Origin of the sequence: Salinisphaera sp. RV14 (assembly GCF_052044135.1) — a bacterium.
Classification (GTDB): domain Bacteria; phylum Pseudomonadota; class Gammaproteobacteria; order Nevskiales; family Salinisphaeraceae; genus Salinisphaera.
Genome location: NZ_JBQDYF010000011.1, coordinates 57,041 through 114,711, shown reverse-complemented (window position 1 = coordinate 114,711; position 57,671 = coordinate 57,041). Strand labels below are relative to the sequence as shown.

At 64.4% G+C, this 57,671-nt stretch carries 50 protein-coding genes and 1 tRNA gene (2 of these 51 running past the window's edge); 26 read left to right on the top strand and 25 right to left on the bottom strand.

What is annotated here, in order from left to right; all coding sequences use genetic code 11:
- The 4 genes from ACS8Y6_RS12375 to ACS8Y6_RS12360 form a co-directional block, all read right to left on the bottom strand.
- Positions 1–785, bottom strand: the 5' portion of a protein-coding gene (locus ACS8Y6_RS12375) for a carbon-nitrogen hydrolase family protein (protein ID WP_440848482.1). It extends 166 nt beyond the left edge of the window; only the first 785 of its 951 coding nucleotides appear in the window; its start codon is at positions 783–785; its stop codon lies beyond the left edge, outside the window.
- A 253-nt stretch (positions 786–1,038) separates the two neighbouring features.
- Complete coding sequence (locus ACS8Y6_RS12370) at positions 1,039–3,822, bottom strand: aminotransferase class I/II-fold pyridoxal phosphate-dependent enzyme (protein WP_440848483.1); 2,784 nt, start codon at positions 3,820–3,822, stop codon at positions 1,039–1,041.
- A gap of 192 nt (positions 3,823–4,014) precedes the next feature.
- A complete protein-coding gene (gene putA, locus ACS8Y6_RS12365) occupies positions 4,015–7,644 on the bottom strand; it encodes a bifunctional proline dehydrogenase/L-glutamate gamma-semialdehyde dehydrogenase PutA (RefSeq protein ID WP_440855680.1) in 3,630 nt (1,209 codons plus the stop codon).
- 987 nt (positions 7,645–8,631) lie between these two features.
- Entirely contained in the window at positions 8,632–9,465 is an 834-nt protein-coding gene (locus tag ACS8Y6_RS12360; protein WP_440848485.1) for an oxidoreductase, read from the bottom strand.
- A 180-nt stretch (positions 9,466–9,645) separates the two neighbouring features.
- Between ACS8Y6_RS12360 and ACS8Y6_RS12355 the strand changes: the two genes are divergently transcribed.
- Complete coding sequence (locus tag ACS8Y6_RS12355; protein ID WP_440855679.1) at positions 9,646–10,593, top strand: AraC family transcriptional regulator; 948 nt, start codon at positions 9,646–9,648, stop codon at positions 10,591–10,593.
- A gap of 176 nt (positions 10,594–10,769) precedes the next feature.
- On the opposite strand, the gene ACS8Y6_RS12350 is transcribed toward ACS8Y6_RS12355, so the two are convergent.
- The 3 genes from ACS8Y6_RS12350 to ACS8Y6_RS12340 form a co-directional block, all read right to left on the bottom strand.
- On the bottom strand, positions 10,770–11,660 hold the full coding sequence (locus ACS8Y6_RS12350) for a cation diffusion facilitator family transporter (RefSeq protein ID WP_440848487.1): 891 nt from the start codon (positions 11,658–11,660) through the stop codon (positions 10,770–10,772).
- 184 nt (positions 11,661–11,844) lie between these two features.
- Positions 11,845–12,201, bottom strand: coding sequence for a hypothetical protein (locus tag ACS8Y6_RS12345; RefSeq protein WP_440855678.1), 357 nt, complete (start codon positions 12,199–12,201; stop codon positions 11,845–11,847).
- Between the two features lie 47 nt (positions 12,202–12,248).
- Complete coding sequence (locus ACS8Y6_RS12340; protein WP_440848489.1) at positions 12,249–13,490, bottom strand: NAD(P)/FAD-dependent oxidoreductase; 1,242 nt, start codon at positions 13,488–13,490, stop codon at positions 12,249–12,251.
- A gap of 269 nt (positions 13,491–13,759) precedes the next feature.
- Between ACS8Y6_RS12340 and pnuC the strand changes: the two genes are divergently transcribed.
- The 5 genes from pnuC to ACS8Y6_RS12315 all read left to right on the top strand — a co-directional run bounded on the left by pnuC (position 13,760) and on the right by ACS8Y6_RS12315 (position 17,879).
- On the top strand, positions 13,760–14,368 hold the full coding sequence (gene pnuC, locus ACS8Y6_RS12335; RefSeq protein ID WP_440848490.1) for a nicotinamide riboside transporter PnuC: 609 nt from the start codon (positions 13,760–13,762) through the stop codon (positions 14,366–14,368).
- Positions 14,365–14,913: an AAA family ATPase gene (locus tag ACS8Y6_RS12330; RefSeq protein ID WP_440848491.1), complete on the top strand. Its 549-nt coding sequence runs from the start codon at positions 14,365–14,367 to the stop codon at positions 14,911–14,913. The genes pnuC and ACS8Y6_RS12330 overlap by 4 nt, the downstream gene beginning before the upstream one ends.
- A gap of 114 nt (positions 14,914–15,027) precedes the next feature.
- Positions 15,028–15,411, top strand: coding sequence for a DUF4168 domain-containing protein (locus tag ACS8Y6_RS12325; protein ID WP_440855677.1), 384 nt, complete (start codon positions 15,028–15,030; stop codon positions 15,409–15,411).
- A 208-nt stretch (positions 15,412–15,619) separates the two neighbouring features.
- A complete protein-coding gene (locus ACS8Y6_RS12320; RefSeq protein WP_440855676.1) occupies positions 15,620–16,915 on the top strand; it encodes a sugar-transfer associated ATP-grasp domain-containing protein in 1,296 nt (431 codons plus the stop codon).
- Between the two features lie 52 nt (positions 16,916–16,967).
- On the top strand, positions 16,968–17,879 hold the full coding sequence (locus ACS8Y6_RS12315; protein ID WP_440848494.1) for a Kdo hydroxylase family protein: 912 nt from the start codon (positions 16,968–16,970) through the stop codon (positions 17,877–17,879).
- A 15-nt stretch (positions 17,880–17,894) separates the two neighbouring features.
- On the opposite strand, the gene ACS8Y6_RS12310 is transcribed toward ACS8Y6_RS12315, so the two are convergent.
- Positions 17,895–18,758 (bottom strand): ThuA domain-containing protein, encoded by an 864-nt coding sequence (locus ACS8Y6_RS12310; protein ID WP_440855675.1) that lies wholly within the window; start codon positions 18,756–18,758, stop codon positions 17,895–17,897.
- Between the two features lie 124 nt (positions 18,759–18,882).
- On the opposite strand from ACS8Y6_RS12310, the gene ACS8Y6_RS12305 reads away from it, so the two are divergent.
- Positions 18,883–19,920: a glycosyltransferase family 2 protein gene (locus tag ACS8Y6_RS12305; RefSeq protein WP_440848496.1), complete on the top strand. Its 1,038-nt coding sequence runs from the start codon at positions 18,883–18,885 to the stop codon at positions 19,918–19,920.
- A 185-nt stretch (positions 19,921–20,105) separates the two neighbouring features.
- Here the strand turns inward: ACS8Y6_RS12305 and ACS8Y6_RS12300 are convergent, their stop codons facing one another.
- Entirely contained in the window at positions 20,106–21,290 is a 1,185-nt protein-coding gene (locus tag ACS8Y6_RS12300) for an iron-containing alcohol dehydrogenase (protein WP_440855674.1), read from the bottom strand.
- 148 nt (positions 21,291–21,438) lie between these two features.
- On the opposite strand from ACS8Y6_RS12300, the gene ACS8Y6_RS12295 reads away from it, so the two are divergent.
- A complete protein-coding gene (locus ACS8Y6_RS12295) occupies positions 21,439–21,741 on the top strand; it encodes a putative quinol monooxygenase (RefSeq protein ID WP_440848498.1) in 303 nt (100 codons plus the stop codon).
- 894 nt (positions 21,742–22,635) lie between these two features.
- Positions 22,636–23,220 (top strand): acetate uptake transporter, encoded by a 585-nt coding sequence (locus tag ACS8Y6_RS12290; protein WP_440848499.1) that lies wholly within the window; start codon positions 22,636–22,638, stop codon positions 23,218–23,220.
- A gap of 84 nt (positions 23,221–23,304) precedes the next feature.
- Here the strand turns inward: ACS8Y6_RS12290 and ACS8Y6_RS12285 are convergent, their stop codons facing one another.
- A complete protein-coding gene (locus tag ACS8Y6_RS12285; RefSeq protein WP_440855673.1) occupies positions 23,305–24,675 on the bottom strand; it encodes a multicopper oxidase family protein in 1,371 nt (456 codons plus the stop codon).
- Positions 24,676–25,042: 367 nt separating this feature from the next.
- On the bottom strand, positions 25,043–26,746 hold the full coding sequence (locus tag ACS8Y6_RS12280; RefSeq protein ID WP_440855672.1) for a phospholipase C: 1,704 nt from the start codon (positions 26,744–26,746) through the stop codon (positions 25,043–25,045).
- A gap of 150 nt (positions 26,747–26,896) precedes the next feature.
- On the opposite strand from ACS8Y6_RS12280, the gene ACS8Y6_RS12275 reads away from it, so the two are divergent.
- From ACS8Y6_RS12275 to ACS8Y6_RS12265, 3 genes are read left to right on the top strand one after another with little or no spacing between them, the layout of a single operon-like run.
- Positions 26,897–27,511 carry a carbonic anhydrase gene (locus tag ACS8Y6_RS12275; RefSeq protein ID WP_440855671.1) on the top strand — a complete coding sequence of 205 codons (615 nt, stop codon included), beginning with the start codon at positions 26,897–26,899 and terminating at the stop codon, positions 27,509–27,511.
- 29 nt (positions 27,512–27,540) lie between these two features.
- Positions 27,541–28,059 carry an N-acetyltransferase family protein gene (locus tag ACS8Y6_RS12270; RefSeq protein ID WP_440848503.1) on the top strand — a complete coding sequence of 173 codons (519 nt, stop codon included), beginning with the start codon at positions 27,541–27,543 and terminating at the stop codon, positions 28,057–28,059.
- On the top strand, positions 28,056–28,640 hold the full coding sequence (locus tag ACS8Y6_RS12265; protein WP_440848504.1) for an ACP phosphodiesterase: 585 nt from the start codon (positions 28,056–28,058) through the stop codon (positions 28,638–28,640). Before ACS8Y6_RS12270 ends, ACS8Y6_RS12265 begins: the two co-directional genes overlap by 4 nt.
- Positions 28,641–28,706: 66 nt before the next feature.
- On the opposite strand, the gene ACS8Y6_RS12260 is transcribed toward ACS8Y6_RS12265, so the two are convergent.
- Positions 28,707–29,246, bottom strand: a complete 540-nt coding sequence (locus ACS8Y6_RS12260) for an invasion associated locus B family protein (RefSeq protein WP_440848505.1) — start codon at positions 29,244–29,246, stop codon at positions 28,707–28,709.
- A 501-nt stretch (positions 29,247–29,747) separates the two neighbouring features.
- Entirely contained in the window at positions 29,748–33,701 is a 3,954-nt protein-coding gene (gene hrpA / locus ACS8Y6_RS12255; RefSeq protein WP_440855670.1) for an ATP-dependent RNA helicase HrpA, read from the bottom strand.
- A gap of 98 nt (positions 33,702–33,799) precedes the next feature.
- On the opposite strand from hrpA, the gene ACS8Y6_RS12250 reads away from it, so the two are divergent.
- Positions 33,800–34,201, top strand: coding sequence for an acyl-CoA thioesterase (locus ACS8Y6_RS12250; protein WP_440848507.1), 402 nt, complete (start codon positions 33,800–33,802; stop codon positions 34,199–34,201).
- Positions 34,202–34,206: 5 nt separating this feature from the next.
- Entirely contained in the window at positions 34,207–35,064 is an 858-nt protein-coding gene (locus ACS8Y6_RS12245) for an N-acetylmuramoyl-L-alanine amidase (protein ID WP_440855669.1), read from the top strand.
- 54 nt (positions 35,065–35,118) lie between these two features.
- Here the strand turns inward: ACS8Y6_RS12245 and ACS8Y6_RS12240 are convergent, their stop codons facing one another.
- From ACS8Y6_RS12240 to ACS8Y6_RS12210, 7 genes are all read right to left on the bottom strand, one after another.
- Positions 35,119–35,898 (bottom strand): metal ABC transporter permease, encoded by a 780-nt coding sequence (locus ACS8Y6_RS12240; protein ID WP_440855668.1) that lies wholly within the window; start codon positions 35,896–35,898, stop codon positions 35,119–35,121.
- Positions 35,899–35,967: 69 nt separating this feature from the next.
- Complete coding sequence (locus ACS8Y6_RS12235) at positions 35,968–37,062, bottom strand: FUSC family protein (protein ID WP_440848510.1); 1,095 nt, start codon at positions 37,060–37,062, stop codon at positions 35,968–35,970.
- 28 nt (positions 37,063–37,090) lie between these two features.
- On the bottom strand, positions 37,091–38,254 hold the full coding sequence (locus ACS8Y6_RS12230; protein ID WP_440848511.1) for a 5-(carboxyamino)imidazole ribonucleotide synthase: 1,164 nt from the start codon (positions 38,252–38,254) through the stop codon (positions 37,091–37,093).
- Positions 38,251–38,742 (bottom strand): 5-(carboxyamino)imidazole ribonucleotide mutase, encoded by a 492-nt coding sequence (purE, locus tag ACS8Y6_RS12225; RefSeq protein ID WP_440848512.1) that lies wholly within the window; start codon positions 38,740–38,742, stop codon positions 38,251–38,253. The genes ACS8Y6_RS12230 and purE overlap by 4 nt, the downstream gene beginning before the upstream one ends.
- A 95-nt stretch (positions 38,743–38,837) precedes the next feature.
- Positions 38,838–39,455, bottom strand: coding sequence for a TPM domain-containing protein (locus tag ACS8Y6_RS12220; RefSeq protein ID WP_440848513.1), 618 nt, complete (start codon positions 39,453–39,455; stop codon positions 38,838–38,840).
- A 3-nt stretch (positions 39,456–39,458) separates the two neighbouring features.
- A complete protein-coding gene (locus ACS8Y6_RS12215) occupies positions 39,459–40,265 on the bottom strand; it encodes a TPM domain-containing protein (protein ID WP_440855667.1) in 807 nt (268 codons plus the stop codon).
- Positions 40,265–40,888, bottom strand: coding sequence for a LemA family protein (locus ACS8Y6_RS12210; protein WP_440855666.1), 624 nt, complete (start codon positions 40,886–40,888; stop codon positions 40,265–40,267). The genes ACS8Y6_RS12215 and ACS8Y6_RS12210 overlap by 1 nt, the downstream gene beginning before the upstream one ends.
- A 115-nt stretch (positions 40,889–41,003) precedes the next feature.
- Here ACS8Y6_RS12210 and ACS8Y6_RS12205 point away from each other — a divergent pair, with 115 nt between their 5' ends.
- Positions 41,004–41,594, top strand: a complete 591-nt coding sequence (locus tag ACS8Y6_RS12205; RefSeq protein ID WP_440855665.1) for an SRPBCC family protein — start codon at positions 41,004–41,006, stop codon at positions 41,592–41,594.
- Between the two features lie 81 nt (positions 41,595–41,675).
- Here ACS8Y6_RS12205 and ACS8Y6_RS12200 read toward each other — a convergent pair whose 3' ends face one another.
- Positions 41,676–43,091, bottom strand: coding sequence for an MATE family efflux transporter (locus ACS8Y6_RS12200; RefSeq protein WP_440848517.1), 1,416 nt, complete (start codon positions 43,089–43,091; stop codon positions 41,676–41,678).
- 95 nt (positions 43,092–43,186) lie between these two features.
- On the opposite strand from ACS8Y6_RS12200, the gene ACS8Y6_RS12195 reads away from it, so the two are divergent.
- The 6 genes from ACS8Y6_RS12195 to ACS8Y6_RS12170 all read left to right on the top strand — a co-directional run bounded on the left by ACS8Y6_RS12195 (position 43,187) and on the right by ACS8Y6_RS12170 (position 47,575).
- Entirely contained in the window at positions 43,187–43,840 is a 654-nt protein-coding gene (locus ACS8Y6_RS12195) for an HAD-IA family hydrolase (protein ID WP_440848518.1), read from the top strand.
- Between the two features lie 248 nt (positions 43,841–44,088).
- Entirely contained in the window at positions 44,089–44,757 is a 669-nt protein-coding gene (locus ACS8Y6_RS12190; RefSeq protein WP_158590770.1) for a response regulator transcription factor, read from the top strand.
- A 146-nt stretch (positions 44,758–44,903) separates the two neighbouring features.
- Positions 44,904–44,990: transfer RNA gene (locus ACS8Y6_RS12185), tRNA-Leu, on the top strand.
- Positions 44,991–45,209: 219 nt separating this feature from the next.
- Positions 45,210–45,722 carry a lactoylglutathione lyase gene (gloA, locus tag ACS8Y6_RS12180; protein ID WP_440848519.1) on the top strand — a complete coding sequence of 171 codons (513 nt, stop codon included), beginning with the start codon at positions 45,210–45,212 and terminating at the stop codon, positions 45,720–45,722.
- 162 nt (positions 45,723–45,884) lie between these two features.
- Entirely contained in the window at positions 45,885–46,631 is a 747-nt protein-coding gene (locus ACS8Y6_RS12175) for an electron transfer flavoprotein subunit beta/FixA family protein (protein ID WP_440848520.1), read from the top strand.
- Positions 46,628–47,575 (top strand): electron transfer flavoprotein subunit alpha/FixB family protein, encoded by a 948-nt coding sequence (locus ACS8Y6_RS12170; protein ID WP_440855664.1) that lies wholly within the window; start codon positions 46,628–46,630, stop codon positions 47,573–47,575. Before ACS8Y6_RS12175 ends, ACS8Y6_RS12170 begins: the two co-directional genes overlap by 4 nt.
- Positions 47,576–47,587: 12 nt before the next feature.
- Here the strand turns inward: ACS8Y6_RS12170 and ACS8Y6_RS12165 are convergent, their stop codons facing one another.
- From ACS8Y6_RS12165 to ACS8Y6_RS12150, 4 genes are all read right to left on the bottom strand, one after another.
- Positions 47,588–47,689: a DUF2845 domain-containing protein gene (locus tag ACS8Y6_RS12165; RefSeq protein WP_440848565.1), complete on the bottom strand. Its 102-nt coding sequence runs from the start codon at positions 47,687–47,689 to the stop codon at positions 47,588–47,590.
- Positions 47,690–47,701: 12 nt separating this feature from the next.
- Positions 47,702–48,229 (bottom strand): DUF2845 domain-containing protein, encoded by a 528-nt coding sequence (locus tag ACS8Y6_RS12160; protein WP_440855663.1) that lies wholly within the window; start codon positions 48,227–48,229, stop codon positions 47,702–47,704.
- Between the two features lie 256 nt (positions 48,230–48,485).
- Positions 48,486–49,271 (bottom strand): general secretion pathway protein GspB, encoded by a 786-nt coding sequence (locus ACS8Y6_RS12155; protein WP_440848523.1) that lies wholly within the window; start codon positions 49,269–49,271, stop codon positions 48,486–48,488.
- Entirely contained in the window at positions 49,272–51,140 is a 1,869-nt protein-coding gene (locus tag ACS8Y6_RS12150; RefSeq protein WP_440848524.1) for an AAA family ATPase, read from the bottom strand.
- Between the two features lie 399 nt (positions 51,141–51,539).
- Between ACS8Y6_RS12150 and gspC the strand changes: the two genes are divergently transcribed.
- From gspC to gspG, 5 genes are all read left to right on the top strand, one after another.
- Positions 51,540–52,493 (top strand): type II secretion system protein GspC, encoded by a 954-nt coding sequence (gspC, locus tag ACS8Y6_RS12145; protein ID WP_440855662.1) that lies wholly within the window; start codon positions 51,540–51,542, stop codon positions 52,491–52,493.
- Positions 52,490–54,643: a type II secretion system secretin GspD gene (gspD, locus tag ACS8Y6_RS12140; protein WP_440855661.1), complete on the top strand. Its 2,154-nt coding sequence runs from the start codon at positions 52,490–52,492 to the stop codon at positions 54,641–54,643. The genes gspC and gspD overlap by 4 nt, the downstream gene beginning before the upstream one ends.
- A gap of 147 nt (positions 54,644–54,790) precedes the next feature.
- Positions 54,791–56,350, top strand: coding sequence for a type II secretion system ATPase GspE (gene gspE, locus ACS8Y6_RS12135; protein ID WP_440855660.1), 1,560 nt, complete (start codon positions 54,791–54,793; stop codon positions 56,348–56,350).
- Positions 56,351–56,364: 14 nt separating this feature from the next.
- Positions 56,365–57,585 (top strand): type II secretion system inner membrane protein GspF, encoded by a 1,221-nt coding sequence (gene gspF / locus ACS8Y6_RS12130; RefSeq protein WP_440848528.1) that lies wholly within the window; start codon positions 56,365–56,367, stop codon positions 57,583–57,585.
- A 38-nt stretch (positions 57,586–57,623) separates the two neighbouring features.
- On the top strand, positions 57,624–57,671 hold the beginning of the coding sequence (gene gspG / locus ACS8Y6_RS12125; RefSeq protein ID WP_440848529.1) for a type II secretion system major pseudopilin GspG. 417 nt of this gene lie beyond the right edge of the window; the window shows 48 of its 465 coding nt (coding positions 1–48); it begins with the start codon at positions 57,624–57,626; its stop codon lies off the right edge, out of view.

The window sequence follows — 57,671 nt, the reverse complement described above, 5'->3', positions numbered from 1 at the left end:
ATCGCGAATTCGACCGGTTTGTCCCGAAAACTCTTCAAGGGTTGCCCAAGACTCAGCAAACCTCGTTCGCGCGATCGGCGTACGGTATCGAAGTCGATTTCCAGCGGGATGAATTCCTCACTGCTGCCGGCCTGATGAAGCACCTGGCCGTGCGGGCTGCATACGATGGAGCGGCCGTAGCCACCGGCGCCGAGACCGTTGATATCGAACAGGTAACACTGATTGACCGCGGCGTTGGCACGCGTGATCGAAAGTTCCACATCGCGGTCGATGGATGAGGTCAACGTCGGACGCAGAATCACCTCGGCCCCCATGCTGACCAGTGTCCGGGTGACTTCCGGAAACCAGGTGTCGTAGCAGATCGTCATGCCGAAGCGGCCCACCTCGGGCACGTCGAATACGAAGAACTCGTTGCCCGGCGTGATGCCCTGTTCGTAGGGCTCGAACACGAACATCTTTCGGTAGCGACCGACGACATGGCCGGTCGGGTCGATGACTGACGCCGTGTTGTAGATGAGGCCGTCGTCGGCCCGTTCGAACATCGAGCCGGTCACCAGCCAGATCTGGTGCTTGGCGGCGGCTTCGGCCAGCGCGGTTTCCGCCGAGCCGGGCAGGGCCTGCGCTTTCGACGGCAGCGGGCCGCAGGCGGCAAGCTCGCTGAACGTCACCATCTGCACCCACGGATAAACCGCCATGAGCGCGTCGATGCGATTTTTCATGCCCTCGACGTTGCTCTGCGTTGCCGAGACGTACATCTGAATGCCTGCAATGGCGAATGGCGTCATATGCCTCTTCTTTTAAAAAGTTCGGTTGATAATCTGAAGGGTAAACCAAGAGTGTGGGTCACGTCCCGGATCGGCGCCGCGATCACGCGACCGACGCGTGTGCCGAGGGCCCGAAGTACTGCAAACATCGCCCGACACGGCACTCCCGGGCCGGCGAAAATAGTTTCGCCGGGCCAGCACGCCGAGCGTCGCGCGCCTGTCGCAGCGCAGACCGATGCCGGTGCGCCTCGAAACCGGATCGTCTGTGGTCTTCTCATGCCGGATGCTCCGCGGCGCGCGCGAGCGCCTGCTCGTTGAAGATCAGCAGGCCCAGTTCGGGCCGGTAGCCGTGCACTTCCTTGACATCCAGCGCGGTGAGGAAATCGATGATTTCCTGGCTGATCACCTGGCCTGGCACGAGTACCGGAAAACCCGGCGGATAGGGGATGACGAAACTGGCCGAAACGACTTCGCGGCCGTCCTGCAACTCGCGCTGCAGGGCACCGTTGTCGAAGCGCAGATAATCGGTATTGTTGTCGTCGTAGCTCAGGAAATACGCACGCCGGATATCCCCCTCGGGCGTCGTGCTGTCGGGCCAGGGCCGGAACGCGTCGTGAAAACGACTGAAATCGGGCAAAGGCGGCAGTTCGCGGGTCAATGAGTGGATCCGGTGCTCGATCACCTTGCGTTCGCTGCGGCCACTGTCTTCCCAGCGGCGCTCGAAATCCTTGGCCAGCCGGATGAGGACATCGATCAGGTAGGCGATCGAGCTGCGCGAAGTCCCGATGTTGGTCATGAACAGCACGGTATTGCGCGAGGTCTTGTTGATCTGGATGCCGAACTGGTTCATCAGGTAGTCGGTCCGGAACTGGTCGCCGTCGACCCCGGTATTGCCGATCGCGATGGTCACCCGGGTCGGGTCGACCACGAACTCGTCCTGTGCCCAGGCCTCCTCCATCTGATGCCAGCCCCGATGGCGGTCGTAGAAGGTGTGCACGCCCGACTGGCGATATTCGGGCGGGATCATGTCGCCGTTCTTGAGGACCTCGAAATACTTCTTGAGCAGGGGATGGCTGTACAGTTGCTCGCGTAGCGACAGTGCCGTTTCGATCTGCGAATTGACCAGTTCGAAGCCTTCCATCTCGGCCTGCATGCGTCCCACGTCAAGCGACGCCAGAATCTGGTAGTTCGGCGAGGTCGACGTATGCGTCATGTAGGCTTCGTGGAAGGTGGACTCCACCTTCTGGCGAAAGTCCTGATCGTAGATATGGATCATCGAACCCTGACGCAGTGAGGTCAGCGTCTTGTGGGTGGAGTGGGTTGCATAGACCCGAATGCGCACCTGATCCGGATCCGGTCGCAGACGCTGCTCGAGCCAGGTTGCGTCATCGTCCGGGTCGAGCGCGTCGAAGCGTGCTTTCCAGGCGGCATATTCCCGGCGATAGGCGGTGCTGCGATAACGATCGCGCAGGGTGCCGGCGGCGTTCATCGCCGTGCGGGGGCGATAGGTCGGGTTGAATGTGGCAAAGGCAAACCACGCTTCGTCCCAGAGGAACATGAGGTCGGGCTTGATAGCCAGACACTCTTCCATCACCCGCCGCGTGTCGTAAACGATGCCATCGAAGGTGCAGTTGGTCAGCAACAGCATCTTGACCTGGTCGAGCCGGCCCGCGCGCTTGTATTCCAGCAGCGTCTTCTTGATCGTCTTCAGCGGGACGGCACCGTACATCGAGTAATCGTCGAGCGGATAGGAATCCAGATAGCTCGCGTAGGCGCCGGTCAGTACCAGGCCATAGTGATGCGACTTGTGGCAGTCGCGGTCCACCAGTACGACATCGCCGGGCTTGACCAGCGCCTGCACCACGATCTTGTTTGCCGTGGAGGTGCCGTTGGTGACGAAGAAGCTCTCGCGCGAGCCGAACGCGCGGGCGGCGTATTCCTGCGCGCGCTTGATCGGCCCGTAGGGTTGCAGCAGTGAGTCGAGCCCGCCCGAGGTCGCCGATGTTTCCGCCAGAAAGATGTTGATGCCGTAGAAGTCGATCATCTGGCCGGCCCAGTGGGACCGGGTGATCGACTTGCCCCGCGAGATGGGCATGGCATGAAAAACGCCGGTGGGCTTGCGGCTGTATTCCCGCAGGGCGTCGAAGAATGGCGTGCGATAGCGGTTGTCGATTGCCCGCAGGATGGTGTGGTGCTGCTCGATGTAGTCGGTTTCGCGATAGAAGATACGGGTGAAGTAATCGATATCGCGGCTGGCGGTGGACTCCACTTCGCCATTGGTCACCAGGAACTGATCGATTTCCGGACGCAGCTGGTGGATCATGGCGCCCAGCTGGATGCTCCGCTCGGAAGCCGGCTGGTTTTCCAGATCCATTTCCGACAGGCCTTCCAGCGTCCGCCGAATGGCGCTGAGGTTGTATTTCGACTTGTAGGGAAACTCGTAGCGGATCAGGCACGCTTGGATATTGGGGTTGATCAATACGGCGATCAGCGCATCCTCGAAGCTGCGTACCGTGACCACGTCATAGACAAACCGATCTTCTTCACGGCGCATGCGGTAGAAGGCGTCGCGCACCACCTCGTCCTCATCGGCCGACAGATTGTCGACAAGCAGCACTTCGAAGTAGGGCTGGGCCGAGGAGTTGAACCCGGGGTGGCCGCGCCGGAAGCGGGCCAGGGCGTCGTGGTTCTCGATATCCTCGGCGTCGGTATCGCTCAGGTCGATCGGCCGGCGCCGATACGACTCGCTGACCAGTGCGCGCACAAGACGGTTGACCACCTTGTCGAGCTGGGCGTATTGCCGCTGGTTGAACAGCGACCACAGATGGCGAAAGTCTTCGCTGGAAGGAAAGGCGTGATAATCCTCGATAATCTCGAGCCGCGTCAGCTTGATGCCGATCGCCTTGACCAGCCTGCGGGTCTGACGCGGCTTGTCCGAGCGCAAGACATCGGCCAGATCATGTGTCAACGCGTTCCAGGTATCGGAACGCAGATGCGAAATCTTGTGATAGAAGCCCAGCGCGGTGTGCGGCGCTTCGGTTCGAGTCGTTGTTGTCATGACGCTACCGTATTTGATTCGCAGTGGTTCCGGCAGACCGGACGGGCGCGCACCCTTGAGTTCCGGGAATTGACCCGGGCGACGGCAACCAGCCGAACGCCCACGGCAGACGTGAAAACCGGGCGATCGATCCCGAACCGCGCGCGCCGGACGGCGTGGCCGGTATCCGTCTCGGCTGACACCCCCCGATCCTTATTCGGACGCGGCAATCAGGCTGGCATTACCGCCGGCGGCCGTCGTGTCCACACATAAATGACGCTCGATGACGAACCGCTGGTCCAGGGTATGTTCCGTGATCAACGGCAGCAATGCACCATCGCGCCTGGCGAGCGCAACGCGGTATTCGCGCAGCACCGGGCTCTGGGCGCAGCTCACGACCGCCTGAAAACCGCGCGCATCGACCAGCGCCTCGGGCGCCAGCTGTCCGGCCATGCCGACGATCGGCAGACCGGCTTTCGCCGCCCTGGCAACCTGTTCGTCCAAGCCCGGAGCGATCACGGCTACCTTGTTGCCCTGTGACAATGCCGTGGCCGCCTGTTCGAGTGCGGTGTCCCGATCCGGACCGAGACACAACACAACGCCGCGGGCGTGATGCGACAGACGATTGAGTTCACCGGTCGGACCGGGCATCTGTTCATCCTGGGCATCCAGCGGCGCCGGCACATCGCCAAAGATCGGCGTCAATGCCTCGATACGCGCCTCCGGCTTTGGCGCCGTAAGCGAATCGAGCTTGTCGATCAGGCCTTGCAGTTCCTTCGCCTCGATCTTTTTACCGCCGGCATCGGCCGCCACCTCGGTCGTCTCGCCCTGCATGAAGCGGCGGACGTATTGTGGCCCACCCGCTTTCGGCCCGGTGCCCGACAGGCCTTCGCCGCCGAACGGCTGGGAGCCGACGATCGCCCCGATCTGATTGCGGTTGACGTAGACGTTGCCGACCTTGATGCGGCTTGAAATACGCTCGACACGGCGGTCCACGCGCGTATGGATGCCGAACGTCAGGCCATAGCCCTTCGCATTGACCGCATCCACGACCTTATCGATATCCTTGGCGGCAAACGTGGCCACATGCAGTACCGGCCCGAACACTTCCTCTTCGAGTTCCTCGATGCCGCTGACCTTGATTACGGCCGGCGACACAAACGTCCCGTTTCCGGGGGCCGGTACTTTCTTGAGCAACTTGCCCTTGGCCTCGAAGTTGGCGCAGTGATCGGCGATTTTCTTGCGCGCAGCATCGTCGATCACCGGGCCGACATCGGTCGACAACAGCCAGGGATCGCCGATACCCAGCTCATCCATCGCGCCGTAGAGCATTTCCAGCAGGTTATCCGCAATGTCTTTCTGCACATACAGCATACGAAGCGCGGAACAACGCTGCCCCGCGCTCTGGAAGGAGGAGGCCAGCACATCGCGGACGACCTGTTCGGGGAGGGCGGTCGAATCGACAATCATGGCGTTCAGCCCGCCGGTTTCCGCCACCAGCGGGGCGTCCGGCGCCAGGTTTTCGGCCATCACCTTGTTGATTCGCTGCGCCGTTGCCGTGGACCCCGTAAAGCAGACCCCGGAGACGCGGGCGTCGGATGTCAGCGCCCCGCCCACGGTGGCACCGCTGCCCGGCAACAGTTGAATCACGTCTTCGGGAATGCCGGCCTCGTGCATCAACGCCACCGCGCGCGCGGCCAGTAGCGAGGTCTGTTCGGCCGGCTTGGCCAGAACCGCATTACCGGCCACCAGATTGGCCATGATCTGGCCGGTGAAGATGGCCAGCGGGAAATTCCATGGGGAAATACACACCATGACGCCGCGCGCGTGACCGCTGTCCTGGTAGCGCACACCTTCATTGGCATAGTACAGGGCGAAATCCACGGCCTCGCGGATCTCGGCAATGCCGTCCAGCAGGGATTTGCCGGCCTCCCGGGTCGCCAGCGCGAAAAGCTCGTGGGCGTTGGCCTCGTACAGGTCCGCGACTTTGCGCAGGCACTGCGCCCGCTCCTCGGCGGGGCGTGCAGACCAGGCTTTGAAACCTTTCTGGGCCGCGGCAATCGCGGTATTTACGTCGGCCTCGGAGGCCTGCGTGACATGGCCCACCGTGTCCTCCGGATTCGCCGGGTTGCGCACGGTCTCGACCTCGGTTCCCGATACCTCACCCGCAATGATCGGGCCGCCGCGCCAGCGGTGGTCGCGATAGGCATCGCGCCCGGCATCGATCTCTTTAACCGTGACCGGGTCGGTGATATCCCAACCCCTGGAATTGCGGCGCTGGGCCCCGAACAGCTTGAACGGGTGAACAATCGCCTTGCTGGAAATGTTGTTTCCCATCGCCTTGACGGCATCGACCGGATCCTTGGCGATCTCTTCCGGCGTAATACTTTTATCGACAATCTGGTTGACGAATGAGCTGTTGGCCCCGTTTTCCAGCAGGCGACGCACCAGGTATGCCAGCAAGTGCTTGTGCGGGCCGACCGGCGCATAAATCCGACACGGTACGCCACTGATTTTCAGCACCTCGTCGTGCAGGGATTCGCCCATGCCGTGCAGGCGCTGGAACTCGTAGTTATCCACACCCTTGCGCTTGGCCAACTCGAGAATCGACGACACCGAATGGGCATTGTGGGTGGCGAACTGGGGGTAGATGCGGTCGGTCATGTTCAGCAGCTTGGTCGCGCACGACAGGAACGACACATCACTGCAGGCCTTGCGCGTGAATACCGGAAAACCGTTCAGCCCCATGATCTGAGCGCGCTTGATTTCCGCATCCCAGTAGGCCCCCTTGACCAGGCGCACCATGAAGCGCCGATCGTTTTTTTGCGCCAGGGCATAAAGCCAGTCGAGGACGAAGGCGGAGCGCTTGCCGTAGGCCTGAACCACGACGCCGAAACCGTCCCAACCGTCGAGTTCGGGATCCGACACGATGGCTTCGATCACATCGAGAGACAGGTCGAGCCGGTCTTGTTCCTCGGCGTCGATGTTGAATCCCATATTGACCGCCGCCGCTTTTTTCACCAGCTCGCGGGCGCGGGGCAGAAGCTCGTTCATCACCCGTTGTTTGTTACCGTATTCGTAGCGGGCGAGCAGGGCGGACAGCTTGACCGAAATGCCCGGATTCTTGCGCACATCGCCTTTACAGGCTTTGGCAATGCTGTCGATCGCGTTGGAATAGGACTCGAAATAGTGTTTGGCGTCGTCGTCGGTGCGCGCCGCTTCGCCCAGCATGTCGTAGGAGTAGGTATAGCCCCTGGCCATGTACTCCTTCGCTTCGCGCTGTGCCTCATGGATGTCCCGGCCCAGGACGAACTGGCGCCCCATCTCTTTCATCGCCTGGCCTGCGACGGTGCGGATCACCGGCTCGCCGAAGCGCTTGACCAGCCTGCGAAGCGTATCGCCTACGCTGTTGTGTTCGGCGTCCTTGAGCAGGTTGCTGGTCATCAGCAACGCAACGGTCGCGGTATTGATCAGCGAAGACGACGCCTTGCCACGGTGCGTGCTCCAGGCGCCGGAGCTGATCTTGTCCTCGATCAGATCATTGATTGTGGTGCTGTCCGGCACCCGCAACAGCGCCTCGGCGAGACACATCAAAGCAACGCCTTCCTTGGTGGTCAGGCCATACTCCGCCAGGAACTTCTCCATGATGGTGGGCTGCGCATTCTTGCGCACACCGCGCACCAGATCCGCCGCACGGGCCGAAATGGCCTCACGCTCGGCCGGCGTCAACTGAGCCGCCGCAATCATTTCGTGAATCACCGTGTGTTCGTCCGCGAGGTAATAGTCGCGTATCGCCTGCCGGCTATCGACGAGCTCGGGTGTCTCTGACTGTTGCGCTCTCATGGTTTTACCCTCGTGGTTAGGCGTCGCGCCAGCGTACCGGCGGGATCGACAAAGGCTATTACCCGTGACGAACCCGGCAAGCGTGCCTTTTTATCTTTAGCACGACCCAAGCATTCATGAATACGCCAATAGCCTCATGAGGCCACGAGGGGCCATCGACGAATCGGATCGCAGCAAGCTTATTTTACGCTCAGGGATAACATCGCGTACCGCCACCGTGGTGGTTAGCGGTAACGCCTGAGCTTGGCAGCCTCGCTCGGGTTCGACACGAAGTTCCATCGGCAATGGTTAAAGCAAGGCCCGTGCCGCGTATCGACGGCTGACGGTAACAGAGCGCCACGTGGGTTATTCGTAATACCTGCGAATACGCACGGGCAAAACAGGAAGGGGCGGGGGTTGGGTCGCACACTCGCGCCAGGTCCCGAATCTCCTGGCGACGCCGCCACCGAGCCGAATGCGCATGCGACGGGCGCCGTTGCCGCGCCGATTATCGCGTAAGTCTTCAGTCGGCAAGCGATGTCGCCGGCTCGGTCGCCCGCGGCGAGCGGCCAATCGGCGGCGCAGGCGTGGGCAGAACTCATTTAACGCCGCTGCGATCGCGCGATCGATCCGAACAGGGGGCCGATGCGCCGAGCGTAACCGGCGCGTCAACCCGGGGATCAGGGCCTCACGTCATGCCCAGAGCCGGTGCGCCTCTGACCGATGACCGGCCATATCGCGTCGATGATGCATCACGGAGCAAGGTCTTGTTCCGCCTATCAGCGCGGTAGTCCCGCGCGGCGCTGACGAAGCCAAGCGACCGTCGGGCATAAAGCGGCAGCGCGTTGGCGCGAACGCATCGAGTCGTGCGATGACAGAATTCGATCGGCGCAACCATTGTGGTCGCGCCTTGGGCTGCCGCGTTTGGCCGTCGCGAGCAGCGATGCCCCTCCGATGCCGCACTATAGGGTGCCGCCGCATACGGCGGCACCCGAGCCGCGCCAACGCTCAGCCGTCCGTCGAGATCGTCACCGCCTCCCACGCATCGATCGCCTGCGCCGTGTCGGCGAGGCGGTCACGCACGAGTTTCAGGGCATCGCTGCCGAGCAGCAGATGCGCCGGCGGGGCGTCGGTATCGATGACGCGGAGCATGGCCTGCGCGGCTTTGGCTGGGTCGCCGAGCTGGTGGCCGCTCTTGTCTTTACGCGCCTGTCGGACCGGGTCGAATAGGGTGTCGTAATCGACGATGCTTCGCGGCGAGCGGCGCATCGACCGGCCGGCCCAGTCGGTTCGGAACGAGCCGGGCGCGACGGCGGTAACATGGATGTTGAACGGCGCCAGCTCCTGGCTCAGCGTGTCGGAAATGCCTTCAAGCGCGAACTTGCTGCCGCAGTAGTAGGCGATGCCCGGCATGGTGATATAGCCGCCCATCGAGGTGATATTGAGGATGTGGCCGCGGCGCCGGGCGCGAAACGACGGCAGCACGGCCTGGATCATCTCCACCGCGGCAAAGACATTCACCTCGAACTGTCGGCGCATCTCGTCGGTCGGGGATTCCTCGAGAATGCCTTCATGGCCGTAGCCGGCGTTGTTGACCAGCACGTCGATCGGCCCGAGCTCGCGGCTCACTTCTTCAACGACGGCGTGTATCGCCGGGGTGTCGGTCAGATCGAGTCGGCGTGCGTGGGCGCGGCCCGATTCGTGGGCCTCGAATGCTTGGGCGTCGTCCTGGCGCCGCACGGTACCGATGACGCGGTGCCCGGCTGCCAGGGCTTCGTCGGCCAGCGCGCGACCGAAGCCGCTGCTGACGCCGGTGATCAGGATAGTCTTGGTATGACTCATGATGGTGCGCTCCAATGGTGTGGGCTGATGCGGAATACAGACGCCACATGCTAGAGCGCGCGCTCGGTGGTTCGAACGCGGGATCGTATGGTTTGCTTGCCCAATCCTATGGCGGGGCCGTTTTTTGGGTCAGAGATCGTTCAGACTGTCGGCATACCGTCTTTTGACCGAGCGCGTTTGATGAACGATGGACACGCCGCAAACCGTGATCGGCAGCAACGGATCATCGAGCTGCTCGATCGTATGTCGCCGCTGGAAGGCTACAACCTGACCGCGCTGCCGGATGTTCGATTCCTGCGCTCGAATCGCGCTCTGCGCCAGGTCCCCGTTCTCTATGACCCGGGCATCGTCATCGTCTGCCAAGGCCGAAAACGCGGGTACTGGGGCGACCGGACATACGTCTACGACGCACAGCACTACCTTGCCGTGTCGATTCCCGTGCCGTTCACGATGGAAACCGACGCCAGCGCCGAGGCGCCGTTGCTGGCGATCTATCTACATCTGGATATCTCGCTGGCCGCCGAACTGCTGCTGGAAATCGAGGCTCAGGGAATACGGGCGCCAAGGCCGCGCGGGATGTTTGCATCGCCCATGGAGCCGGCGATGTTCGATACGCTGGCGCGTTTTCTCGAAATCATGGCCTCGCCGGAGGACGCGCGAGTGCTCGGGCGGTCGATGGTTCGCGAGATCTATTTTCGAGTGCTTCAAGGCGAGCAGGGCGGAACGATGCGCGCCGCGCTCGGGGCGGATTCGCCGTTCGGCCGCATCCGCCGCGCCATCCAGCGTATTCATACCGGCTACGCAGCCCGGATCACCGTGGACCAGCTGGCCCGCGAGGCGCACATGAGCGTTCCCACGTTTCATGCGCAGTTCAGATCGGCGACTGAAACCTCGCCCATGCAGTACGTGAAGACAGTCCGGCTACACCAGGCGCGGCTGTTGATGTTCCGCGACGATATGACGGCGGCCACCGCGGCGGCCGCCGTCGGATACGAGAGCCCGTCTCAATTCAGCCGGGAATTCAAGCGTTTGTTCAATCGCACCCCGAAGGCTGAACTGGTCTGGATGCGCGCATCGTTCGAACTGCCGCCGAGGGAATCGCCATCGATCTACGTGGCATCGCATTAGGCGACCGTGCGCCGTGCCTCGCTTCCAAGAGTTCAGTTGGCGCAATCAAATGCCTCTGCCACGATCATACGATGTGCATAATGTATATTATGTTAAATTATGGATTCACCTCATTGTGTGCAACCCGGTTTGCCAATCCAAACTGCCACATCGGTCGTTGCCGCAAAAGCGCCAATCTATTGAGACAGATAAACGTTCGAGACCTTGGCCTTGTCTTCGGGTTCGACGTGGATGGTGACCGTACTGTCGGCTACTTCGTCCGCGATCGCCGCCTCGAGCCGGTCGCAGATCACGTGCGCGTCTTCGACCGACATGTCGCCCGGTACCACCAGATGAAAATCGATGAAGGTCCGCCGACCGGCATGGCGCGTGCGCAGGTCGTGCGCTTGATAGGCGCCCTGCGAGTGATGGAAAATCGCGGTGCGGATCCGTTCCAGTTCGGTCTCGGATACGGCCTCGTCCATCAAGCCGCCGACGGACTCGCGTACCAGTTGCCATCCGGACCATAGGATATTGATCGCAACCAGTATGGCGATCGCCGGGTCGAGCCAGAGCCAGCCGGTCAGCCCGACGAGTACCACGCCCGCGAACACGCCGATCGATGTCACCACATCGGCATAGAGGTGGCGACCATCAGCCGCAAGCGCCGGCGATTTCAAGCGGCGCCCATTGCGCATCAGAACGGCCGCCCACACCGCGTTCAGCACCGTTGCCACCGCGTTGAGCAACAATCCGTGCAAAGGCGCGTTCAAGGCATGAAGATTGAAGAAGGTCTGCCCTGCCTCGCGGAAGATCGCCAGTGCGGCGATCACGATCAACACGCCTTCGAGTACGGCCGAGAAATATTCGGCCTTGTGGTGGCCGTAGGGATGGTTTTCGTCCGCGGGCATGGCGCTGACGCGCAGGGCCACGACGGCCGCTCCGGCAGCGACGATATTGATGATGCTCTCGAGCGCATCCGAATACAGCGCCGCGCTGCCCGTAACGGCGTACGCCAGATATTTAAAAGCAAAGACAGCAATACCGACGATGACGCTGCCGAGGGCATAGCGGACGGTTGTGATCACGAGGCCGGTTTCGCGCTGGGAACGGCTGCGGATGATAGGGCCGAATGCCGGCGAATTGCAATTTGGACCTGTGGGGTCTTTTTCTATACCGCTGCCATTAAACTTTCATCTTTCTAAGTTCTCGCCATGTGGTACGGACGTACGGTGATCAGGCGACGCCACGCGATCTTATCCGGCCACGCATTCAATGCGGTTTATCGTCGCGGTTGGCGGCCGCATCGGGGCTGCTGGCCGGCCCGATTTTCTGCTGACTCAACTGTTCGCGCAGGCTGCCCAATTCCCTGAGCGTGGCAATGACATTCGCAAGACGCGCTTCGGGCCATTTGCGGACGTACGATGGCACGCTGCCATCGCCATTGCTCATATGCGAGTCGACGGCCAACGCATCGGTGAGATGAGCCTCGAAACGCTCGATGTCCGGCAGCACGGCGGCAAGCTCGCGGCGCGGCAGCGCGACGCCGCCGATGTCGATGTGCGAAGACGGCAGTGGATGGTCGTCGGTCGTCATATAGGGGCGGGCATCCATTGCTGTGATGATCAACGGCTGTATTCGGCGCGATCCGCGTTACGGCAGTCGCAGCGCGGCGATCAAAAGCGATCGCTGCGGAATGGCGTCATGTCGACCCGTGGCGATTCACCATCCATGAGTTCACCCAGCAGGCGGCCGGTGGTCGGCCCGAGCGTGAAGCCCTGATGGCCGTGACCGAAGGCGAACCACAGGTTCTTGTGGCGGTGCGCGGGGCCGATAATCGGCTTCATGTCCGCCATGCAGGGCCGCGCCCCCTTCCACGGCTCGGCTTCCTTGCGCGCACCGAGCTCGAACATTTCACGCGCGGCGGCTTCGGCTGCGGCAAGCTGGCCGAAGCGTGGCGGCGCGTCTAGGGTGTTGAGTTCGGCGCCGGTCGTCAGCCTCAGGCCGGCACGTTTCGGTGTGAGCAGATAGCCCTTCTCGAAATCCATCACACCGTAGTTGAGCGTGGTGCCCGCGGCCGCCTCATAGTGCATGTGGTAGCCACGCATCACAAACATCGGCACGCGATAACCCAGACGTGCCAGCCAGTCCGGCGACCACGGTCCGGTCGCCAGCACTAACGCATCGCCGTTGAGCTCGCCACGATCGGTACGCAACCGCCAACCGTCACCGTTGGTTTCCAGATCGCGGGCCTCGGCTTTCTCGATGCGACCGCCACGGCCGACAAAATCGTCGGCATAGGCTTTGACCAGCGCGCCCGGATCAATGACGGACCAGGCATTGGTCCAGTGAATGGCGCCGATCGCATGCGCGCTCAGGCTGGGCTCCATGGCGTGCAGCTGTTTTGCGTCGATCCGTTCGAAAGTCACGCCGAATCGGTCGCGAAAGTCGGCCGCCTGGGCCAGTTCGTCGTCGAACACGGAACGCGAGCGAAAGACCTGCAGCCACCCGTCACGCCGAATCAGGTTCTCGGCCCCCGCCGCCGTGAACATGCGCTCGTGTTCGGCCGTGCAGTGCACGATCAACGACGCATATTCCGGCACGATCCGGGCGAATGTCTTCGGCGCCGAGTAGCGCCAGTACTGCCATAGCGGATTCGCCTCGGCGAACATTGCGCCGGTACGGTAGCGAATATCGATGCTCCGATTGGGCAGTACACGCCAGATGTCCGACAGATCGCGCGGGAATGGATGGGGCTTGACCGCTTCGCGCTGAATCAACCCGGCGTTGCCATAGGATGTCTCGCGCCCGGGCTCGCGCCTATCGACGAGCGTTACCTGGCGACCCCGGGCCCGCAGATGCCACGCAATGCTGACGCCGACCATGCCGGCTCCGAGGATCAGGGTATGTCGCGACATGGCGGTGGCTGGGACGAGCGATGCAACAATGCTAAACCGCGTGCGGCGCCGGTCAAGCGCGGCGGTTGTATCGCCTGGCGACGAAGGCTAGCATGGGCCTGTCCAAGGGGAGCCGAAACGGCTGAGAGGTCCGCATCAGGCGGACGACCCTGGAGTCCTGCAACGTGTCGTGGCACACGATCACTGATGCAGGCTCTTGTACCTGATCCGGTTAATACCGGCGTAGGAATGGCCATGCGAAACCCACATCCCACCCTGGGCGCCGTCTCGTGAGCGCCTTCCTCGATGTAATCTGGCACGGTTTTGTCGATGCCTCGTGGATCGAACAGGCGGCGACCCTGCTCGGACTGCTCGCCGTCTGGCTGGCCACGCGTCAGAGTCTCGCGAATTTCCCGATCGGTCTCGTTCAGGTGGTGCTCACCGCGATCGTGTTCGCCGGCCAGCGTCTGTATGCCGATATGTCGCTTCAGGCGGTGTATTTCATCGCCCTGGCCTATGGCTGGTGGTGCTGGACCCATCCCGGCGTGGCACGCGAACGCCTGGCCGTTTCGCGTCTGAGCTGGCCGCAACTTGCCGCTCTGGTCGCTCTGGGCCTGGCCGCGACCGGCAGCTGGGGGGCACTGCTGGCCCGCGTCGGCGACCCGATGCCCTGGCGCGACGCGTTCATCGCCGCGTTCGGCGTGCTGTCGCAGTGGCTTGAGGCACGCAAGAAAATCGAGGCCTGGGTCGGCTGGGTCGCGGTTAACGTGGCCGGTCTGGGGGTGTACATCGCGATCGGGCTTTACTGGTTCGTGATCCTCTACGGTCTGTATCTGGTGCTGTCGTTCGTGGGCTTGCGCGCCTGGTGGGCAAGTTATCGTCACGAGACACCGGCATGACCGCCCGGGTGGCCGTCTTCGGTACGGAATCGACCGGCAAGACCACCCTCGCCCGTCGGTTGGCCGAGCTATTCGATGTACCCTGGGCACCCGAATACGTTCGATGGTTCTGGCGCGAGCGCGCCGGCGCAATCCGCGGCACCGACCTGGATACGATCGCCCGCGGCCAGCTCGACAACGAAGACGCCGCGGCGGCGCGCGCGGACGCCCTCGTCATCTGCGACACCGAGCTGATCACCAATACACTCTGGGCCGATCTGCTGTTTCCCGGCGCCTGTCCGCCCTGGGTACGTCGCGAGGCCAATCGGCGTGCGCGTGGGTACGCACTCTATCTACTCTGCGACACCGATATTGAATTTGTCGACGATGGCCAGCGCTGTTTTCCCGGCGCCGTGGCGCGCGCGCGTTGCCGGCAGCTATGGCGCAACGCGCTCATCGCGCGCAATCTTCCGTTCGTCGACATCCAGGGCCCGCTCGATGAACGTATTGCCCGGGCTGTCGCCGCCATCGAACAGACGGTCGGCCTATCCCCGGCCGGGCGTTAGGCCCACGGCCCGGGCCTTGCGAGCCGCCCGGCAATGCCTTATACGAGGGGCGGCGCAACCATCCATGCCACCATTGAATGCCTCGTTCGATGACCCCCCGTCAAAGGAGCCATCATGCAAACCATCACGATCCGTGCGATTCTCGTGCTCACGCTGGCCGCTGCCGGCGTGTTCTCGATGTCGGCCATCGCCGCGGGCGGCGTCGAGGCGAGCGCTGGCGATAGCGCGAAGACACAGCCCGCCGATCGGTTCAGCGACAAGCAGCTCAAACAGTTCGTCAAGGCTCAGTCCAATGTCCAGGCCGTACTCAAGAAGTGGGATGGCAAGATCGCTTCGGCCAAGGACAGGAAAGCGGCCCGCAAGCAAGAAAACAGGGCCATGGTCAAGGCGGTAAAGGATAGTGGGCTGACTCCCAAGCAGTACAACGCGATTGCCGAGCAGGCCCAGAAGGATCCCAAACTGACCCAGCGGATTCAGTCGTTCATGACACCGCAGTGACAGGCCGTCGCGGCCCCGGATTGAATCCATCGAATACGCCCTTCGGGGCCGGCAGCGGCTGGCCGCACGCGGCGTGGCGAACGATTTGTAAACGCGGCGTATCGCAAAATCGGCGGCTGCCGATTTGGCGGCGCACGGGTTCGCGTGTCGAACGACACGGCTTCCACGCTGCGCTGGATTCCGACTGCGAGATATAAAGGGCCAGGCGATGCGATCGACCGATTATCAGAGCCGTTGGCTGCGTTTGGCCAAGGCCATGAAGCCGAATACGCTGGTCAAGGCGTTGAGCGGCGCCCCGTTGATTTGGTCGATGCTGGCCGATGACGGCACGCCCGCCACCACGATTCATCGTATGTTTTCCCAACAATGCTGGCGCGAAGACGGCATCGCGGGCGGCGCGGTGCTCGTGGCCGGCGCCGTATTCATGCTGCCGACACTTATGGTGGCCGCTACCGTCTACACCTCGCGTTGCGGCGCCCGCGTTCGCATCGATACCGGCAAGAGCCGACCGCGGCAGTGGGCTGAGCAAGTCTCGCTGGGCGTGCGCCTGGCGGTACCGCCGCCCTGGTATTACATCTTCGAACTTTATCGGCCGACCCATTATCAGCGTGCCGCCGAGTATCTGTATCGAAGCGAAACAAAAAGCGGTATCTACGACATGCTGCGGCGCCAGCGCGGTTGCCACGAGAGCACCGAGGGCTTGCGCGACAAGGCATTGTTCGGTATTCGCTGTCGCGAGCATGGCCTGCCGGTCGTCGATACCCTGGCCACAGCGCGCGACGGCGTGATCGAGGGTATCGATACGCTGCCCGACGCCGATCTGTTCTTCAAACCCATCAGCGGTGCGGGCGGCCGCGGGGCATCGCGCTGGATCTTCATCGGTGACAATCGTTACCGGGCCAGCGATGGTCAGGTCGTCACCAAGGAGGTGCTTCAGGCCCACCTTTGTGAATTGTCCCGGGACGAGCGCTATCTCGTGCGCCGCTACGTAACCGCGGAACCCACACTCAGCGACCTGACCCCCGGCGCCCTGTCGACGGTGCGCGTGGTGACGTGTCTCGACGCAACCGGCACACCCGAGGCGACGCATGCCGTTTTCCGCATGGCCAGCAGTCGCGATGTGGTCGTGGATAATTTCCATGCGGGCGGGGTCGCCGCCAGCGTCGATCTCGCCACCGGCACGTTGGGCATGGCCACGGATCTGGGACTGAGCGCGGACAGCCGGTGGTGGTCCACGCACCCGACCACCGGCGCGCCCATCCTCGGTCGACGGCTACCGCACTGGGAAGCGGTGCGCGACCTGGCCACACGCGCGCACTGCGCATTCGGCGACCAGGTGGCCATTGGCTGGGATATTGCAATACTGGAGAATGGACCGTGCCTGATCGAGGGCAACAAGTCGCCCGACCTCGACATCGTCCAGCGCACCAGTCGAACACCGGCCGGGAATTCCCGGCTCGGCGATCTGCTCGCGCAACATCTGACGAATGCGTTCGCGACTTGATCCGCCTCGACCTGCTGCTCATCACACCGCGCCCCGACAGGATACTGCCCCAATGACGACCTATACCGGCGAGATTGCGAACATACTGGAACTAGCCGACATCACCACGCTGGAGCGGGAGGATATCCGCGCCGAGGCGATCGACACCCTCGAGAATGGCGGCATCATCTACCTTCCCCAGCCGGCGTTCACGCTCAGTGACGCGGAATTTCGCTTCGTGTCGGACGCCAGCGTCACGCTGCCGACCAAGGCGGACAAGCGCAGCCAGAACGGGCGGCCCACGATCATCTACAACCCCGAAACCGGGCGATTGGAACGCTCGCGCATCCGTTCGCGCCAGCGGCCCCAGCTGACCGCCCTGCTCGATCGTTACGCCCGGTGGTCCACGGACCTGATCCATCGCCTGTTTCCGGCATATCAGGCAGGCATCGTGCGCGATCGCACCACGTATCGTCCTTGCGAACGCGCGGCGACGCAGGGCCTGCATGTGGATGCGAGCTACGGCCGGCCGACCGGCGGCCAGAGCATGCTGCGGGTGTTCTGCAACATCAACCCGGAAGCGCGTGTTCGTACCTGGCGGGTGGGTGAAACCTTCGAGCCCTTTGCCCGGCGCTACGTGACCAGCGCACGGCCGAAACAGGACGGCGCACTGGAAAAGCTACTGGCGCGCTTCGGCATCACGAAAGGCCATCGCACACCGTACGATCTGTTGATGGAGGATATTCGGTCGCAGGTCAAGCGCGATGCGGAATACCAGGCGCAAGCGCCACAGAAAGTCGTGGATTTTCCGGCGGGCACCGCCTGGATTGCGTTGACCGACCTCGTACTGCACGGCGCTGTATCCGGCCAGCATTCGCTGGATCAAACGTTCTTCGTGCCCGATGAGATCATGGCCGACCCCGACCGGTCATCGCTGCATATTCTTGAGCGACTCACCGGCCGGTCGTTGCGCTCCTCTGTCTGAGCCCGACTGCGCCGCCTACCACTTGCGCCGCCCGCTGAGGGTGCGGCGCACGCGCCGCCCGAAGGACTTGAGCGCGCGCGGGATCGGCGAGGTTCGAGGGGTTTGATGGGCCAAGACATCGGCTGAGCTCATGGCGCTCCATTCATGCGAGCGTGGCACGGTCGCGCCGGCACTCCAGAGCAGACCGCCCGCAATCAGCCGCCGTACTGAATCCTCCTGCCAGATACGATGGTTGTCGCCACCCGTGAACACGAATGCGCGGCCCCGTGCGGACGGCGCAAAGGCCCAGCTGACCACGGCCGCCGGTCCGCCGGACGCGTCGCCGGCATGCCGCTTGTCCGACCAGAGCAACGGCGTGACCGCATCCTCGGTGTCAGTGGCGAACCGGATGTCGTTGAGCCACCCGTCACGCATCGTCCAGGGCCGCAGGTCTTGTGTGATCGGATGTCGCGGAAAATCCCGGTGGCGACTTTTCCAGTGCCCCCGCCCCGATTCGCCGGCCACGTAAACGCCGCCGAACAACTGCTGCCCCAGGCTCACGTGTTCCCGCGGAAAACCGGCAGCCTGATGAAGCAGCACCAGGCCGCAGCCGCGCGATGCAAGCGCCAAAAGGCGCGCGCGCCGGGTCTCATCGGCGAGAAAACCCTGCTTGCCCCCGCCGTTGTCGTAGAAGGCGACGGCGTTGGCGTCGGTCAATTCCCGTTCATCATCCGGCCAGCCCTGCTCGGCGACGACGCACGACACACCGGGCACTCGATGCAACAGCGTGGCGAGCAGATGGCAGCCCCCGGTGTAGTCATGATGGCCCGCCACGCCCGCCGAGCGCACCGCGCCCGCAACCAGTACAATGCGCGTTTCACCGTTGCCATGATCCGTCAAGTTTCTGTCCTCGTGTGGGCGGCACTGTGTCGATGCCGCATGGGTCGCGGGGCGCGTATAGTCGCCCATTGTCGGCGCCCCGCGTGACAGGGGCGTTTTTTTGACCACCAACCCAGAAGAGCCGATGACCGCAATATCCGTCATCATCCCGGTGTATAACCGGGCCCGCTATATCGTCGACGCGATTCAAAGCGTTCTCGACCAGCGCGATGCGCCCGCATTCGAAATCCTGGTCGTCGACGATGGCTCAACGGACGACAGCGTGGCGCGCGTGGCAGCGATTGACGATCCCCGGATCCGAATCATCACGGCACAGGAGAACCAGGGTATCGCGGTCGCGCGTAACCGTGGCATCGCCGAGGCATCGGGGCATTACATTGCGTTTCTCGACAGCGATGATCTGGCCAGGCCGGAACGCCTGGCACGTCAGGCACGATTCCTGGACGACCATCCGCAGCACGCGGCGGTGGGCGCCTGGATCGGCTGGATCGATGCCGATGGGCGCCGGCTGAAGCGGGTCAAGCGGAAGCCGACAGGATCGCGCCAGATCGCCGCCGAGCGGCTTTTCCGATCGGGCATCGAGAATTCCGCCGCGATGGCACGCACCGAGATTCTGCGCGCTTACCCGCATCGCGAAACGCTCACTGTGGGGGAAGATTTTGATCTTTGGGCACGCATTGCAGCGGATCACCCGCTGGCTGGCTTGCCCCGGCTTCTGGTCGATCGCCGTCGGCATCCGGGACAAACCACAGCGAAGCATGTCGCCCGGGATCGCCATTATCGTTGCCAGGTTTTTGCCACACAGCTCGAGGCATTGGGCATCGACTTCTCTCCCGCCGACCTCGATCGACATTATCGCCTGCGCCGCTTCGACAAGGGCGGCGAACGCGCCGACTCGAACTACATCGATTGGGCCGAGCGATGGCTGCAGGGGCTTAAAGATGCGAACCGGCAAAAGCGCCTGTACCCCGAGCCCGAATTTTCGGGTGTGCTCGCCGTGTTCTGGGCCGGCGCGTGCTGGCATGCCGCCAATCGCCGTGCCGGCTTATGGCGGTTGGCACGCGCGCCACTGTCTCGCCCGCTACTGGCCGGCGGCTGGCATGTGCTTTCGCACCGTTCTTCACTTTGGTCCGCGCTGGCCCGGCGGCCAAGCACCGTCTGAGCCACGCGCCCGGGACTCGTCGCGCAAGCGCGCGATGGTTGCCCGACCGAGCCCCGGCAACCGGACGTGCGGCGGGGCCCGTCTTGCGTATCCCGGCACAACAGTTCCTGGCGCGGGATGCAGTGTCGAGCTGACACGAAGCCAGTGCCGGCACCACTCCGAGGCCAGCGCCTTTTCGCGGCGCGCTATGACACGGATTGCCAGACCTGTTGGTAGAGCTCGATGATCTCGCCGACCTCCGGCACGCGCGGGTTATTGCCGGGAGAACCGGAGGCCAGCGCCTGTTCCGCCATGGTGGGGAGCGCGCTGCGCCAGCGGTCCGGATCGATTCCGAATTCGCCCGGCGTGGGCACTTCGAGTTCACGATTGAGCGCGCCCAATTCCTTGATCAGCAAGTGCACCGCCGCCGTATCCGTGTTGGATTCGCTGGCGATGCCCATGCTGCGCGCGCAGCGGGCATAGCGCGCCGGAGCGTTGTCGAGTGAAAAACGGGTCACGGCGGGCAGCAGCATGGCATTGGACATGCCGTGGGGCACATGAAAGAACGCGCCGATCGGGCGGCTCATGCCATGAACGAGTGCCACAGATGCACTGGAAAACGCGAGACCGGCCAGGCTGGCCCCCAGCATCATGGCTTCGCGGGCAGCGCGGTTGTCCGGTTGGTGGTAGACCGTGCGCAGATTGGGCGCAATCAAACGCATCGCGGCCAACGCCTGATGATCCGAGAACCCGTTCGCCTTGCGGCTGACATAGGCTTCGATGGCGTGCGTGAGCGCATCGATGCCGGTGTCGGCCGTGACCCGCGGTGGCACGGACAGACTGAGCTCGTAGTCCACGATGGCCGCGGTCGGCATGAATCCGACCCCCACACAGAGCATTTTCTCGTCCACCGTGTCGTCGGTGATGATGGTGAAGCGCGTGCATTCCGAACCGGTACCCGCGGTGGTGGGCACGGCGATCAACGGCAGGCCGGCGCGCTCAGCCTGCCTGGGAAACTGATAGTCGCGTATTTCGCCGCCGAAGTGCGCCAGCACGCCGATCGCCTTGGCCGAATCGATCGGGCTGCCGCCGCCGATGGCGATGACACTGTCGAAGGTCCGGCCATCGTCCAGGCCACCTGTCATGGCCTCGACGCCGGCCATGATCGAGCGTTCGGTGGGCTCGGGCACCGTATCGGCGAACACCTGCGTCGGTATCGCGGCGGCGGCCAGCAGTTCGCGTACGCGGTCGACGTACCCCAGCTCCACCATCATGCGATCGGTGACGATCAGCGGCCGCGCCACATCGAGCGCGGCGAGCACGTCCGGCAGCCGGTCGAGTGCACCGCCGCCGACCTCCATGATCCGCGGCATGAGAATGTTGTGGGACATGTCGAGCTCCTCCATTATGGCGGCCAGCGGGCGGCCGGGCCGGTGTCGTCTGTTGTAGGCGCCGCCCGCCGATGGGTCAAGACGACAAGACCCGGCCCGGCCCATTCGTTACATCCGGCGCCTCGCGCCAAACCACAAGGATACAGTCATGAGTGACCCGTTCGGTTTCGTCGTCATCGCCGAATTCACCGTCAAACCCGAACAGCGTGAGGCCTTCCTCGACCATGCCCACGAAGACGCTCGGCAATCCCTGACCAACGAGCCGGGTTGTCATCAGTTCGACGTACTCGTCCCCGAGGACGGCGGGAATGTGGTGGTATTGCACGAAGCCTATACCGACCGGGCGGCGTTTGATGCACACAGGCGCATGCCGCACTATCAGCCATTCAAGGACAGCACCGCCCCGCTTTTGGCCACCGACCCGGTGGTGCGTTTTTTCGTTAAGGGTTGAGTGCGCCGGGCCTGTCCCGCCAAGTCATTGCGCTGCTGTGGGGCGCGCTGTGTTCGATAGCGACATCGTGCGCCACGCGCTCTACCGGCCCTGTAGTCGCGCAGCCCGCAGCGATACGGCCAGGCCACACCAACGCTCGCTACGACATCGCGCGATACCGCCAAGCGTTGCCGAAGCCACTGGCCCGCAAAACAACCCCGCGGAACAACAAATAATCCCGATGCGCCGGGCCGCCCCATTACCGGGCACGACAAGGACCCGACGTCCGCAAGGCCCCGTTCAGCTGCCTGGCGCTATCATCAACCGAGCAATAAGAGCTGGAACAGTCGGGAGACTTCGCACGATACGCTCGGCATAAAAAAGGCGGCTTCCGGGACAGGAAGCCGCCAGCACGTCACAAACCGCTTACTGACGGCCGTTCAGCCGATCGACCGAACGCCGCACGCCGTCAGCACACGTTGCAGCCTGGCTACAAGCAAATACAGTGCCAGGACAATAGACGAAACCGACCTGGGTCAGTTCGTCTACGGATTATTATTAGCCAGATTCCTACCTTTCGCAATTAGCCAATCGAATCAGAAACGACGCGGGACTGCATAAGCGGACCGGCGCGCGTTGTCATGGCAGGCTTTCCCCGATATTCCCGGTCATCGGAAATTTTTCCCGCCCCAATAGCTTTGCCAATCCAACTCGCATTTCGTGCGCGCGGCATCGGGCTCGGAACCGCCCCATGCCGGGGTTTGCCGCAACACCGGACTTTTGCAAGTGCATGCCAATGCCTGCGTTGCCGGCGTGTCGTGTTGTGTGCAACCAAAGTAGTCACCTTTTCCTCGAGTTCTACTGCTAATCTTGAATCTTCCGATCGCCACAATTCCAATCAGGGAGGAGAAGATTATGTCGGATACACAGATCAAACCCTTGGCCAACCCGGGGCCGCTGGGGCTCGTCGGCTTCGGGCTGACTACCGTGTTGCTCAGCCTGATCAACGCCCATATTCTACCGAGCGGCGGCGAGCCCGTCGTCATACCGCTGGCCCTGGCCTACGGCGGCCTCATACAGCTCATCGCGGGCCTGCTCGAGTTCCGCACCGGTAACACTTTCGGGATGGTCGCGTTTCTCAGCTATGGTGCATTCTGGTGGTGGTTCGCCATCCTGCTTCTGTTTGCAGGCAACGGCTTGCTCGACCTGAGCAAGGCCGGACCCACCATCGGCGTCGCCCTCCTGCTTTGGGGCGTATTCACGTTCTATATGTGGATCGCGACATTTCGTCTGAACCGCGCGCTGTGGTTCGTGTTTCTCACCCTGTGGATCACGTTCGCCCTGCTCGGGATCGGTGATGCCTTCGGCGCCAGCACCATCGGCGCCCTGGGCGGTTACGTCGGCATCCTGTGCGGGGCCTCGGCGATGTACACCAGCTTCGCCGAAGTGACCAACGCGACTTACGGGCGCGTCGTGGTGCCGGTGGGCGCGCGCGACTGACCCGTGACAATAGCGCGGCCCGCCTGGATGTCGGGCCGCGCGCCAACCGCCATAACAATCACGCGTCTGTCGGCATGGCTTTTTTTAGGCACTGCCGCGCGGTCGCACCACATAGGGGCGCATCATCTCGTTCGCCGCGTGCTCCCAAATGTGGCAATGCCAGACGTAACGGCCCGGGTAACCGTCGAAGGGCACGATGATGCGGGTTACCGTTCCCGGATAGGCCTGAATGACGTCCTTCCACCCCATTTCATTGGCTTGCGGCGCCTGTGCCTTGCCGAGGTATCGCAGCTTCTTCTCGTTTTCGTACATGAACATGTCGATCGGCCGCCGATCGAGCACCTGGAACCGCACCAGATGCAGGTGAATCGGGTGCGTGTCCTCGGTGAGATTCACCAGGTTCCAGATCTCGGTGCTGCCCAGTTCCGGGTCTTCGGTCGGCTCGGCATACCAGCGTGTACCGTTGAGCAGCATGAGCATGGCATCGCCACTTGGGCGCTTGTAGTCATTGAGCGTGAGATGGCGCGTACGTACCGCCTGTGACTCCGGAATGCGCGGCACTCGGGTCAGGGTCTGCGGCATCCGCGAGCGGTCCCCGTGCTGCTTACCGCCGACACGGAACTGCATCACGTCGTGGCCGTCGTTGGTGAGCGTCAATTGCTGATGTGACCAAGCCGAGAAATCGACGATCAGGTCGGCACGCTCCGCCGGTGCCAGCAGGAGCTGTTTCATAGCCACCGGCGAGGCGAGCAGCCCCTGATCGCTGCCGATCTGATGGAATGGCCTCTGACCGGAAAGCGCCAGGCGCAGAAAGCGCTGGTTCGAGCCGTTGACCAGACGCAGGCGATACTTGCGCGGCTCGACATCCAGATACGGATAGAGCCTGCCGTTGATCATGATCGCGTTGCCACGGAATTCCGAGATCCACGGATGGCCGGGAATGCCGGAGGTCGGGTAGTACAGCTGGCCTTCCGGGCTGAAACAGCGGTCGCAAATGATCAGCGGTATTTCCTGGTCGCCGTTGGGCAGCCCCAGCGACGCCTCGTGTTCATCGCGGATGAGAAACGCCCCCATCATCCCCGCGTAGTGGTTGAGTCGGGACACGCCCATCGCATGATCGTGATACCAGAGCGTGGTAGCCGCCTGCCCATTCGGATAGTGAGCCGTGGCCGACTGGCCGGGCGGATACCAGTCCTCCGGATAGCCATCGCTCGCCGCCGGCGTACGGCCCCCGTGAACATGCACCACGTTGCGTACGCTCTGCGCACCGGGTTTCATTCCGCAGATCGTGTAGTCGACCGGCAGAAAATGTTCAGACGGCAGATTGTTGATCCACTCGACCGATAACGGTTGGCCGGATACGGTATCGAAGGTCGGGCCCGGGTGCGTGCCGTCATAGGTCCACATGCGCGTTGGTTTCATGTCGCGGTGCACTTTCACTTCGGCTTCGTTCATGCCAACGCGATAATGGGGGATGCGCTCCCCATTCTCGTCCGGCAGCGGCCATTGCCGTGTAGGCGCGGCCTTCGGCGGAATCGGCAGCGGGTCGACGAACGGCGTCAATGTACGCGGGTCCATCGACAATGCCTGGCGTGTCTTTGCGTCCGCCCTCGCGCCCAGCGCCGGCAACCCCAGACCCGCAGTGGTCGCTCCCGCCGCTCCCAAGAGTAGAAAATATCGTCGCGATAAGCTCATCGTCCGCCCCGGCGCGCGCAATCACGCGTATTGCATTAAACGAAAAACGCCCAGCGGCAAGCCGCCGGGCGTCGCATCAAACCGCGGACAGTGACCGATGCCCGCTTGCACAGATCTGCGTATGCACTCAGCCCTTCGGCGTGCCTGTCTGCGGATCGAGCAGCAGAAGGCTCCCATTCGGCGCGCTGGCCGCATTGAAGTCGAACATGTTGTTCAGCGGACCCGCGAGTTGGTCGAATGAACCCTGCCCCAGACGCTTGCCGCCGAGCCAGTTGTCTTCGATGAAGCGCATGACCGACGTCTGATCGGTGACCGTGTGGTCGACGAAGTTGTGCTTTGCCCACGGCGAGATCACCAGCAATGGCAGACGCGGGCCATAGCCGCAGCGGCCCTGGGCCGGATTGCCGTCGATACCGGCCAGCGGCTGGCTGCGCTTGTGCGAGCCGGTGCCGCCGGCGTCACAGGTACCGCTTCCGTTGAGAACGTCCTGCACGCTTGCTGACGGATTGACGTTGGGACTGTAACGGTGGTCATACCAACCGTCCGAGTCGTCGTAGGCGATGACCACGGCAGTGTTCTTCCATTGCTTCTGCTGTTGCAGGAAATTGATTACCTTGACGATGAAATCCTGTTCGTCGAGCGGATCGGAATAGCCGGCGTGGCCGTCCTGATAGGCCGGCGCCTTCAGGAAGCTGACCGCCGGAAAGTTGCCGGCCTTGACTGCGTCGAAGAAGTCATGGGTGTCGTATTGATGATTCGCCGGATCCTTCGTCTTGGTCTTGTTTCCCTTGCTGTCGATCACGTACGTATGACCAATGGAGGCGACGTTGCTCGGACGCTTGTGCTCCAGGTTGGCCGTCGAGGTGTAGTACTGGAACGGCTCGTGGTGCGGGATATAATCGGCAGACGTCACCGGGCCATTCGTGTGGGTGCCCGTGGTCGACACACGCGTGTTGTGGCTGCGACCGCAGCCCGTCGTCCCGTCGGCATTGGTCACCGACAGGTCGAACCCGCCCTCGAACCAGCCCCAGGTAATGCCGGCACTGTTGAGCATGTTGCCTATATTCTTGCCGCCCATGCGCACCTGGGTATTACCGGAGCACACATCACCCATCGGGTCCGGGTCGCCGGTGAGCGTCTTGCCGCCGTTGCCGTCGGCCACATAGCCGTAGGTGTTGCCGGCCGGCGACATGTTGACGATGCCGTTGGTCTGGCCGGAAATCAGGTTGAGTGCGCCCGGCGTCGACGGGCCGAATGTGGTGCCGTAGGAATTGTCGCTCATGGCGTACTGCTGGGCGTAGTTCCACAACGCGGTCACGGTGTTGCCGTCGTAGTAGCCCATCACGAGACCGGTATTCTGGGTCGCGGTCGCCTGTTGCACATCCGGCGGCGGGCCACCGCGGCCGACCGACTTCGGAAACAGGTCCATGGCGCCATTGTCGAACGCCATTTGTTCCGGCTTGTAGCCATGATCCTGATCGGCGGTCAACGCCTGACTGCGATCGAGACGGAAGGGATTTGTCGCACCGCTACCGTTGGCCGGATTCAGATTGGGGTTGTTGTTCAACAACTCCTGCGTGTAGTTATCGATGCCGGTCGGCGTGTCGGCTGTGGCCGTAAACTTCGGCGCGTTGCTCGGGTTGGTCGCGTTCGGATAAGTGCCAAAGTAGTGATCGAATGAGATATTTTCCTGGAAAATGACCACGAGATGCTGAATCGGCGTCTTCGCGGCATCCGAAGTGACGTTCTTTTTACTGTGATCGTTGCATCCCCCGGTGAATACGATAAGTGTTGTCGCGGCAACAAGGGCCGGCCATCGGCTATGAAACATGAGACTTCCCCAGTTTGTTGTCTTGTCGGCAAGTAACGCCGCCATTTATCATAGACTCGGGCGATGACTATTTCGTGACCAGCCGCAGCGGACCCCGGGCGGGCATGGCACAATATCGCTCGATCGCATAATCAATAGGTGCCGCACCGCATGCTTTCTGCAGACGACGCTCTGGCCCGCCTGAAGCAGGGCAATCGAGACTTTGTCCACCACGTCGCCGACTACGACACCCTGGCCGGCCTCGGGGCCTCGGCGGCGCTGATTCAGAAGCAACGCCCGTTTGCCATCATTCTCGGCTGTTCGGACGCGCGTGTGCCGGCCGAAATCGTGTTCAACCAGGGCCTGGGTGATCTGTTCGTGATTCGCGTCGCCGGTAATATCGTGGCGCCTTCACAGATCGGCAGTATCGAGTTCGCGGCGGAAATGTTCGGCACCCGCCTGGTCGTGGTGCTGGGCCACACGCAGTGCGGCGCGATCAAGGCCACGCTCGACCAGTTGCAGCGGCCCACCGACAAGCAATCCCCCAATTTACGTTCGATCGTCGATCGCGTGCGGCCGTCAGTGGATGCACTGCTCCAGACCGAGCTGCGCCACGACCACACCGCGCTGGCGGCCGCGGCCGTGCGTGCGAATGTCGAGAAATCGGTCGATCAGCTCGGCCACAGCTCGCCCATCCTGGAAAACCTGATTGAGTCCGATGAACTGCGGATCGTGGGTGCCGAGTATTCGGTGGAGACCGGCGCCGTGGATTTCTTCAGCGTCTAGTGGGCGGCAACCGTAGCCTTGTTGAGCCCATGAATAGCCCGCTACAGGGTTTATCCGTGCGCCATGCGCGCGCCGACGACGGCCCCGCCCTGGCCGCCATTTATACCCCTTTCGTGACCGATCACGCGGTTTCGTTCGAGTATGAGCCCCCGGATGGGGTGGCCATGGGCGAACGCGCGCTTGCCATTGACGCCAGCCACGCCTGGCTGGTTGCCGAGCACGCCGGCGAGCTGCTCGGCTATGCCTATGCCACGAGTTTCCGTAGCCGCGCGGCTTACCGCTGGACTGTCGAAGTCTCGGCCTATCTGCGCGATTCGGCGCGTGGATGCGGCGTGGGTGCGCGCCTGTATCGCGACCTGTTCGCGCTGCTCGCCGCGCGTGACTACCGCCAGGCGATCGCAGCCATCACGCTGCCCAACCCGGCCAGTGTGCGATTCCACGAGCACTTCGGGTTCAACCGTGTGGGCGTTCTCGAGGGCGTGGGCCATAAATTCGGGCAGGCCCACGACGTGGCCTATTACCAACGCGCGATCGGCGGTGGCGAATGAACCTGCTCGTCCATCTTCGCTTGGCCGATCGCAGCAACACCTCGGCTGCCGGTCAGATCCTGGGCGATATCGTCAAGGGCCGGATCGATCGCCTGTGTTTCGACCCCGATACCGATCACGGCATCCGCCTGCACCGGGCGATCGACTCGGCGAGTGACGCCCACCCGGCACACCGCGAACTGAGGGAACGCTTCGCCCCGCCGCTTCGGCGCTATGCCGGCATCGTCGTGGATATCGGCTTTGACCATGCCCTGGCCCGGAGCTGGCATGAGTACAACGAAGAGCCGCTGCAGACCTTCGCCCGCCGCATGGCGGCCCGCGTGGCCGACGAGTGGCCGGCAGCGGCACCGGTGCCGGCACCCGATGTGCATGGCTTCGCGCGGATGCTCGTCGGCTATACCGGGACCGGCGGGATCGACCGGGCGCTGACGGCCGTCGGGCGGCGTGCCACCCGCCGCAATCCGCTGCCCGAAGCGCTTCCCGCGCTGTTGCGGGAATACCCGGGATTTGTATCGCGTTTACCCATACTGCTCGAGGCGCTCGACGACGTCGTTGTCGCCCCCGGCCATCCGCGACCATAAAAAACGCCGGCCGACCGCGTCGACCGGCGCCCGTGCGACATACTGCGCCGTAATTGCGCTATTAAGCTATTGCGCGATGGCGTTGTTGGCGTCGGTGAAGCCGGACAGCGAAACCTTCAACTTGATCTGATCGCCCTTCGGCCCGACGATCGTGACTTGCGCCGTGTGACCATGCTTGAGCTTGTTCAGCAGCGAGTTCTTGATCGGGAAGTCCGCACGGCAGCCCTGCTCGAGACAGATCTGGAACGGGAACCGACGCGGCTGATCGCCGTCCACGCTGAGCTGAACCCCCGGGGCCAGACGCGTTCCCAGCGGTAGAATGAAGATCATCGCGGCCGTGTTGATCTGCGGCGGGTAACCCATGACCACGCGCATGATCGGCTTGCCGGAATCCGGACTCTTGACCAGCTGCGTCATCTCGCACTCGTTCTTTTTGCCCGACTTCGGGCAGCGAACTTCCCAGTCGTCGTAGTGCGTGATCTTGACGTTGTTCTGGCCCGACTTGTCCGCAGCGGCATTGCTGTTCTGGGCCGCCGCTACGCCGACGATGCCGAACAGGCTGGCTGCGCACAGCAGGACGGCGGAAAACCGGAAAGCTCTGGACATTTGTTATCCCCTTGTGTGGTTGGAAGGCGAGCCGCGAGCATGCGGTCCGCGAGTGCGGCGTGACAATCAGGACGCCGGCTTGGCAAATTCGGTGACACGCGATTCTCGCCCGAGCACGGCGCAGATCGCAATGATGATCGCCGCCCCGACCGCGACCAATCGCAGCGCGGAATGGTATTTCCCATTGTGCCTGGCTGCAATTGACGTTCGGGGTGGCGCGTCCGCCGCGGCGATGACATCGTCGATGGGGTAGACGCCCCTGGCCGCACCGCACCGCGCAGCTTGCGACTGGCACGGACGGCGCATGAAAAACGCCCTGGGAACGATCGGTCGGCGATCACGACGAAACGGCGTCAGATTACGGGTTGCGTGTGGGTTGCACAATACAGCAGACGTCCCGCGGCCGGTAGGCGGCATTTCCGATAGGGGGCCGGCCGGGCGCGGTCATTTGGCCGCATGCGTGGAGCCCATCCGTCATCGAAAGACGATGATCACGGCGCGTCAACAAGCTGCCAGTTGCGCATCGAGACGCTTGGATGAAACCTTGATCGCGGTCCCCAGTTGCTGGGCGAAGAGCTGCACACGGAATTCCTCGACCATCCAGCGCAGCAGGGTGAGTTCGTCCGACCAATGACCGCGCCGCATGGCTTTCTCGGCACGCTGCTTGTATGCCTGCCAATACGGCGCGACATCGCGCATGCGCGCCTTGTCGGCGGCGGCGCCGTCCGCGGCCAGCTTGTCGAGCCGGGCGTCGACGGCCTTGAGATAACGCGCCAGATCCTTCGCCCGGGCCCGCGGGTCATCGGCCGAACTGATGAAGCCGAGGTGGACCAGATGGGTCAGTTGGTCGTTGATGTCCTCGATCGACGCCATCCAGTCCAGGCCGATGTTCTTCGACAGCCGTTTGCGAATCGCGGCGAGCGTGTCCAGCATCGGTTCCAGCGCCTGCCAGAGCGCGACCGCGTCCGCCATCAAATGCGAACGCGCCGTCTCCAGCGCGGCGTCGAATTCGTCCGCCGTGACCGGGGTCGCGCCGAGACGCGCGTCGATCAGCGCGATCAGAAGATCCGCCACCAGCGCGGATTCGCCGTCCTGTTCGATAATGCCAACAAACGCCGGATCCACGCCGGTGGTTTCCGGCGGCCGGTCGAACTTCGCCACCGCATGACGCTTGAGGTTTGGCAGATCGCGCTTGACCAGTCGCGTGGGCCGGCTCGCCGCCAGCCGGATCAGGCGGATCACGCCACGGCGATGAACACGCGCCGCCTCCGCCGGCTCGTCGAGCAACTCCAGATCCACGTGATCGCCGCGATCGATCAACGCCGGCAAGGCCTCGATGCGCACCCCCGCATGCTCGAGCGTGACCGGCCGATCCAGCGCGACATCCGCCGGCCATGCCGTAAGCCCCGTGCGACGCAAATCATGGTCGGCAGATTGCGATACCGCCGCGCGGGCGCGTTCGCCCAGTTCCTGGCGCAGGCGTGACAGATCGCGGCCGGTGGCGATGGTCTCGCCGGCCTCATCCACAACCTCGAAACGCATGCGCAGGTGATCGCTCGGCGCGAAACCCTCCCAGGCATCGTCGGGAATTTCCAGTCCGGTCATCTCGCGGATGGCGCGGCGCAGCGCGGCTTCCGGATCGCCCGAGCCGAATTCGACCCGTTCGGCGGCGGCGCGGGCAAACTCCGGCACGGGCACCACACGCTTGCGCAGCGTCTTCGGCAGCGCCTTGAGATATTCGCGAAACTTCTCCTCCAGCAGACCGGGCACGAGCCAGCCGGCGCGCTCACCCGACATCTGGTTGAGCGCGGCCAGCGGAATACGCGCCGTGACGCCATCGTCGGGCCGCCCCGGCTCGAACGCATAATCGAGCTTGACCGGCAGGTCACCGAGCGTCATCGATTCCGGATAGGCGCCCTCTTCCAGTTCGACCCCGGCCGAGCGCAGCAGCTGGTCCTCGTCAAAATGCAGGATGTCGGCGTCGTTTTTCTGCAACCACTGATCGAGCGTCTTGCGGTCGTGCACTGTCGCCGGCAATCGCGCATCGTAGAACGCGGCCTGCGTGGTCTCGTCGACCAGCAGATCGCGCCGGCGAAAACGCGCCTCGCGATTCTGGATCTCCTCGACCACCGCCTGGTTGTAGGCCACAAACGCCGGCAGCTTGCCGCGCCGGTCGGCCACGGCAAAGGCGACCAGTCCGTCGCGGATGAAGATATCGCGTGCCAGCACCGGGTCGATGCGGCCGAAATCGACCTTGCGCCCATCGGCGAGGGTCAGCCCGAACAGCTTGACCCGCTCGCGTGCCGCAACCTGGCCCCGGCGTTTCTCCCAATGCGGATCGTAGTGCTCACGCGTGACCAGATGCGCCGCGGCCTGCTCGATCCACCTGGGGTCGACGCCGGCCACGGTGTGCGCGAACAAGGCGCTGGTCTCGATCAGCTCACCGGCCACGATCCATTTCGGCGGGCGCCGGGCCAGCCCCGACCCGGGAAAGATGCGGAACTTGCGCCCGCGCGCGCCGAGATACTCGGCGCCCTTCTTCTTCGGCTTGCCCTCGCCCGGCTCGTCGAGCTGACCGACATGATCGAGCAGTCCCGGCAGCAGCGCCTGGTGCAGTGTCACCGGATCGACATCCGCCAGTGGCCCGCGCGCCGGGTCGCTGTTGAGCCCGATATCGTGGCCGATCCGGCGCAGCTGGCGCGCCAGATCCTCCCACTCGCGCATGCGCATGAAATTGATGAAGCGGTTCTTGCACCAGGCCCGCAGCTTGTTGCCGGACAGCTCGCGCCGGGCGTCGACGAACGCGTCCCAAAGCCGCAACAGGCTGATGAAATCCGATCGATTGTCGGTAAACGGCTTGTGTGCGGCGTCGGCCGCTTCACGCATGCCGGCCGGGCGCTCGCGCGGATCCTGGATCGTCAGGCCGGAGGCGATCACGCGCATGGCCGGCGAAACACCGAGCGCGTTGCCGGCGATCAGCATGCGGCCGATGCGCGGATCGAGCGGCAGCCGCGCGAGCTGGCGGCCGAGTGCGGTAATGCGGCCATGGGCGAGTGCTTCGAGCTGGGCGAGCAGATTGCGACCGTCGTTGATATAGCGCCGCTCGGGCGGATCGATGAACGGAAATTCCTCGATCGCGCCGAGCTTCAGATCGGCCATCGTGAGCAGCACGTTGGCCAGATTGGTGCGCCGGATCTCCGGGTCGGTGAAATCGGGCCGGGCCGCGTAGTCGGCTTCGTCGAACAGCCGGATGCACACCCCGGGTGCCACGCGGCCGCAACGCCCCGCGCGCTGGTTGCAGCTCGCCTTGGAGACCGGCTCGATCGGCAACCGTTGCACCTTGGCGGCGGTGGAATATCGGCTGATGCGCGCCAGGCCGGTATCGACCACGTAGCGGATGCCGGGCACGGTGAGCGAAGTTTCGGCCACGTTGGTCGACAACACCACGCGGCGCCCGTTGGAGGCCGAAAAGATCCGGTTCTGTGCCGAGCGTGTCAGCCGGGCATACAACGGCACGATCTCTGCGGCGAACTTGTCGCCGGCCAGCGCCTTCGACAGATGCCGCTCGGTATCGCGGATATCGCGCTCGCCCGGCAGAAAGACCAGGATGTCGCCCGGCCCGTCGCGCCAGAGCTCGCGCACGGCACTTTCGATCGCGTCGGGCCAGTCCAGCGCGCGCTCAGAGTCCGGCTCGACCGGCGGCCGATAGCGCACCTCGACCGGATAGCCACGGCCCTCGACATTGATGATCGGCGCATCGTCGAAGAATTCGGCGAAGCGCTCCGGGTCGATGGTCGCCGAGGTCACGATGACCTTCAGATCCGGCCGGTTCGGCAGGATGCGCTTGAGATAGCCGAGCAGAAAATCGACGTTGAGCGTGCGCTCGTGGGCCTCGTCGATGACGATGGCCTCGTACTTGTTCAGAAACCGGTCGCGCGCGGTTTCGGCCAGTAGGATGCCGTCGGTCATCAGCTTGACCTGGGTGGCATCGGAGAGCTTGTTCTCGAAGCGCGTCTGGAAGCCGACCAGGCCGCCGAACTCGGTGCCGGTCTCCTCGGCCACGCGCTGGCCCACGCTGCGTGCCGCGAGCCGGCGCGGCTGGGTATGCCCGATCAGGCCGCGATCGCCGATGCCGGCCTGCAGCAACAGTTTCGGCAGCTGCGTGGTCTTGCCCGAGCCCGTCTCGCCGCAGACGATGACCACTTGGTGCGATTCGATCGCCGCGCGGATCTCGTCCGCGCGGGCCGTGACCGGCAATCCCTCGGCCAGTGCGATCGGCGGGCGCTCCGCGGCGCGTCGTTCCGTGATCGCCGCGCTAGCGGCGATGTCTTGCTCGACGTTGGCCCGGGCCGCGGCGTCGCCGGCCTTGTTCCATTGCCGGAGCAGCCGATAGCGGTCGCGCGTCTGCACGCGATCGAGAACATCTTCGATGGATTGCTGGGTGTCAGTGGACAATGGCGGTTCCCGAAAGTCCGTCGGTTTAGCCGGCTTGCAAATAACCTTTTGCCGATCGGATCAGTAAAATACTGATCGTCATTCGCCGGGACGACTCAATGAATTTTCATACGCGCAAGTGGATCAAGCCGGAGGACCTGAACCCGAACGGCACCTTGTTCGGGGGCAGCCTGCTGCGCTGGATCGACGAAGAATCCGCGATCTACGCGATCATCCAGCTCGAAAACCCGCGTATCGTCACGAAGTACATCTCGGAAATCAATTTCGTGTCGACCGCCGTCCAGTCCGACGTCATCGAACTGGGCATCATGGCGACCAAATTCGGGCGTACGTCGCTGACCATGTGCTGCGAAGTGCGCAACAAGATCAGCCGCAAGTCGATTCTGACCATCGACCAGATCGTATTCGTCTCGGTCGACGAACACGGCCGCCCGAAACCGCACGGCAAGACCGAGATCAGCTACGACGACACAGACCGGCCGCGCGGCACCGGCGATTGAGCCGCATGCGAGCGCCGTTGCCGAGGCACGGCCGACGCTGGCTGTTGAGCCTGGCGCTCGCCGGGGCGGCCGCATTGGCCGGCTGCGGGCCGCCGGCCACGCTCAAGAAGCGATCGGGTTACTGGGCTGACCAAAGCGTACAGGCCAGCGCATACAACTATCGCGTGCGTTTTCTGGTCCTGCACTACACCAGAGATCGCGCCGGCCGCGCGTTGAAGGTGCTGACGGGGCCTCATGTGAGCGTGCATTACCTGGTTGGGCCGCATCCGGCGACACGCGACGGCGCGCCCATCGTGCGCCAGCTCGTGCCCGAGGACGAACGCGCGTGGCATGCCGGGGTCAGCAGCTGGGCCGGGCGCCATCACATCAACGACACCTCGATCGGTATCGAGATCGTCAATCTGGGCCCCATCGACACGCCGGGCGAGCCGCGTCGATGGCAACCCTATACCGATGCCCAGATCCGGGCTGTGATCGCGCTGGCCCGCGATATCGTGACGCGTTACGACATCAAGCCGGCGAACGTGGTCGGACATGCCGACATCGCCCCGCAGCGCAAGATCGACCCCGGCCCGGCGTTCCCATGGCACCGGCTCTACGAAGCGGGTATCGGCGCCTGGCCCGATCCGGAACGGGTGGCGATATATGCGCGGCGTTTCGCCGACCATGCGCCGCCCGTGGCGCGGATCCAGTCCCGGCTCGCCGACTATGGCTACGACCTGCCGGTCAGCGGTCGGCTCGATGCGCGAACCCGCGCGGTATTGCGTGCCTTTCAGATGCACTTTCGTCCGTCCGGCGTGAACGGCATGCCCGATACCCAGACGCTGGCCCGGCTGTGGGCGCTCGATGCCCAGTATCGATAAAAGCGGCGCCACGCGGTGCCGCTTTCTCTTTTACCGGGATATGGCCGCGGTCAACTACATCGGGGGCACGGTGCCATTACGCCCGACAATCACGCGCTCGGCGCTGAATTTGCCATCGGCCTGCGGCCCGGCGACGAACACATGGGCACCGGCCTTGATATCCGAACGGCTACCCGGCGCCACCTTGACCGTGGGCACGTCGGCCGGCACCACGATGGTCTTGCTGCCCTTGCCGTAATCCACCTGCAGGGTGATCGACTGGCCGCCGCCCGACGCGCTGGTCACACTGCCGTTGGTCATGCTCGAGCCCGAGCTCATCGAGCCGCCGCTCTTCGCGCTCACCGTGCCATTGGTCATGCTTGAGCCGCCGCTCATGCCACCACTGGTTTTGGCGCTGACGGTGCCGTTGGTCATGCTCGAACCATTGGCGGTGGCACTGCCCTGACCGCCGGCGCTGCCATTTGCCATCGCCGGCGACAGATCCCAGCCGTAATCACCCAGGCCCGTGCCCTTCATCGACGGCGGAAAGATCACCATCTCAAGCGCCCGGTTCTCGCCATCGCGTTCGACATTGGCCGTGCCGATGAAGGTGCCCTTGTCGATGTTCGACAGATCGCCTTTCGTCACGGCCGCGATCTTGGTATCCGACGACAGCACGACCTGGCGCTCGTCGCCGGATCGGGTGGTCATCGTAAAGCCATTGTCGGATACCGACGTGATCCGGCCGCGCAGATGCTGGGTGTCGGCGGCGAGCGCCGGCAGCGCGGTCAGGGCGGCGAGTGCGATGGCGCCGGCTACGGCGATGGATGTTGTGCGAATCAGATTTTGCTTCATTGGTGAGCCTCACCATTAAATTGTGGCCAATCGAATGTAACAGACGCGGCCGCTTTCAATATACGCCGACTACCTGAGTTCGATGGCCGCCAGTTCCAGGGCGAGCTGTCGCGACTGTTCGCTGAGCCGTTGTGCCAGCCAATATGACCCCTGCATCTCGTAGGCGAGATGCGAATCCGGATCGGGCCCCGGCGTGCGGCCGACTTCGCGGCGCGCCAGTGCCTGCAGACGCCGTGTATCGCCGGAACGCAACGCCCGGGCGCTGGCCAGCAGCATCCGCCGCATGACCGACCGTCGTGCGGTCAGCAATTCATGGGTCGCGCCCCACTGGGGGCTGTCTTCGCGCTGCGCGGCGGCCGTGGCCAGCATTTCCAGCCCGCTCAGTATCGAGCGATGCAGCCGCTGGATCTCCTCCAGCCGCCCGGCCGGCACGCCGAGTTCCTTGGCCACCGGCGCAATCAGCGAGCGCAGCGCCACCAGCCGGCGCGACAATTGGGCAAATACGCTCACCTGCTCTTTCGCAGCCATCGGCGAACCGATCATCAGGCGAGGATAGAGCCGCGCGCATTCGCGCAGATTCTCCGCCAGACGAAAACGCCAGTCGTAGGTGGCATACAGGGGAAAGGCGAAGGAGAACACGAGCGCCACCAGTGTGCCGATACCGACGTTGGCCGCCCGCCACAGGCCGATATCCAGTGCGTTGTCGCCGTGGCCACCGACGATCACCAGCGTGATGCCGGTCAGCAGCGCGATATAGCCCGCCTTGCCGACCGCGTAGTAGGCACAGATGCCCGCCAGAATGGAGGTCAGCGCGTATGTGAGCGACGTCATGCCGAGCACGCTGTGCTGGGCGATGAGCAACAGCCCCAGGGCGGCGCCGATCGCGGTTGCCACGCCGCGCTCGAAGGCTTTCTTGCGAATATTGCCGTGATGCTGGAGTCCGCCGATCACCACCAGCAACGTGATCGAGGCCCAGAATCCGTACGGCACGCCCAGGCCGGTGGTCAGGCCGATCGACGCGCCCATCGCCACCGCCACCCGCAGCGCATGCAGATACCGCGCATTGCGATAGCGAAAATAAGGCGAGCGGCCGAGATGCCAGAGATAGCCGAGCCAGCTGCGCTGGCCCCGTCGGCGCGTGAAGCGACCGCGTCGGCGTTTCACGCGCGCGCCGGTCAAGGTACTCCGTCGCTCAACCACCCGATCGCAGCAGGCGATCCCGGGCCGCGACCGCGCGCCGCGCCGCATCCTCACGGTCGTCACCGAATACCGTCATATGCCCCATCTTGCGGCCCGCGCGGGCTTCGCCCTTGCCGTAGAGATGCAGCTTGAGTGCGGGATCGGCCAACGCCGCCGTCCAGTCCGGGGCACCGTCCTGCCAGAGATCGCCCAGCAGGTTCACCATTGCCGACGGGGCCAGCCGCGTGGTGTCGCCCAACGGCAGACCACAGACACTGCGCAGCTGCTGCTCGAACTGACTGGTGGCACAGGCATCGAACGAGAAATGCCCGGAATTGTGCGGGCGCGGTGCCAGCTCGTTCACGCGCAGGGTGCCGTCGCGGCCGAGGAAGAACTCCACGCACAGCACGCCGACCACATCCAGCGCCTCCAGCACGCCGCGCGCGATTCGTATCGCCTCGTCGGCCACCCTCGGATCGAGCACCGCGTCCGGGATGGAGACATCCAGAATATGATCGCGGTGCCGGTTCTCGACCACGCCGTAATGGGCGAATGCGCCGTCCGCGCCGCGCGCGGCAATCACCGAGACCTCGCTGTCGAAATCGACGAAGCCTTCCAGCACCGCCTCGCCGGCGCCGATCGCCGTCCACGCCGTATCGGCCTCGTCCGGCGACTTGATTACGTACTGGCCCTTGCCGTCGTAGCCGAAGCCGGCGGTCTTGAGCACGCACGGCGTGCCCAGCCGCTCGATCGCCCCGGTCAGCGTGGCGCGATCGGGCACGTGTTCGAACGGCGCGGTGGGAAAACCCGCCCCATGCAGAAAATCCTTCTCGCGCCGGCGATGTTGCGCGATATGCAACACCCGGCCGTCCGGGCGCACCGGGACGTACTCGGCGGCCGTCGCGGCGGCCTCGAACGGCACATTCTCGAATTCGAAGGTCACCACATCGACGCGCGAAGCAAATTCCGCCACGGCGTCCAGATCCTGGTAGTCGCCCACCGCCTCGCGATCGGCGACCTGGCCCATCGGCGTATCGTCGCCCGGTGAGAAGGTATGCACGCGATAGCCCATGCGGCGCGCCGAAAGCGCGAACATGCGCCCGAGCTGACCGCTGCCGAGCACGCCTACGGTCGATCCCGGAGCAATGGTGGAACGAAAACCACTGGATCGCGTCATGACAACGTCTCGTTTCGAACTTTTTCGGCCTGTGCGGCCCGGAAATCGGCGAGCGCCCGGCGTAACGGCTCGCGGCGGGTGGCCAACTGGGCGACGGCGAACAGCGCGGCGTTCTTGGCGCCGGAGTCGCCGATGGCGAAGGTGGCCGTCGGCACGCCGCCCGGCATCTGCACGATCGACAACAGCGAGTCGATGCCCTGCAGCGCCCGGCTCTTGACCGGTACGCCGAGCACCGGCACCAGCGTCTGGGCGGCCACCATGCCCGGCAGGTGCGCCGCCCCGCCGGCACCGGCGATGATCACCTCCAGGCCGCGGTCTTCGGCCGTGGTGGCGTATTCACGCATCAGATCCGGCGTGCGATGGGCCGAAACCACACGGCACTCGTGCGGAATCTCGAAACGCTCGAGCATCTCGTGCGCATGGCGCATGGTGTCCCAGTCGGACGTGCTGCCCATGATCACGCCGACGAGCGGCTTGTCTTCGGCCATTTCGTGCCCCCTGCGGGTCGCAGAAAAGCGGTCTAGTCTAGCAACAAAGGCGCCCCGTGTTCCGTCCTGCGACCAATGACGGACCCGTGTCTTTCTCAGTCCAGAACCACCAGGCGGTTGGGCAGCTCGTTGCGCGCATGCGTGGCCGGCACGGCCTCGGCGAGACGGGCACCGCAGGCTTCCACGCATTCGACGAACCCCGCCTCGGTCTCGCCTGCCGCGACACGCGCCGTGAACCGCTCGATGATCGCCGACCAGCTGGCGTCGTCGATGCGCGCGGCCACGCCGTGATCGGTCAGGATCTCGACATAGCGTTCGGCTTCGGCCACGAAGATCAGTACCCCGGTGGCCGCCTCCGTGCGATGCAGGCTCTGCTCGAGGAACTGGCTGCGAGCCAGTGCCGCGGCGCGTGCATGCCGCAGGCCCCTGGGCACCAACCGCGGTGTGACCGCCGGCAGTTGAAAGATCGCGCCGAGCACCACGAACACGCCCCACTGAACCAGCAGCAGCGTGCGCACGTCGAACCATGCCGGAAAGAAAACGACCAGCCCCGGCAGCATGAGCGCGGCCAGCGCAGCCCAGAACAGCCCCACCCAGCGATATTCATCGGCCTGGCGCGCGACCACGGTGACCACTTCGGCATCGGTATCGCGCTCGATTCGATTGATGGCCTCGGCCACGGCCTCGCGTGCCCGTTCGTTGAAAACCGTCATCGCTTACCAACCTCCCGAGGCACCACCGCCCCCGAAGCCGCCACCGCCGCCGGAGAATCCGCCCCCGCCGAGGCCGCCGCCACCGAAACCACCGGCACCCCCACCGAATCCTCCGCCCATGGGGATGAACCACGGCATGAAGCCACCGCGGCGCCGGCGCCCGCCACGACCACCGCCACCGCCGCCGCCGAACAGCGCGACAATGGCGATGATGAGCACAAAGAACATCAGCGTATGCCCGAGCGAGGGCCGCCGTTGTTCGTGCTGCTGATGCTGCATCGCCTGCGAGGCCTGCTGCACCAACTCGGACGGCGGTTTGCCGCCGAGCAGCTGGACGATGGCGGCCGTGCCCCGGAGCACGCCGGCGTCGAAATCGCCCTTCTTGAAGGCAGGCTCGATGACCTGATGGATGATCACCGAGGACCTGGCGTCGGTCAGCTGCCCTTCCAGGCCGTAGCCGACCTCGATCCGGACCGCATGCTCTTTCTTGGCGATGATCAACAGCGCGCCGTTGTTCTTTTTCTTCTGCCCGATACCCCAGGCGCGGCCGAGCTGGTAGCCATAGGTCTCGATCGAGTCGCCGCCGAGATCGGGCAGCGTGACCACGACGACCTGATCGCCGTTGGCCTGCTCGAGGGCCGCCAGCATGCGGGTGAGCCGTGACTCCGCGGCCGGCGAAAGCATCTGTGCGTTGTCCACCACGCGGCCGGTCAGCTTGGGAAAATCCGGTTTGGCGTCGGCGACGCAGGCGGTCGCGATCAACGCCAGCGCGACCAGGGCAACAAACGCCCGGCGCAGGCCAGGCCGCATCAGAACGACACCTTGGGCGCCTGCGCCGCGTTCGGCGACGAGGCCTTGAAATTGGCGTGCGGCTTCATGTCGCTATACAGCAGCCAATGCCAGATCCGGCCGGGAAACGTCACCAGATCGGTGTTGTATTTCTGTACCGCCTGAATGTAATCGCGCCGCGCGACCGCGATCCGGTTCTCGGTGCCCTCCAGCTGCGACTGCAGCGCCAGGAAATTCTGGTTCGATTTCAGGTCCGGATAGCGCTCGGATACCGCGAGCAGCCGGCCCAGTGCCCCCGACAGCTGATTCTGGGCCGACAGATAGCGCTTGAGCTTGTCGGGGTTGTCGATGGTACTGGCATCGACCTGGATCGACGTGGCCTTGGCCCGCGCCTGGGTGACCGCGGTGAGTGTGTCCCGCTCCTGCTTGGCGTAGCCCTTGACCGTGGATACCAGATTCGGAATCAGATCGGCCCGGCGCTGGTACTCGTTCTGCACCTGGGCCCATGCGGCGTTGACCGCCTGGTTGTCACGCGGGATGGTATTCACCCCGCAGCCGGCCAGCAGGCCGACGAGCACAAGCACGACGAGCCAGCGCAGGGACTTGAATCCAGAGTGGGTCAACACGGCAGACGAAGCGGTCATCGAGGGCAGCGATTGATGGGCGATGCGCCGATACTAAACGTAACGCAAGCAGCGCGTCAGGAACCTTTGTCGTCTGCAACGATCCCAGAGTTGCCAAGCCCCTTTGAGAGGTCACATGAAACGACGAGCTACGGCACTATTTCTGCTGTCCCTGATGGCCGGCAGCGCTCTTGCCGCCGGGCCCGACTCCGGATCCAGGTCAGCGCCGACATTGCATGAAAGCGACAGCGTGACGATCGCCGCGGCGCCGGACATCGTGTGGTCCACCGTGCGCGATTACGACGCACCGAGTGTCTGGGATCCGTTCATCACCAGCACCACGCTCACGCACGGCAAGAACAACAAGCCCGGGGCCAAACGCCACATGACCACGGCGGATGGCAGCACCATCGACGATACGCTGACCGCCTGGAACGCCGGCAAGCGCATGTTCGCCACGCGCATGATCCACACCGACATGCCGCTACGACACTATCGCGACCGGGTCGAGGTCGAGGCCACCGCCTCGGGTTCACGGCTGATCTGGCAGGCCCGCTTCCAGTCCGCCGCCGGCGCGGTACCCGGGAAAGTGCGGGCCCTCGTCAAGCACCGAATGAAGCACGCGCTGGCCCATGTCAAGGCCATGCTCGGCACCGGTAACGGCGCTTCGAAGCCGCATGCGGCCGGTGCTACAACGACAGCTGCACCGTCTCCGGCTCAGTCGTGAGCGGCGTCGCCCTTCGTGTTCGGTAAACACCAATCGCCCGATCGATGCGCGGCGGCGCCGGCTCGGCTTCATCCGGCCTGCTCATGCCCGCGCCCTGGCCCGGGCCCTGGTCCTCGTCCGGCCGTGATCGTCCACGCGCGCCAGACTGGCGCGAAACAGCAACCATGCCATCGCGCCGGCGAGGACGTTGCCCGCCAGCGCGCCGAGCGCCGTCGTGGTCATGCTGGATGCGAATACGCCGAGGGCCACGCAGGGCAGATAGCAGACAAACAGGCGCGCGAACGAGATGAGCATGGCCCGCACCGGCCAGCCGAGCGCGTTCGAGGCCGATACCACGATCATGCAGACACCCAGCAGCGCATAGCTCGGCAGCATGAAACGGATGAGCTGTACCAGGTCATGCTGGACCGCGGCGTTGCCGGCCAATGCCGCCGCCACCCGGGGGGCGGCCAACGCCATGGCCATGCCGAAAAGCAACTGCCAGATCAGCACCGCCTGAAACGCGATATGCGTCAGCGCCCGGATGCGCGGCCAGTTGCCGGCACCGTAACAATGCCCCAGCCACGGCGGCAACGACATGGTCAGGCCCAGCACGACCATCAGCGACATGGTCTCCAGCCGGCTCTGCAGCCCCCAGGCGGCAACCGCCGGATCGCCGAGCGTCGCCACCAGCCCGGTCGTCACCATCGCCGCCAGCGGCGGCATCAGCTGGCTGATCATGGCCGGCCCGGCGATCACCGCAAACGGCCGCGTCGAACGCCGGGCCTCCTCGACCAGGCCGGCGTTCGACAGCCAGTCCTGGCGCCACAGGCACGCCGCGAGAATCGACAACCCGATCAGAAAGGCGATGATGGTCGCGATCGCCGCGCCCGGCAGCCCGAAGCCGCCGACCGGCCCCCAGCCGAAGATCATCAGCGGATCCAGCGCCAGATTGCACAGACTGGTGAGCACCATCAGCATGCCCGGCAGGCGCGTGTCGTTGTGTGCCCGAAACAGCGTGTAACCGAAGTACAAAAGCGCCGACAACCAGTTGGCCACGAGCTGGATTGCCCAGTACGGCGCAATCCGATCGAGGTTCTCGGCGCTGGCCCCGAGCTGCGCGAAGATCATGTCGTGGGCGAACCAGAGCACGATCGCGAGCACGCCGACGGTCAGGCTGCCGCCGATCAGCACCAGCGAACCCAGGCGTCGCGATCTCTCGATCTCGCCGGCGCCGATCGCGCGCGATATCAGTGCCGCGATCGCGATGCCGAGACCCACCTGAATCCCGATCATCAGAAAGGTGACGGGGAACGTGAATGACTGGGCTGCCAACGGCCCGGTTCCCAGCCGCGCGACGAAGGCGGCGTCGACCAGCTGGAAGCCCAGCAACGACAGCACCCCGATCGCCATCGGCCAGGTCTGGGCGAACAATTGGCGTCGCAGAGACCACAGGCTGGCCTGCGAGGCGGTTTCCGGCACGCGGGCCTCGAACGGACAATGAAGACAGACGATCATTCTACGCCAAGACCCGTCGCCCACCCGCCAACCGCCTGCGAGTTCCGCCCATGACCCGATCCATCCCGCAAGCCGACACCCGCTGGCCACAGGTCGTGATCTTCGATCTCGACGGTACGCTGATTGACAGCGCGGCGGACATCGCCGCCGCGGTCAACGCGGCACTCAGGGACCACGGCATCGTCATTGACGCCGCCGCCACACGCCGGTTCGTCGGCGATGGCGCCCGGAAGCTCATCGAGCGCGTCCTCGACGCCCATGCCGTAGCCGCCACCGGCACGGAGATCGACGCGCTCACAGCTGCCTTCACGGCCCGCTACCAGGACCGCCCCTGCCAGGACAGCGTCGTCTTCGACGGCGCCGGACAGGCGCTCGCTCGTCTGCGGGCCGATGGCAGACGGCTCGCGGTCTGCACCAACAAGCCGCAGCGGATCGCCGAGCACGTGATCGCGCATCTCGGCCTGGACGAATATATCGATGTGGTGATCGGGGCCGGCGTTCACCCACTCAAGCCCGATCCGGCGCCGCTACGGGCCTGCCTCGCGGCATTGGCCTGCGATGCCGACGCCGCGCTGTACGTGGGCGACATGGCCGTCGATCGCAAGGCCGGCCACGCCGCCGGCCTGCCGGTGCTGCTCGCGGCATTCGGCTACGCCGCCGCCCCGGTCGCCGAACTCGGCGCGGACGGCGTACTGACGCATTGGCATGACATGCCAGGCGCGATCGCCGCTCTGCGCCGTTCCGCTTGACGGGCGCGGCGCGTATGGATTGTGCCCGACTGCCGTGGGCGTCGTGCATCAGCCGAGCGGCAATCGGCGAGCGCTGATCATCGGCAGCGCGATGGCGCTGCCGAGCCCGCACGCCGGGCCGGCATCCCGGCCGGCGGGACACGGCCCGTTTTTTTTCGCCCCTGAGTAAACCTTGCCGCTAAATCATTGTCATAGCGCTGGGATGCGGTATGCCCGCCAATCGACGACAACAGACTCGGGACCCGGCAATGCACGTATTGATCATCGAAGACGATATCCCTCTTGCCACCCAGATCGGGGACACCATCGAAGCCGCTGGCGACGAGCCGGACTACGCCGACGACGAAGCGCTCGCGCTGCGACTGTGCGAGATGAACCGTTACGACATCGTCGTGCTGGACAGCGAAATGCCGCGCTGCGGCGTCGACGCGTTCTGCCGGCAGCTCACGGATGCCGCCGGCCGCCGAACCCCCGTGCTCGCACTCGCCGCGGGCTCTCTGCGCCCCTGCGATCCCGCGGAATGCGGGCCGCACGCCTTTGCGTTGCGCTCGGTCGAGCCCCGCGAGCTGCACGAGCAACTCAAGGCCCTGATGACCGAATGCGGCCAGGGGCTCGCGCAGCTCACCGCCGGCGAGCTGCACATGGACCTGGAACAACGCAGCGTCTACTGCGGACAGATCCCGGTCGAACTCGCGCCCATCAGCTTCCGCATCCTCGAACTCCTGGTACGCGCCTGTCCGGGCGTGGTCACGCGTGCCCAGATCGAAAAACAGATCTGGGACGACAACCCGCCGGAATCCGATGCCGCGCTGCGCGGCCACATTCATCGCCTGCGCCAGCTGCTCGAACGTCCTACCGCGAAACAGATGATTCGAACCGTCCATGGTGTGGGTTACCAGCTCGATACCGCGCATTGAAAATCAGTGGGTTAAGAAGACCTCCGATAACCGGGTTTTAAAGCGGATTCGAGATGCAGCGGCGAGATCGGCCCGGCCCACACGCCGGCACGCGTTACCGGACATGACTGTGCCAGGCTGGCGCGATCGGTTAGAATGCGCGCCTGGCCGCCGTGGTGGAATAGGTAGACACGCTAGGTTTAGGTCCTAGTAGCCGTGAGGCTGTGGGGGTTCAAGTCCCTCCGGCGGCACCAACTCGCGTTGCTGAATCAGCCGTTAGCCGCATCGACGGGCGCCCGCCCGTGCCGTCGTCGGTGCGACGATGCCGGGAACGGCGACCGCGGATCCGCGCTGGCGTGAGCATCTTTTCTCCCGAGTAAGGCCTTGTGCGCCCCGTGGCCACGGCCGATCGGTTTCTCCGACGCACCGGCCTGATGCATAGTATGGCCACAATCCACGGCTGGAACCGATACATGGCTTTCAATACCCAGGACGCCCCGGGCGTGCACGAACAGGTGCCGGGCGAGACACAGGGTTTCGTGTTCAACCACACGATGATCCGCGTGGTCGATCCGGAAGCTTCGCTGGCTTTTTATACCAAGGTGTTCGGTATGCGCCTGTTGCGTACCAGCGAGAACCCGGACGGCCAGTTCACGTTGTATTTCCTGGCCACCACGGAAGGCGATGACGTGCCGGAGGACGAATCCGAGCGCGTGAAATACGTGGGCCGGCGCGAAGGCGTACTCGAGCTCACGCACAACTGGGGCACCGAAAACGACCCCAACGCCCGTTATCACGACGGCAATTCCGAGCCGCAGGGCTTTGGCCACATCTGCTTCACGGTGCCCGATCTCCAGGCCGCCTGCGACTGGATGGACCGGAACAATGTGGAATTCAAGAAGCGCCCGGAAGACGGGCGCATGCACCATATCGCCTTCGTGAAGGATCCCGACGGCTACTGGATCGAGCTGGTCGAGCACGGCTGATCCGCAGTGAACGGCGGGCCGTGAGGCCCGCCGTTGCGCCATACGCAACGCATGCCGCGCGTTGTCGGCAACAACGCCGCGTCCGCCGCGCGAGCGCGCCCGTTGTTCAGGCTGTGACGCTGGCGGGGCGACGCCGGCTCGATCAATCCAACGACACATGTCATGAAAATACTGGTCCCCATCAAGCGCGCGATCGATTACAACGTGCATATCCGCATCGCCGACGACGGCTCCGGCGTAATCACGGACGGCGTGAAGCACAGCGTGAATCCGTTCGATGAGATTGCGCTCGAGCAGGCGATCCGCTGGCAGGAAGCCGGCACGGTGGATGAGGTTATCGCCGTGAGCATCGGCGACGATGCCTGCACCGAGCAATTGCGCACGGCCCTGGCCTTCGGCTGCGACCGCGCCCTGCGTATCGCTCACGACGGGCCCGTGGCCCCACTGACCGCCGCGCGTACGCTGGCCGCGCTGGCCGCCCGCGAGTCGCCGGATATCGTGTTAATGGGCAAGCAGGCGATCGATGACGACCATGGCCAGACCGGCCAGATGACCGCCGCCGTGCTCGGCTGGCCACAAGCCACCTTCGCCTCCGCCATCGCGCTCAACGACGGTTCGGCGCGGGTCACGCGCGAAGTCGACGCCGGCCTGGAAACCCTGGAAGTCGACCTGCCGGCGGTCATCACCGTGGACCTTCGTCTGAACGAACCGCGCTATCTCAAGCTACCCAACATCATGAAGGCGAAAAAGAAGCCGATCGAGGAATCCAGCCTCGAAGCGCTGGGCGTCGAAGCCGACACATCGATACAAGTCGTGTGCACGACCGCCCCGCCCGCGCGCCAGCCCGGCGTCATGGTCGACTCGCCGGCAGCGCTGGTGACTGAGCTCAAGAACAAGGGGCTGCTATGAGCACCGTCCTGATCATCGCCGATCACCGCCACGGCGTGCTGGCCGCGCCCACCCGCAAGGCCGCGCGCTGTGCGGCCGATTTTGGCGCCGATGCCGTGGATATTCTGGTGTTGGCCGAGGACGGCGCGGATATCGCCGCTCAGGCGGCGCGAATCTCCGGCATCCGGACCGTCAAGCACATCGATCACGCCGCCAACGCACAGCCGCTGGCCGCCACGGCCGCGCCGCAGATCGTCGCGGCCGTCGAAGGCGGCGATTACAGCCATGTACTCGGCTCCAATTCCAGCTTCGGCAAGGACGTGATGCCGCGGGTCGCCGCCCTGCTCGGCGTCGGGATGGTGACCGACCTGATGCGCGTACTCGGCGCGTATCGGTTCCAGCGGCCGACCTATGCCGGCAATGCGGTGGATACACTCGCCGTCCCCGACGATCGCATCCTGGTCGCCACCGTCCGCGGCGCCTCGTTCGAGCCTGCGGCGGAACAGGGTCAGGCCAAGATCGAAGCCATCGATACCGATGCCCGACTGCCCGGGCACACCCGCCACATCGGGATGGCGGAACACGCCAGCGAACGGCCGGATCTCGGCACGGCATCGCGCGTGGTCGCCGGTGGTCGCGCCGTGGGCAGCGAGGAAAACTTCCGCGTGATCTACGATTTTGCCGATCACATCGGCGCCGCCGTGGGCGCATCCCGTGCCGCAGTCGATGCCGGCTACGTGCCCAACGACATGCAGGTGGGCCAGACCGGCAAGATCATCGCCCCGGCGCTGTATATCGGTTTCGGCATCTCGGGCGCAATCCAGCACCTGGCCGGAATCAAGGATGCCGGCACCATCGTCGCGGTGAACAAGGATCCGGATGCCCCGATCTTCGAGGTTGCCGACTACGGCCTGGTGGGCGATCTGTTCGCGGTGATACCCGAACTCATCAGCGCCATCGACTGAGCGGGCGGGCCGTCAGCGCGGACCGAAACCGCGCTCCAGCGTCTGCACCGAGACCACGCGCGCGTTCTCGATCGTGACTTCGCGCATCAGGCGGTTGCTGCCGAAGTTGTAGATCCAGCGTTCGCGTTAGACCGGATGCGCGGCGTGACGCAGGAATAACCGATGCGAACCGCCATGGTAGCGCAACGAATTCACATAGCCGCGGCTGCGCTGGACGGGCTCGCCGCAGGCCTTGAGCAGCGCATACATGGACAACCGCGGGGCAATGCTTGCCGGGCTGCAGTGGCCGTTGGGCGACAGCGCACCGGCACGAAAGCCGTACCCGGCCGTGGCGATGGATATCACGCGCCTTTCGCGGAACACAATCTGATCCATCAGGCGCCGCGGTCCGCGGTTGTACGTCCATTCCGTCATGGACGGCACCCCCGTGGCCGACGCAGCGCCCCACCACGGATCGCGGAAACTCGATGGCCCACAGGCGTGCACCAGCCTGGCCGCCGGATCGTCATCGGTTACCAGATGACCGTTGCAGCGCAGCGAATCGGCCCGGGCGGCGCCCGGCAGCAAGCCGGCGGACAGGATGAGCGTGACCAGCGCACGACGGTGCCGGGGCCCGGACGAACGGTGACTAGGGCCTGTTGCCGTTTCGTACACGTGCCGCGTTGGAGACCGCAAATCCGTCGAGACAAGGCGCGCGTCGCCGGTCGTGGCGTGCCACGATCAAGACGCGCAACGCCGTATCGGCGCCCTGGTTGATTTTATGGGCGGCCCAACCCGAAGGGACAAGCGCTGTTTTGCCACAATCCAGCGTCGCAGCTCGCTCGCGTAGACTCGATACGGCCTGGTTTCGCAACGCCGCCAGACGCGGTGACGGCCGCGCGCAGTGTAAGGTTACTTGCGAGACAGGACACTAGCCGGGGCCTGCCACATGGTATCGCCGCCCGTGATAGCGCAGCGTCGCGCCGTTCGGGCCGATGCTTTCCACCGCGGGGCCGGCTGCCAGACGCTCGCCCTCGTGATAACGACGCCCATTGACAAGGATGAAACTCCGCCCTGGCACGGTGCTGTACAGTTGACCGTTGATATCCACCGATGGCACATCGTCGAACGCGGACTGATCCGGCGCGTCCGCGCCATTGCCGCCGCCCGCTGTATTCGGCCGGCTCGCGGGGGCGGCGTCCGTGGCCCCGTCGCCGGTCAGCGGCACATTCGAATAGCGCACGCGTCCGTGAGACGGCGAGTCGCCGTTCGTCCCGGTCGCGACCCGATTTGCGCGGCCGGCGGATGGAGCTGCGGCGGCGGTCGCCGCGGTGTTGCGATCCGAACGCGTCGTCCCACCGTGGGACGTGGCCGGTGTCGACGACGTGGACCGGACGGGCCCCGCGGCCTGGTTGCCGGTTTTGTTATCGGCGATGGACAACCCGGGCGCGAACCCTGTGAGTTTGTCACTGTTGCCAGGCGGCGGCGCATCCGCCAGCGCCACGGCGGATGCCGGATGCCCCGGTCGCGCACGCCAGACATAGATCGCCAGTGCCACGTTGGTGGCCACGAGAATCGCCACCAGCCACAACCAGGGCCCGGGACGCTGGCCGGCCGGCAAGGCCGCAGCGCCGGCCGACAAGGCCCGGATATCCAGCTCCTGGCGCGCGTAGCGCTCGCGTTCGGCCTTTTTCAGTGCATCGACGAGATAGGACACTTATTTTCTGTCCGAAGACTTGGTGGACGTCAGCGACGGCGCGCCCGGGGACGGCACAGCGCCATTGAGCATCATCTGGGTGCGCGGGCCGGCGATGCCGTCCGGCTTGAGGCCGTGCGATTTCTGGAATGCCTTGAGTCGCTTGCCCAGGGCATCGTCGTAGACCGGCGACGGGGGGCCAACCTGGCTGTCGGGATGCTTGCCGTCGATCTGCATCAGGCGCTTGCGCAGCCAGACCACGGCCCCCCCCACCGAACCCGGCTGGATCAGCCCCACACCGGCGTCCGAACGCCAGATCACCCGGAAGCGGCCGGTCCAGAGCTGGAGCAGAAGTTGACGATCCACGTCGCGCGTGCCCTCGCCTCCCACAAGCGTCACCGTGCCGTCGTCATTGATGCTGCTGAGCAGCACGGTCTGACGGTGGTCCTTTTCCTGGAGTGTGAGCAGCGCCGGGCGGTTGTAACGCTTGATGGTGGCAAAGTCGCCGGTGTCGTCAAGACAGCGCAGGTCGCCCACATGCAGTTTCGAACAGCCGCTGCGAATCTGTGCGCCGAACACGCCCCAGAGCCGGAGCAGCTGATTCATGTCGGCATCGCCCTTGGGCAGGGTATGCGTTTCCTTTTTTTTCTTTTTGCCGGAGGACTTCGCCTTGTTGCCGTCAGCCGAGGCCTTGTCGTCGGTCGTCGTGTCGGTCTTGGTCTGCGTCTTGCCCTGCGGGCCCGCCGCGTCACCGTCGGTCTTGTCCTTCCGGCTTCCATCCTTGGATGGGTCCCCGGCCGCCGTTTTTTCGCCGTTCCCGCCACCCGGGCTATGGGCCGGTGTCTTGCCCGTCCCGTCGGCCCCGGCGTTGGCAGGGCTGGAGGTGGTCGCCGCGTTCTTTGCTTTCGGGTCGGCGGCGGCGATACGCTCGCTGCTGGCATGGGCCTCTCGGATCCCCTCCGCTGCTCTGGTCAGGGGAATATCGGGCAGCCAGGCCAGCCCGACCGCGATCCCGGTCACGGCGAGTGCGCCGGTCGGCAACGCGAAACGCCACCAGCGCGTCTGTGGTCGACGCGGACGGGCCGGCAACGTTTCGGCTGCCGCGCGCATGACGGTCCACGGCCCGACATAGGAACGACTGTGTGCATACGCACCCATCAGGGCGCGTTCGCTGACCATGTTGATCAGCCGGGGGACGCCCTGCGTCAGCAGGCGCAGCGCCATGACGGCCGCCGCGGAGAACAAGTGCTGCGGCCCGCCGGCACGTTCCAGGCGATGCTGGACGTATGCCCGGGTCTCGGCCAGGCCCAGCGGCTGTAGACGGAAACGAGCCGTGATGCGCTGGGCGAGCTGGCGCAGGTCGTGTCGGGCCAGCATTTCGTCGAGCTCGGGCTGACCGACCAGGATCACCCGCAGCAACTTGGCCTTGTGTGTCTCCAGGTTGGTCAGCAGGCGCAGCTGCTCCAGTACCGCCCGCGAGAGATTCTGCGCCTCGTCGATGATCAGCACGGTGCGCCGGTTGGCCGCATGCGCCTCGAGTAGATGCGCGTTCAGGCGATCGACGAGGGCCTTGAGCGTGGTATCCCGCTCGGCGTCATAATCCACGCCGAGTTCGTCGCAGACCGTCGCCACGAATTCGGTGACGCCCAGATGCGGGTTCCAGCACAGCGCGATGTCCAGGTCCGGCGTCTCGTTCTGGACCAGCGCCCGTATGAGCGTGGTCTTGCCGGTACCGACCTCGCCCACCAGGGCCACGAAACCGCCCTGCTCACCCGCGCCATACAGCAAATGCCCGAGTGCTTCGCGGTGGCTGTGACCCAGATAAAGAAAGGCCGGGTCCGGCGTGGCCGCGAACGGATAGCTGTCAAAGCCGAAGTACCGCAGATACATCAATAAACCCCAGGCCCCGGCCGTCGTGACCGAAAGTGGTCGATCAGCCGGCGTGGCAAGCGGTCGCCCCGTCGCGCGCCAACAGTCTGCCCGCCGCCGAACGCGCGGGCAAGCATGCCGACGCTGCCGGCGAACAGCCGCGGACCCGCGGCGTACGCGCGCGCCGAGTGCACACCGGGCCATCCCTTGATCCGTCGCGCGTTGATTGTATACAAACCAGCTTCCTATCTTCTTGCCGACCGCGGGCAAGGCCCTCGGGCGACCGCGCCGGCCTGGAGCCAGGGTTTCGTTTGCAGCGCGGACGCGGACAGGCAGCTAGTCTACCCGGCGCAAGATCAAGTACAAACATCACTGATTTTCTATAACGCAGACATCATCTGCGTTGGTTAGACTTCTCTCATGGCCATGGAACTGTCTCGCGCTGCGCGCCGCTGGGCGCTGCGCGCCCCCGATATTGCCAATCTCGTACTGGTTGCGTTGATCGCACTGGCGCTCGCGCGTCTGTTCTGGCTGGCGTGGCCCGAACCGAGCGCGCAGGCCGTCGCCCCGCACGCCGCCAATGACAGCAGCCGGGCGGCATCGAGCCAGACGATCGACATCGACGCCATTGCCGGCGCCCACCTGTTCGGCGAGCAGCCGTCGCCGAACGCCAGGGCCGAAAAGCTCAAACAGATCAAGGCGCCGGAGACGCATCTCAACCTGGTGCTCACGGGGATTATCTCCGACAGCCGCGGCGATCGCTCGCGGGCACTGATCAAGGACCCCAAGGGCAAGCAGGACAGTTACAGGGTGGGCCAGCAGATCGTATCCGGCGTCAAGTTGCACGCGATCTATACCGATCGGGTCATTCTGGATCGCAGCGGCCACTACGAGACATTGACACTGGAAAGCATCAAGAAAGTGCGCGCGTTGACCGGCCTCAAGCGCGGTCAGATGCCGGCGGCATCGACATCGGACAACGCGTCGGCCTCGCCGGCAACGACTGACAGCTCGGCGTCGCGAACGGTCTCTGGCGCGGTCGCGAATCGCATCGGCGCGATTCGCAGCAAGATCCTGTCGAACCCGTCGAACCCGTCGAACCCGTCGACCGCGTCGCACTATATTCGCTTGCGGCCCGTCCGGCAAAACGGCAATCTCGTGGGCTACCGGGTTTATCCGGGAGCAGATAAATCCTTGTTTAGCAAAGCAGGACTTAAAAGTGGGGCACTTGTGACCGCGATCAACGGCAGGCCACTGAATAATCCGGCGGCCTCGTTGCGGCTGCTCGGCAGCCTCGCGCACGCTTCGACGGCCACGGTGACCGTGCAAGACGACTCGGGTCAGAGCCGGACCATTCGGATCGATCTGCAATGAAATCGACGTCGCATCGGGTCGGAGCCGCGATTTGCCTGTGCATCCTCATGTGCGCCCCGGTCGCCGTGCTGGCCCAGAGTGCTGCACCGACAGGGATCAACAGCGACGGCGGTGATGATTCGTTCACGCTGAATCTCAAGGATGCCGACATCACCACGCTGATCGCGACTGTCAGCGAGGTGACCGGCCGCAATTTCGTCGTCGACCCGCGCGTCAAGGGCAACGTGACCGTTCTGTCGAACCAGCCGATGACGCCGGCCGAGTTGTATCAGACCTTTCTTTCCGTACTGGACGTGCATGGCTTTGCCGCCGTGCGCTCGGGCGAGGTGACCAAGATCATCCCGCAGATCAAGGCCAAGCAGGACGGCGGGTTCGGCCGCGCCGGAGGCGCCACGAACGAAGACATGGTGACCAAGGTCATCCACGTCAACAACGTGCCAGCCGATCAACTGGTGCCGATTCTGCGCCCGCTGGTGCCGCAGTACGGCCATCTGGCGGCCTATTCGGCGTCGAACTCGCTGGTGATCTCGGACCGGGAGGCAAATGTGCAGCGTCTGACGCAGATCGTGCATCGCATCGATGCCAACGGTTCATCCAGCGTCGATCAAGTGCATCTGTCGAATGCCAATGCCTCCGACGTCGCCGATGCGATTCACAAGCTGCAGGGCAACAACAACAAGAACGCCAGTTCAAGCGTTGTGGCGCTGGACCGCAGCAATAGCGTCCTGATCTCGGGCACCGCCGCCGAGCGCCGCAAACTCCGGCGCATCATCCACAACATGGACGCCAAGTCTCAGGAGTCCGGCGACACGGCGGTGATCTATCTCAACTACGCCGATGCGGAGACGCTCGCCCCCGTGCTGCAGGCCTACGCGAGCGGGCAGAGCTACTCCTCCGGTAACTCGCGCAATCGCAGCCTGAGCAACATGGGCGGCAGCGGTTTCGGCAACAGCGACAACGGCAGCAGCAGCGGCAGTTCGCTGGGCAACAGCAGCCCGATCCAGCGCGGCGGCTCGGGTTCGGGCAGCACCGTTCAGGGTATTTCCGGGTCCAGCGGCAAAAGCGATATCGCCGTGATCGCCGAAGCCGGCGCCAACGCGCTCATCATTCATGCCCCGGCCGACAAGATGGGCAAGATCAAGCACATCATCTCCAAGCTGGATATCCGGCGCGGGCAGGTGCTGGTCGAGGGCATCATCGCCGAAATCGGGATTCAGCAGTCGAAGAAGCTCGGCATCAATATCGCCGCCCTCAAGAAAGGCGGCCCGGCGGCGGCCAGCATCCTGAGTTCCGGCACGCTCTCGGCCGTGACCCAGGCCGCGGCCAACGGCACCCCACTCAACCTGATCCAGCAGGGGCTCAATATCGCCCTCGGCAGCACCAACGGCGAAGTCAATTTCGCCCTGCTGGTCAACGCGCTGTCGAACAACGTCGACACCAACGTGCTGTCGACGCCGTCGCTGATCACGCGCGATAACGAGGAGGCACAGATCAAGGTCGGGCAGAAGGTGCCGTTCGTCACCGGCAGTTATACCAGCGGCACGTCCGGCGTCGGCAACGGCAACAACCCCTTCCAGACCATCAACCGGGAGGATGTCGGTCTCCAGCTCGCCTTCATTCCGCAGATCAGCGCCGGCAACACCATTCAGCTGACGATCGACGAGGAAGTCTCGTCGATTGCGCCCAGCGCGCAACAGACGACCAACGCCGGTCTGATCACCAACAGCCGCACGTTGCAGACGGCGGTCGAGGTCCAGAACGGCCAGATCCTGGTGCTGGGCGGCCTGATCGACAACAATGTCCAGGTCACGCACAACCAGGTGCCCGTGCTCGGCGATATCCCGATACTGGGCTCCCTGTTCCGTTTTGACGCGGTCGATCGCAACAAGCGCAACCTGTTGAACTTCATCCGGCCGACAATCCTGCGCGGCGACGGCGAATCCAACCGCTACAGCGCTGCGAAGTACAAATATCTACGCCATCTGCAGATGCAGCAGTCGCGCAAACGTCTGCCGCTGATGAAAGGCAACGCGCGCCCGCAACTGCCGAAGATCCAGAATTTCAGCGGCGGCTCCCACACCGGCGTACAGCCGGCGGACAACGGCTCGTCGCCGACGGGTAAGCGACGTGGCGACCAGTTCTCGGATTAGGTTCCATGCCCTGCATCGCCATCCATGGCGCCCGTGGGCATCGGTTGGCGTCCGGGCCGAAAAAGCCCTTGTGGTCGGCGATACTCGCCATGCATTTGATATCAGGGCCCAGTTCGTGACCGCTGTGTCGACCGGGAGAATCGCGACATGAGCAACAGTGCCGAGTCCCTAACGCTCGAGCCCATCGACGGCGAGCCGCTTGGGGTCAATGCCGATGACGGCACGTCCACGGCGCCGCGGCTGGAGCGGCTGTCGTTCGCCTTCGCCAAGCGCTACGGCATCATGCTGGGCGACCAGGACGAGACCAGCGTGCGCGTGATCGTGCGCGAGCCGGTCAATGCTGCCGCGCTACTGGAAGTCCGTCGGCATACCAAACGCCGGCTACGGGTCGAAACCGTTGCCGCCGACGCCTTCGATGCGATGCTGCAGAACGATTACGAAAACCGCGACGCCGAATCCAGCCAGATCGTCGAAGGCATGGACGACGACATGGATCTATCGGATGCGGCCCGCGCGCTGTCCGAGCCGGCCGATCTGCTGGAGTCCTCGGACGATGCACCGATCATCCGATTGATCAACGCCCTGCTCACCGAGGCGATCAAGGAAAACGCGTCGGATATTCATATCGAGCCCTTCGAATCGCGGCTGACCGTGCGCTTTCGCGTCGACGGCGTGCTACGCGAAGTCCTCAACCCGCCGCGTCAGCTCGCGCCCCGGCTGATCTCGCGCGTCAAGGTGATGGCCAAGCTCGACATCGCGGAAAAACGCGTGCCGCAGGACGGGCGCATTTCGGTACGCATCGCCGGCCGGCCGGTCGACGTGCGCGTGTCGACCATTCCGTCGGGCACCGGCGAGCGTGTGGTCATGCGCCTGCTCGACAAACAGGCGGGCCGGCTCGATCTGCCGCAGCTCGGCATGCCCGGGAACACGCTTGCCGCCATCGACCAACTCGTGCACAAACCGCACGGCATCATCCTGGTCACCGGTCCGACCGGCTCGGGCAAGACCACCACGCTGTATGCCGGTATCACCCGTATCAACGATCGCACGCGCAACATCATGACGGTCGAGGATCCGATCGAGTACTACCTCGACGGCATCGGCCAGACCCAGGTCAACACCAAGGTCGACATGAGCTTCGCCCGCGGGCTGCGCGCGATCCTGCGCCAGGACCCGGACGTGGTCATGATCGGCGAGATCCGCGACCTGGAAACCGCCGAGATCGCGGTTCAGGCGTCGCTGACCGGTCATCTGGTGCTCTCCACGCTGCATACCAACACCGCCGTCGGCGCGATCGCGCGGCTGCGCGACATGGGCGTGGAGCCGTTCCTATTATCGTCCTCGCTGATCGGCATCATGGCCCAGCGGCTGGTGCGTACGCTCTGCCCCGATTGCAAGCAGCCCTACACCGCGGATCGCCGTGAGTGTGAACTGCTCAAGGCCGACCCGGCTCAGCCGCCCACATTGCACAAGCCCGGCGGCTGCGAACACTGCAACCATTCCGGTTTCCGCGGACGGACCGGAATCTACGAATTGGTGGTGATCGATGACGAACTGCGACAGATGATCCATGAACAGGCCGCGGAGTACACACTCGAAGCCCAGGCCCGCAAGGCCACGCCCAGCATTCGCGCGGACGGCCGCGCCAACGTACTGGCGGGCCGGACCACGCTCGAGGAAGTGCTGCGCGTGACCCGCGAAGGCTAGCGGCGGCATTATCCATGGGTGCTTTCGAATACACCGCGCTCGACGCCCGGGGCCGCCGCAAGAAAGGCGTGCTGGAAGGCGACGCCGCGCGTGCCATCCGCGCTCAGCTGCGCGAACGCGGCCTGACGCCGATCGAGGTGAACGAGGTCGCGGAACGCGCTACCGGCGCGTCCGGTCGCGCGCTGTTGTCTTTCTCGCGCGGCATGAGCGTGACCGAACTGGCGCTGTTCACCCGCCAGCTGGCCACCCTCGCCCATGCCGGCCTGCCGATGGAGGAAGCGCTCAAGGCGGTGGCCGAGCAGACCGAGAACGAGCGCGTGCAGAAGATCATCGTGGGCGTGCGCGCCCAGGTGGTCGAGGGCAATACCTTCGCCGCCGCCCTCGCCGACTTCCCGAAAAGCTTCGGCCCGCTGTACCAGGCCACGGCCGCGGCCGGCGAACAGTCCGGCCATATCGACGAGGTGCTCAACGGCCTGGCTGACTATGTCGAGGAGCAACAGGCGCTGCGTCAGAAAATCCTGGCCGCGCTCATCTACCCGGCGTTTCTGGTGGTCGTATCGATCGCGATCGTGATCGGCTTGTTGTCTACGGTCGTGCCCAAACTGGTGCATGTGTTCAACAGCGTACATGCGAGCCTGCCAGCACTCACCATCGCACTGATCGCCACCAGTGATTTCCTGCGCACCTGGGGCTGGCTGCTCGCCCTCCTGCTTGCCGCCGCGATCGCGGCGTTCGGCTACGGTCTGCGCCGGCCGGCATTCAAGCGCCGTTTCCATGCGTTCGTGCTGCGCATCCCGCTGATCGGCCGTTTCGCGCGCGCCGTGAATACCGCGCGCTTCACACGGACGCTGGCGATTCTCACCAGCAGCGGCGTGCCGGCACTGGATGCCATGACCATCGGCGCCGACGTGGTGACCAACGTGCCCATGCGCGAGGCGATCAAGCGCGCCGCCACCCGCGTGCGCGAAGGCGACGCCATTCATCGGGCGCTGCAGCGCGAACAGCTATTTCCCGCCATCACACTGCACATGATCGCCAACGGCGAGATGTCCGGCGAGCTCGACACCATGCTCGGCCGGGCCGCCGATCATCAGGATCGCGAGGTCGAGACCATCCGTGAAGGCGTGATGGGCATTCTCGGACCGGCGGTCATTCTCGCCATGGGCGGCATCGTGCTCATGATCGTGCTGGCGGTCCTGTTGCCCGTGTTCAATCTCAACCAACTGGTCAAGTGACCGGCCCGGTTCCACCGTTGCCCGCGAGGAGTTTCGATATGCAGTTTTCTTATCAACGCGCCGCCCGTCGGCGTCGACAAAGCGGC

What these genes read in the sequence shown, in the direction of transcription:
- ACS8Y6_RS12370 (WP_440848483.1), bottom strand. Translation starts at nt 3,822, where the DNA reads ATGACAACAACGACTCGAACCGAAGCGCCGCACACCGCGCTGGGCTTC.
- putA (WP_440855680.1), bottom strand. Translation starts at nt 7,644, where the DNA reads ATGAGAGCGCAACAGTCAGAGACACCCGAGCTCGTCGATAGCCGGCAG.
- ACS8Y6_RS12360 (WP_440848485.1), bottom strand. Translation starts at nt 9,465, where the DNA reads ATGAGTCATACCAAGACTATCCTGATCACCGGCGTCAGCAGCGGCTTC.
- ACS8Y6_RS12355 (WP_440855679.1), top strand. Translation starts at nt 9,646, where the DNA reads ATGAACGATGGACACGCCGCAAACCGTGATCGGCAGCAACGGATCATC.
- ACS8Y6_RS12340 (WP_440848489.1), bottom strand. Translation starts at nt 13,490, where the DNA reads ATGTCGCGACATACCCTGATCCTCGGAGCCGGCATGGTCGGCGTCAGC.
- ACS8Y6_RS12330 (WP_440848491.1), top strand. Translation starts at nt 14,365, where the DNA reads ATGACCGCCCGGGTGGCCGTCTTCGGTACGGAATCGACCGGCAAGACC.
- ACS8Y6_RS12325 (WP_440855677.1), top strand. Translation starts at nt 15,028, where the DNA reads ATGCAAACCATCACGATCCGTGCGATTCTCGTGCTCACGCTGGCCGCT.
- ACS8Y6_RS12320 (WP_440855676.1), top strand. Translation starts at nt 15,620, where the DNA reads ATGCGATCGACCGATTATCAGAGCCGTTGGCTGCGTTTGGCCAAGGCC.
- ACS8Y6_RS12315 (WP_440848494.1), top strand. Translation starts at nt 16,968, where the DNA reads ATGACGACCTATACCGGCGAGATTGCGAACATACTGGAACTAGCCGAC.
- ACS8Y6_RS12305 (WP_440848496.1), top strand. Translation starts at nt 18,883, where the DNA reads ATGACCGCAATATCCGTCATCATCCCGGTGTATAACCGGGCCCGCTAT.
- ACS8Y6_RS12300 (WP_440855674.1), bottom strand. Translation starts at nt 21,290, where the DNA reads ATGTCCCACAACATTCTCATGCCGCGGATCATGGAGGTCGGCGGCGGT.
- ACS8Y6_RS12295 (WP_440848498.1), top strand. Translation starts at nt 21,439, where the DNA reads ATGAGTGACCCGTTCGGTTTCGTCGTCATCGCCGAATTCACCGTCAAA.
- ACS8Y6_RS12290 (WP_440848499.1), top strand. Translation starts at nt 22,636, where the DNA reads ATGTCGGATACACAGATCAAACCCTTGGCCAACCCGGGGCCGCTGGGG.
- ACS8Y6_RS12285 (WP_440855673.1), bottom strand. Translation starts at nt 24,675, where the DNA reads ATGAACGAAGCCGAAGTGAAAGTGCACCGCGACATGAAACCAACGCGC.
- ACS8Y6_RS12280 (WP_440855672.1), bottom strand. Translation starts at nt 26,746, where the DNA reads ATGTTTCATAGCCGATGGCCGGCCCTTGTTGCCGCGACAACACTTATC.
- ACS8Y6_RS12275 (WP_440855671.1), top strand. Translation starts at nt 26,897, where the DNA reads ATGCTTTCTGCAGACGACGCTCTGGCCCGCCTGAAGCAGGGCAATCGA.
- ACS8Y6_RS12270 (WP_440848503.1), top strand. Translation starts at nt 27,541, where the DNA reads ATGAATAGCCCGCTACAGGGTTTATCCGTGCGCCATGCGCGCGCCGAC.
- ACS8Y6_RS12265 (WP_440848504.1), top strand. Translation starts at nt 28,056, where the DNA reads ATGAACCTGCTCGTCCATCTTCGCTTGGCCGATCGCAGCAACACCTCG.
- ACS8Y6_RS12260 (WP_440848505.1), bottom strand. Translation starts at nt 29,246, where the DNA reads ATGTCCAGAGCTTTCCGGTTTTCCGCCGTCCTGCTGTGCGCAGCCAGC.
- ACS8Y6_RS12250 (WP_440848507.1), top strand. Translation starts at nt 33,800, where the DNA reads ATGAATTTTCATACGCGCAAGTGGATCAAGCCGGAGGACCTGAACCCG.
- ACS8Y6_RS12245 (WP_440855669.1), top strand. Translation starts at nt 34,207, where the DNA reads ATGCGAGCGCCGTTGCCGAGGCACGGCCGACGCTGGCTGTTGAGCCTG.
- ACS8Y6_RS12240 (WP_440855668.1), bottom strand. Translation starts at nt 35,898, where the DNA reads ATGAAGCAAAATCTGATTCGCACAACATCCATCGCCGTAGCCGGCGCC.
- ACS8Y6_RS12230 (WP_440848511.1), bottom strand. Translation starts at nt 38,254, where the DNA reads ATGACGCGATCCAGTGGTTTTCGTTCCACCATTGCTCCGGGATCGACC.
- purE (WP_440848512.1), bottom strand. Translation starts at nt 38,742, where the DNA reads ATGGCCGAAGACAAGCCGCTCGTCGGCGTGATCATGGGCAGCACGTCC.
- ACS8Y6_RS12220 (WP_440848513.1), bottom strand. Translation starts at nt 39,455, where the DNA reads ATGACGGTTTTCAACGAACGGGCACGCGAGGCCGTGGCCGAGGCCATC.
- ACS8Y6_RS12215 (WP_440855667.1), bottom strand. Translation starts at nt 40,265, where the DNA reads ATGCGGCCTGGCCTGCGCCGGGCGTTTGTTGCCCTGGTCGCGCTGGCG.
- ACS8Y6_RS12210 (WP_440855666.1), bottom strand. Translation starts at nt 40,888, where the DNA reads ATGACCGCTTCGTCTGCCGTGTTGACCCACTCTGGATTCAAGTCCCTG.
- ACS8Y6_RS12205 (WP_440855665.1), top strand. Translation starts at nt 41,004, where the DNA reads ATGAAACGACGAGCTACGGCACTATTTCTGCTGTCCCTGATGGCCGGC.
- ACS8Y6_RS12200 (WP_440848517.1), bottom strand. Translation starts at nt 43,091, where the DNA reads ATGATCGTCTGTCTTCATTGTCCGTTCGAGGCCCGCGTGCCGGAAACC.
- ACS8Y6_RS12190 (WP_158590770.1), top strand. Translation starts at nt 44,089, where the DNA reads ATGCACGTATTGATCATCGAAGACGATATCCCTCTTGCCACCCAGATC.
- gloA (WP_440848519.1), top strand. Translation starts at nt 45,210, where the DNA reads ATGGCTTTCAATACCCAGGACGCCCCGGGCGTGCACGAACAGGTGCCG.
- ACS8Y6_RS12175 (WP_440848520.1), top strand. Translation starts at nt 45,885, where the DNA reads ATGAAAATACTGGTCCCCATCAAGCGCGCGATCGATTACAACGTGCAT.
- ACS8Y6_RS12170 (WP_440855664.1), top strand. Translation starts at nt 46,628, where the DNA reads ATGAGCACCGTCCTGATCATCGCCGATCACCGCCACGGCGTGCTGGCC.
- ACS8Y6_RS12150 (WP_440848524.1), bottom strand. Translation starts at nt 51,140, where the DNA reads ATGTATCTGCGGTACTTCGGCTTTGACAGCTATCCGTTCGCGGCCACG.
- gspC (WP_440855662.1), top strand. Translation starts at nt 51,540, where the DNA reads ATGGCCATGGAACTGTCTCGCGCTGCGCGCCGCTGGGCGCTGCGCGCC.
- gspD (WP_440855661.1), top strand. Translation starts at nt 52,490, where the DNA reads ATGAAATCGACGTCGCATCGGGTCGGAGCCGCGATTTGCCTGTGCATC.
- gspE (WP_440855660.1), top strand. Translation starts at nt 54,791, where the DNA reads ATGAGCAACAGTGCCGAGTCCCTAACGCTCGAGCCCATCGACGGCGAG.
- gspF (WP_440848528.1), top strand. Translation starts at nt 56,365, where the DNA reads ATGGGTGCTTTCGAATACACCGCGCTCGACGCCCGGGGCCGCCGCAAG.